Source organism: Agrobacterium cavarae (genome assembly GCF_004310285.1).
Classification (GTDB): Bacteria; Pseudomonadota; Alphaproteobacteria; order Rhizobiales; family Rhizobiaceae; genus Agrobacterium; species Agrobacterium cavarae.
In genome coordinates, this window is the sequence record NZ_SISF01000028.1 from 1 (window position 1) to 53,922 (window position 53,922).

Here is a 53,922-nt window from a genome sequence, read left to right on the forward strand (position 1 = left end):
AAACAGCATCATCCTAAAACAGAAAAACCCGCCAAAAAAATCGACGGGTTTGTCAACGGTCTGAGCCGACCCTGAGGTCGGCTTTGTGTTTTCGCCAATGGTGATTGCGAAAATGATCAGCGGCCAGACTTGCGGCGCTGGCCAAGACCCATTTCCTTTGCCAAGCGCGAACGCGCTTCGGCGTAGGCCGGGGCAACCATCGGATAATCCACTGCAAGATCCCACTTTTCGCGGTACTCTTCCGGGGTGATGTTGTGATGCGTCGTCAGATGACGCTTGAGCGACTTGAAAGAACCGCCACATTCCAGGCAGATGATCTGATCATCCTGCACCGACTTGCGAACAGAAACCGCAGGCTTCTGCTTTTCGACGCTGACCGATGCCACTGCCGGGGCAGACGTGCCGTTCAGCGCGTTGTGGACGTCGCAAATCAGGCTTGGAAGTTCCGCAACCGGAACGACGTGGTGGCTAACATATGCGGCAACAATGTCCGCAGTCAGCTCAACGAGCAGATTCTGCGCTCCGCCATATGTAGTTTCCGTCATTTAATGTCTCCTGTTCATGTCACGCGTAGCGACGGGCAAAGCCACATGCGCCAGTAAAGCAAAGTAGGCCAGCGAAACTGCACTTGTGTCTATGACACGAAGCCAGCCCCGAGCCTCATGCAGAAAAGATGGAATATACTGACGCGATTTACGTCATCCGTGACTGTATTTCCGGCAAATCGCCCAGCAAGACTTTCCAGTCCAATGTAGGCAGCGGCGGAACGCCAATAACGAAAAGCAAATCAACATCAGCAACTTTGCGTATCGTGGATAGCACCAAACCAAAAAAAGTCCAGATATTATTTTGGAACAACTCAGGCAAGTTTCACAGAAACTCATATATAAAAAATAACGGGTAACAAAATTTTTCAGTAGAAGAAAAGCATACAAGTTTAGGGCGAAGATGTTTTTCTAGTTGGACTTTCGATCTGCTTCCAGGTCGTCTTTGACAGAGTGAAAAGACAATTTATATCCAGCGAGATGCGCGGATTTAGCAAGCAAATGTGCCGATATTGGAGCAGTCAAAACAACAAAGAGGAAGCCGACGAAAGCGCATCCAAATACCGCAAGCTCTTGGGAATAAAGGCCAACTGCGAGAAGAAGCAGGCCGGAACCGACGGTGCCTGCTTTTGAGGCAGCGTGCATCCGAGTATAGAAATCCGGAAGGCGGTTAAGGCCGATCGCGGCAGTGAGCGAAAACAGGGCACCCCCAATACACAGCACAGTCACAACCAGAGCGATTGTCCAATTCATTTTGTCTTGCCCTTCGCTTTTTTTCTTCGACCTTTGGCTGACCTATTTGCGACTTCACCCGTTACATTTCGTAGTGCCGGAGGCGCTGCAAGAACGTCCGTGCCGTCAAGAATTTGCCTTTTCCTCAGCCCATTTTCAGGTTGGCGCGACAAAATGAAGCGTGCAAAAGCCACTGTCGCCAGAAAACCGACCAGGCAAAGTGCGACCGCGATGTCGACATAAAGGTTGAAGCCGGTGCGAATCGCGATGACTGCAATGAAGCCGATGGCGATTCCCACCAGCATATCGAGAGCGACAACGCGATCCGGCAGTGTCGGGCCGACAGTCACCCTGTAGACGGTGAGCAAGAAGGCGACGCACAGTATCAGGAGAGCCGCAAAAGAAGCGTAGGAAACGAGGAGTTCCGGCGTCATCTCGTGAAGGCCTCCATGATCTTGCGCTCGAACCCGTCGGCAATCGACCGTCTGGTCGCCTCAACATTGCTGCAGTCCAGCGCGTGGACATAGAGCACCTTGCGATCCCCGCTCACATCGACCGACAGCGTGCCGGGCGTTAAGGTAATGAGATTGGCCAGAAGAGCGATTTCGAAATCACTCTGAACGGCGAGCGGATAGGCAAAGATGCCGGGCTTCAATTCCATCCTTGGCTGAACGACCAGCTTCGCGACGGTCCATGCCGACAGTGCCAGTTCCTTGATGAACAGCACGATCAGCCCCAGAAGCGGAATGAGATGGACCCGTCTGCTATCGCTCCTGATCATCTGATGGCGGACAAGGCCGAGCGACAGGCCCGCAATGACAGTGCCAAGAAGCAGATTGGGAAGCGTGTAGCTGCCCGAAATCGCAAGCCAGATGATGACAAAAAGCGCGCCTGTGAGAAAGAGATTCATCGAAGCGCCCCTTCCGGAAAGACCGAGCGGATATAGGCGGATGGATCGCCAAGAGTGCCAGCGGCATCTTCGCTGAGTTTCATTAGGGATTCCGGGAAAAGCCCGACGGCGATGATCAGCGCCGTCAGAACTGCGACGGGCATCATCGACGGCCCTTTCATATCCGCGACGGCGCGTGGCGCGTTAGCCGTTGATGGTCTCCAGAAACAGAGAAGAAACGCCCTTGCTAAGGCGATGGTGGAGATGAAGCCCGCGACGAGAATGGCGGCAGCAAGCCACCATGCACCGATATCGATGGCGGATTTCGTCAGCATGGCTTTTGGCCAAAAACCGGAAAAGGGCGGCAAGCCCGCACCGGCGAAGAAGAGTGCCAGCACCATGGCCGAGAACCAGGGGGCCTTGGCGTAAAGCCCGCCGAGGCCGGACAATGTCCAGGCACCGCCAAGCCGCGCGGTGTGGCCGACAGCGAGGTAGAGCGCGGTCATCAGCACGATCGAGTTCAGCGCATAGAACACCACGCCGCTGAGTGCCGCCTGGGTGCCGATCGCAATACCCGCCATCATGTAGCCGATGCCGGAAATGACGATATAGCCGAGCATGCGGCGCAGATCGTTCTGGGCAAGAGCGCCCATGGCACCGAGGATCATCGTCAAGGCAGCCGAGATGGCAATGACGAAACTCAGCTCCTCCCGCTGGACCGGAAACAGCATGACCATGACGCGCAACAGGGCGTAGATGCCGACCTTCGTCAGCAGGCCGCCAAAGAGTGCGGAGACTACAATTTTCGGCGTGTGGTAGGACGCGGGTAGCCAAAAATTGACCGGAAAGGCAGCCGCCTTCATGGCGAATGCCAGAGTGAACAACGAAGCCAGAGTGATCAGCGGCGCGGTCTCGCCGACTGCCGTGGACTTCATGGCGATGTCGGCCATGTTGAGCGTGCCGAAGATGGCATAGAGATAGCCAACGGCGATCAGGAACAGCGTCGTGCCGATGAGATTGAGGATGGCATATTTGAGCGCACCATCGATCTGTTCGCGCGTGGAGCCAAGCACGATGAGGCCGAAGGAGGAGACGAGCAGCACTTCAAACCAGACATAGAGGTTGAAGATGTCGCCGGTGAGAAAGGCGCCGGTAACGCCCGCCATCAACAGCATCAGAAATGGGTAGAAGCCGTACCGCCTCCCCGATGCATCGACATCGCGCGCCGCGTGAATGGCGCAAACCAGCGCCACGATACCTCCGGTCAACGCGAACAATGCTCCCGTCAGATCCGCGGTAAAGGCGATGCCGAAGGGCGGAAGCCAGCGCCCCATGACCATGGTGAAGGGGCCATTCAAGGCGACACGCCAGGCCAGTGCGGCATCCAGCCCGACGAGGATGCCAAGTCCTGCAATTGCGATCGGTGCGTGGAGGCGGGTTTGGTGGCGGATCATCATCAGCACCGCACCAAGACCGATGCAAAGCGCCACAGGCAGCACGATCAGCCAATCGGCAAAGGTGGTGGGCTGCATGACGAGTGCAGCCGAGAGATCCACACTTGCTGTTGGGCCGGATGCGGTGAGAAGCAATTGCGCGGGCATTCAGTACCCCACCGGCGGAAGCGGTTCGGTTTGCGGTTCGGCTGCGCGCATCTCATCCGTGTCGTCGGTCTTCAACTCCTGGAAGGCCCGCCAGACCAGCACCAGCAGAAAACAGAAGAAGCAGAAGGAGATGACGATCGCCGTTAGGATGAGCGCCTGGGGCAATGGATTGGCCGTATCCGGTGGCAATACGTCAAGGCCAGCGGGAATGATGGGTGGCACCTCGCGATGCAGGCGCCCGGCAGTGAAGAGCAGAAGATTGACGGCGTTGCCGAGGATCGCAATGCCAAGCAGAAGGCGCACACTGTGACGCGACAGCATGAGATAGATCGCAGTCGAGAAGAAGATGCCGACGAGGATAGAGAATATCGCTTCCATCAGTCGCGATCCTTTTCTTCCAGCGCAAGTGCGATGGAGGTGAAGCCGCCGACCACGACGAGATAGACGCCGATATCGAAGGAGATGACGGTCGCGAGCGGCACTTCGACACCGAAGAGGCTTGGATAGATCCAAAGGCCAGTCATGAAGGGAACGTCGACGACGAGGGACATCATACCGGAAAGCGTCGCGATCAGCAGGCCAAAACCGGCAATCGAGAGCGGATGAAAGATGATGGCGCGCCGCACGGTTTCGACGCCGAAGGCAATACCGTAGATCGCCAGCGCCGAGACGGCGATCAATCCGCCGATGAAGCCACCGCCTGGCGCGTTATGGCCGCGCAGCAGAACGAAGATGGAAAACAGCGTCATCAGGCTGGTGATGACGGGCGCTGCGGTTCTGAAGATCAGCGTGTTCATGCCCTGCCCTTCCCGGCGTGTTCATATTCATCATCCGGATTGTTGTCCCGAGGGCGCAATGGCGCTCCCGGACGAATACGGATCAGTGCCAGAACGGCGAGTGCCGTGATCATCACCACTGCGATTTCGCCGAGCGTATCTGTTCCGCGAAAGTCGACGATGATGACGTTCACGACATTGTTTCCATGCGCGATGATCTTGGAATAGGCGTTGAAGAACGCCGTCAGGCTGTTGTCGAAGCTCTGCTCGGTGGATTTCAACAGCATCAGAGCAAAACCCGCGCCGCATGCAATCGCGATCGTTCCATCGAGAAGCTTCTGGCCGAGCCCACGATGATCCGAAGGCGATAGACGCAACCGCGTCATGACGAGCGTCAGGATCACCACCGACAGTGTCTCCACCATGAACTGGGTGAAGGAGAGGTCCGGCGCGCCAAACAACAGAAAGAGAACGGCAACTGCGAAGCCCTGGATGCCGAGCGCGATGATCGCCGTTAATCGGCTCGCCGCCATCAGCACCGCAATGAGGCCAATCACGGCGATGGCGATGAAGGTCAGTTCATGGATTTGCGCATCCTGTGGCCATTTGGGCACCGCGGGCAGTTCGCCATAGACGAAAAGTGGTACCAGCAATGCCACCGCGATCATGGCGCAGGTGGCAGTGATGTAAAATTCCAGTCGGCCGGGTTGAAGCACGCGGGTCAAGACGAAAGAGATGCGGACGAGCGCGGAGATGAAAGCGTCGAACCCCTTGTCCGGTCCAGGGCCGATGGCCCGCAGGGTGCGATCCATCAGAGAGCGTGCCGTACCCAGCATCGTGAAGATCATGATCCCAAGACCGATGGTGAAGAGCGACAGCGCCAGCGGGACACCGACATGCGGCACCAGCGATATGTCCACCATGCGTGGCTGGTCGGCGATCGCCGTTGCCATCGGCGTGGAGACGGCAGAGTGAAACGAACTGGAAAACACCGCCGCGAGAAGTCCTGAAAGGGCCAACACAGCCGGTCCGAGCCACAGAAGCAGCGGCGCCTCGTGTGCCATCTTCGGTGTCCGCGGCGCGATGCCGATAAAGGGTTTGAGGCCAACGGCGAGAGCGATCGCCAACATCAGGGCATTGCCGATGATCGCTACGCCGGTGAAGAGGATGGCCCGCGGATTGGCATGCGCCAAGGCGGAATAGATTTCCTCCTTCGCCAGGAAGCCCAAGAAGGGTGGCAGTCCGGCCATGGAGAGTGCTGCGGCTAGAGCCGCAACGAAGGTGATCGGCATCACTTTTCGCAAGCCGCCGAGTTGGCGCACATCCCGGGTTCCGGTCTCGTGATCGATGATGCCAGCGACCATGAAGAGAGCGCCCTTGAACAATGAATGCGCCACGAGGTAAAGCACCGCCGCTTCGAGCGCATGCTCCGATCCGAAACCGATCAGCATGACCAGAAGGCCAAGCGAGGATACCGTCGTATAGGCGAGCATCAGTTTAAGGTCGGTCTGGCGGATGGCGATCAGCGCACCGATCAGCATTGTCAGCCCACCGAAGAAGGGCAGCAGAATTTGCCAGGCCGCCGTGTCGCCGAGAACAGGATTGAGCCGCATCAGGAGATAGACACCCGCCTTCACCATGGTGGCGGAATGTAGATAGGCCGACACTGGTGTCGGCGCTTCCATGGCGTTGGGGAGCCAGAAGTGAAAGGGAAACTGCGCGGATTTCGTGAAGGCGCCGCCGAGGACCAACAGCAGTGCCGCAAAGTGGAACGGGCTTTGGCGCAGCACATCGCCGCCATGAACCAGCAGCGAAAGCTGGGTCGTGCCGCTCATGTTCCAGATGAAGATGAGGCCTGCCAGAAGCGCCAGACCACCACCACCGGTGACAACGAGCGCCTGAAGTGCTGCCCGGCGTGACGCTTCTCTCTCATGATCGAAGCCGATCAGCAGGAAAGAGGTGATAGACGTCAGTTCCCAATAGACGAACAGCATCATCAGGCTGTCGGAGACGACGACGCCAAGCATCGCTCCCATGAAGAGAAAAAGGAAAGCGAGAAAGCGACCCTGCTGCGGATGCCCAGCCATATAGCCGCCGGCATAGAGCACGATCAGAGTGCCGATGCCGGTGATCAGCAGCGCAAAGGTCAGGGAAAGACCGTCAATGAACCAGGAGAAACTGAGATTGAAGCTCGGCACCCAGACGTAACCACCGGTCACCACCTCGCCTGCCGCGATCTCGGGAAGGAAGCCTAAGAAATGGACAAAGGCAAATGCAGGAATGAGCGCCAGCAGCCAGGCAGCCTTGACGCCAAGTTTTCCAACCAGCGGGGGCGCGAGCAGCGCCGCCAGGAATGGCGAAAAAAGTGCGATGAATGTCAGCGACGTGACACCGAATGCCATCTTGCCTCCCCTTAAGAGCCAAAAGCTGACTCTCTATCAGAACAGACTGAATTATGGGAAAGGTCGAGACCTCTCAACCCTTTGAGCCACGAAAAGGACAGACTACACGCCGATTTGTCCCTCTTTTAATAGCAAAGCAGCATCCCTATATCTTCGGCAACAGAAAGGGGCCTCTGATGAGCGATCTCAAATCTCCGAAAATTACCAAGACCGATGCCGAATGGCGCGAACAACTCACGCCGGAACAGTATCGAATCCTGCGCGAACACGGCACCGAACGCGCCTTCACCGGCCCCTATTGGAATAGCACTGAAAAAGGCCTGTACCGTTGCGCTGCCTGTGACGAAGCGCTGTTCATCTCAGACACCAAATTCGATGCCGGTTGCGGCTGGCCGAGCTATTTCGAACCCGTCAAGCCGGATGCGGTCACCGAGCATCGCGATATCAGCCATGGCATGGTGCGCACGGAAATCCGCTGCGCCAATTGCGGCGGTCACCTGGGCCACGTCTTCCCTGACGGCCCACCACCGACCGGCCTGCGCTATTGCATCAACGGCCATTCCATGGTGTTCGAACCACAAGCGTAAGAATGATTGTGAGGGCCGGCGTGCGATCGCCCGCCTTTTACTTTGAAGCTGGAATGTCCAGCCTTCAGGCACACAGGAGTCCCCTCAATAGGGCATACTCCTGTCGCCGATGCTCCTCCGGGGCGCACCGTCTCTTTAACCAAAACAATTTGGACGACGTCTCCCAACGAAAGTTGCAGAGCTCTCACGCTCAATCCGCGAGACGTATTCGCCTCGGCATCCTGTTCTTCCCGTATTCAAGCACTCCCAGCTCCATTTGCCACGCTCCTGGATCGGACCTCCTGTCTCCATTCAAGTGCACGCGGCTCTTTGGTCAAACAAATTTTATAGATAATTTTGCATTTTCAGCCATTTTTTAGCGTCTTGACTCTTTCGAGACTCTCACTAAGCTAAATTCTATCAATGAATTATCTATAATTTGAGAGTGCCATGATCAGAACTGACATTTCTGCCTTCCTTCCCGTAACACGCAGCTTGTCTCGCCAGGCTCTTATGATCGTCGCTGGCGTGGCGTTGATGACGCTCGCAGCGAAGACGCAGGTTCCCTTCTGGCCGGTGCCGATGACGCTTCATACGTTGGCGGTGATGGGCTTTGCCGTCGCACTTGGGCCGCGTATGGCCTGCGCGATCTTCATCGCCTATCTGGCAACCGGTGCTGCAGGACTGCCGGTTTTCTCAGGGTCCCCCGAACGCGGTATCGGTCTCGCCTACATGATCGGGCCGACCGGCGGATATCTTGCCGGCTTCCTCGTGGCATCCTGGCTGACGGGATGGCTTGCCCAGAACGGGACATTATTGCGGCGTGTGTTTGCCATGCTGGCGGGACTTGTCGTGGTCTATGCTTGCGGCCTGGCATGGCTGGTGGCCTTCGTTCCTGCCGCAAAGGTGCTGTCCGTCGGCGTTGCGCCCTTTATCCTGGGCGACCTCGTCAAGATCGGCGTTGTCGCGGCTGCTTCGACGCTTCTCCCCAAGGTCAAGGAATTGGAGAAAGCTGCGAATGACTGAGGATGCGAAACAGGACGGCGTCATCCGGCATGACTGGAGCGTCGACGAGATTGCCTCGCTCTATCGGCTTCCGCTTCTGGAACTTGTGGGCCGCGCCAATGCGGTTCACCGGCAGTATCACGACCCGAACCGGGTGCAGAAGGCGAGCCTCCTGTCGATCAAGACGGGTGGCTGTCCGGAAAATTGCGCCTACTGCCCGCAATCGGCCCATCATCGCGAGGTGGATCTGACCCGCGATCTGCTGATGGAGCCTCAAAAGGTGCTGGCGATGGCAGCAACGGCCAAAGCTGCGGGTGCGGAGCGTTTCTGTATGGGGGCTGCCTGGCGGCAGGTGCGTGACGGCAAGGAGTTCGATGCGGTCATCGAAATGGTGGAAGGCGTGCGCCGCCTCGACATGGAAGCCTGCGTCACGCTCGGCATGCTGAAACCGCACCAAGCCGAGCGCCTGGCCAACGCGGGCTTGACCGCCTATAACCACAATCTCGATACCAGCCCGGAATTTTATAGCCGCATCATCACCACCCGAACCTATCAGGATCGCCTGGAGACGCTTTCCACCGTTCGCGCCACAGGCGTCGAACTATGCAGCGGCGGGATTATCGGCATGGGCGAAAGCATTCGCGATCGCGCCGCCATGCTGCAGGTTCTGGCGGGCTTCGCACCTCACCCGGAAAGTGTGCCTATCAACGCGCTGGTCCCCGTCGAAGGCACGCCACTTGCCAAGCGAGAACGCATCGATCCGCTGGAACTGGTGCGCATGGTGGCAACCGCACGCCTTGTCATGCCGCAATCCACCGTGCGCCTGTCGGCCGGTCGCTCCAGCCTGACCCGAGAGGCACAAATCCTCTGCCTCATGGCGGGCGCCAACTCGATCTTCTATGGCGATACGCTGCTGACGACGCCGAATGCCGGCATTGGTGAGGATGCCGAATTGCTCGCCGCTATCGGGCCGGTCAATGATGATGCGGAACAAGCATCCGCCGCTTAGCCAAAGCATTTGAGACGGGCAGCCCTTCTTGCTGCCCGTCTTCTTCAGGCGGTCATGAAGGCAAAACCTTCATCTGCCCAGCCGGTCATGCCACCGATCATGATCTTCACCTTGCGCCCAAGCCGGGCGAGGTTCAGGGCCGCCCGATCCGCGCCATTGCAATGCGGGCCGGCACAGTAGACGACGAAGAACGTGTCCTCCGGCCATGCCCGCATGCGTTCTGCCGTCATATCCACATGGCGAAGATGGATGGCGCCCGGCAGGTGCCGCTTTGCAAATACCGCCGGCGAACCGACGACATGCAGAAGCACGAAATCCTGTTCACCCTTCTCCATGGACGCAAAAACATCCCAGCAATCGGTCTCGACCGAAAGCCGCTGCGAGAAATGGTCGATAACGATCTCAGCGGGAGCCGCCGGTATTTCAGTGACATAGCTCAAGGTTCGTCTCCTTCTTATCAAGTGTCCGCAGTTTAGATCGTGCTTTTCCTCCTTGGCAGATGGCAGGATTGCCATATATCGTAAAGATCATGACAAACCATCCAACCCCCAGAAGCACTCCGAACCGGCTCGTCGTGGCGCTTGCCTATGACGGGCTTTGCACCTTCGAATTCGGCGTTGCCGTCGAAGTCTTCGGTCTTGCTCGCCCAGAAATGGGAGACGACTGGTATCGCTTTGCGGTTGCCGCGGTGGATGACGGAGAGATGCGCGCAACAGGTGGGGTACGCTTTACGGCCGATGGCGGCTTGGAGCTTGTCGAACAGGCGGGCACCATCATTGTGCCTGGCTGGCGCGGGATGGATGCGCCCGTTCCGGACGCACTTTGCGCGGCGTTGCAGAGGGCTCATGCGAATGGCGCACGGCTGCTTTCCATCTGTTCCGGCGTCTTCGTTCTGGCAGCAAGCGGGTTGCTCGACGGCAAGCGTGCGACCACCCATTGGCGTTACACCGAGGCCCTGAAGGAGCGTTATCCGGACATCACGGTTCTGCCGGATGTGCTCTATGTCGATGAAGGCACAGTGCTAACCTCCGCCGGAAGTGCGGCAGGCATCGATCTCTGCCTGCATCTGATCCGTCGCGACTTTGGCACGAAGGCTGCCAATATGGTGGCACGTCGCCTGGTGGTGCCGCCTCATCGTGATGGCGGACAGGCGCAGTTCATCGATAAGGCCGTGCCTGAGCTTCATGAAAAGGCAAGGCTTGGGCCACTGCTCGATACGATGAAGGCCGATCTCAGCAAGAGTTTTACGGTTGCCCAACTCGCCGACATGGCAGGCATGAGTGCGCGGACTCTGCTGCGCCGCTTCGAGGCGGCAACAGGCACCACGCCAGCAAAGTGGCTTTTGCTGCAGAGGCTTTCAAAGGCCAAGGATCTGCTGGAAACATCGGCACTAACGATCGAGGCAATTGCCGAGATCTGCGGGCTTGGCTCTACCGCCAATCTGCGCCACCACTTCCGCCAACAGTTTTCCACCACGCCTGCCGCCTATCGCGGCAGGTTCAGCTCTACAGCAACGGCCCGAAAATCGGACTCGATTTTCGGAAAGCACGATACGTAGATTCAAAAAGGGAAGCGTCGTTGGTGCGTCCGTCAGGACGCACGGCGCTGTAGCCGCTTATGAGGGGACCCTGAGTTCCATCGTGGTGAGGTCCAGCCATCTGCCGAATTTCTTGCCGACTTCTGAATATTGACCTGCAATGCGGAAGCCGAGCTTTTCGTGAAGACGAATGGAAGCGACGTTTTCGGACTCGATGGCCCCGATCAGCACATGCACGCCGGCGGCCTTCGCGTGTTCGATCAGCGACAGCATCAGCAGCCTGCCAATACCGTGGCCGCGCGCGTCCTTATGCACATAGACCGAATGTTCGCGCGTGTGGCGGTAACCGTCAAATGCGCGCCAGTCGCCAAACGAGGCGTAGCCTAAGACAGCGCCGTCCTTGAGCGCCACGATTACTGGAAAACCGCGCTCCTTGCGCAGCTTGAACCATTCCTTGCGGTTATCGAGATCCACCAGGATTTCATTCCAGATGGCGGTCGTGTTCTCCACGGCATCATTGTAAATTTCCATGATGCCGGCTAGGTCTTCGACGGTGGCGTCGCGCAGTTGAATGCTCATTCTCGATATCCGCTTCGTATCAATGTCTACCCCGACCATAGGGATCAAGGCAGAGCGTGTGAAGCGATTTTCGGAAGGCTTTAAGCGAATGGCAGGATCAGGAGCCGATCACCGGCGTGAGGCTGAAGCTCGTCATCACCGCGGAGTAATGGACTGCAGCGGCCACCACCACGAAGCCATGCCAGATGGCGTTCTGGAACCGCAGGCGTTCCCAAACGTGGAAGATCACGCCCATGGAGTAGATCATGCCGCCGATGACGATCAGCCACATGGTGATCGGTGCCAGATGGTTCGACAGAGGCTCCGCCACCATCACCCCGCTCCATCCCATCCCGAGATAAAGCAGGATTGCCAGCCGGTCATATCGTCCGGGATAGAAGCATTTGAGGAAAATACCGCCGAGAGCCGCCATCCAGATCCCGGCGAGCGTCAGCGCAATCATAGGATCTTCGATGCCGCGCTGGAGAAAAGGCGTGTAAGTGGCGGCAATCAAGATGAAAATTGCCGAATGATCGAGCCTGCGAAGCAGCCACTTCGCCCGCGAATGCGGCCAGATGTTGTAGGTGAAGGAAATCGAGAGACAGAGAATAAGCCCAAGCGCGTAGATCCATGCCGCTGCAATTGCGCTGAGGCTGCCCCAAAGGGTCACGTAGAAAATGAGCGCGGTTGCCCCCACAAGGGCAAATGCAATGCCGACGCCATGCACGATGCCATCGGCTACAATTTCATGAAGGTCATACCGGCGGCCAAAAGGCCAAAGCTCGCTCATTTCGTTTTCCCGTCTGTCGTCGCCACATCATGACGCCATTATGAGACGGGAACAAGACGACGGGCGGCGTCAGACTTCACTTTCCGTTCCTGCCTGTTGCAAAACCGGAGACGGGTTTAACGGTCCACCAGTACCGAGCATTTGGCGTGACGTACCACGCGATCTGCCGTGGAGCCGATGAAATAGTTGGTGAAATCCGGCGTGTGCGAGGAGATGATGATGAGATCCACACCGATCTCTTCCGCGAACGCCAGAATTTCACGGGCTGGAGCACCGCTTCGAATTTCCGTCAAAGAAATATGCGGCGACTTCGCCTTCAAAACAGCGAGCTGGCTCTTGGCGTCCTTCACCGCATTTTCGATGATGTCCATCGGCACATCGATTGCCAGATAGCCCGGCAGATCTTCCACCACATTCATCAGCACGATCTGGCCGCCTTGATCGAGAAGCGCCTCGGCCTTTTTCACCGCGCGCTCTGCCTTGTTGGCGTTGCTGAGATCGACAGGTACCAGGATTTTTCCGTACATGGCATGCTCCCTTGGTTTGGAAGCAATTCTGATGCTTCCTGCCTGTAATCATAATCTCTCCAGGAAAATTTCGCCATAACGGACGTCAAGTCCGAACGCGTTGCTGTCAACGATTATTAGACAGTTTATCGCCGAATGGTGAGCTTCTCGGAACGATCGACTGTCTCCATATTGAGGTCAACAACTTCGCGGCCCAGCGAACGAAATGGAGATGTTCCAATGGACACTGAAAAGCAGTTTGCCTTCACCCGCCCCGGCTATGTGGGACAGGCGCATCTGGTGGTGAAAGATCTCGGTCAGGTCTCCCGCTTCTATCAGGACATCATCGGCCTTTCGGTTATCGACAATAGTGCCAGCGGTGAGGTTCTTGGCGTCAATGGTTTGCCGCTCTTGACGCTGACAACGTCCAGCGATGCCGCGAAAGCGCCGGCTACCGCAGCCGGCCTTTTCCATACCGCCTTCCTCCTGCCAAGCCGTAATGCCTTGGCGGACTGGCTCGCGCATGTGGCGCATAACAATATTCGGCTTGAGGGTGCGTCGGATCACCTCGTCAGCGAGGCGATCTATCTGTCCGATCCGGAAGGAAACGGCATCGAGGTCTATCGCGACCGGCAACCGGATGAGTGGAACTACCAGCCCGACGGAACGGTGGAGATGGCAACGAAGAGGCTTGATCTCCAGGCACTCTATGGGAGCGCCGGCAAAACCCCATTCCGGCAGGCCGCCGACGGCACGGCAATCGGCCATATTCATCTTCAGGTCGGCGCACTGCCGCAAGCGGATGCGTTCTATCAGGATGTTCTCGGGTTGAAGATCATGGCACATTATCCCGGTGCCAGTTTCTTCGGCTACGGTGCCTATCACCACCATGTGGCAGCCAATATCTGGAACAGCAGGGGCGCCGAAACGCGCAAAGAGAATATGACAGGACTGTCGGGCTACTCTTTGAAATTCAACGAGAAAGAAACCCTCGACACGGCACTTGCCGCACTGGACCGACTGGAAATTCCGACCGAGCGTCAGAGCGACGGGATTGCCGTAAAAGATCCTTGGGGCATCGGTTTGAAGCTGTCTGCCTAACGCGTGGCCACCGGAAGCGAAGTGGAAAGATCGCGACACGCTTTGACGGCTTGAAAAGGGCGCAAATCACGTTCCCTTTCCTTATTTTAGCGGTTCTGGAACTGCGACCCGCACGGAGAGTTATAGCTCTCCATGAGGGGTCGGGAAAAAGATGAACAACCACGTTTTCAGCCGGAAGAAAAAGAAGAAAGCCGAAGCGCTTCCCATCGAGCAAAATCGCGACCCGGTTCTCAAAAGCGCGCTCGCCACGGCGCAGGACGATGCCCGCAGCCAGCAACCGCTCGGGCGTGAAGCGCTCGATGTGGCCGTCGCATGGTCGGTCGTCGGCCTCTTCGTCATCGTTCTGATGAGCGTGATCCACGCGCTTTCTCTCGTCCTCATCCCCATCGTCATGGCGATCGTCGTCGGGATGATCCTCGGTGTTGCAGCGGAAAAGCTCGGCTCCTACGGCATCCCAGGTTTCGCCGTCGCCCTCATTCTGTCATCGGCGGTGGCGCTCGTTCTGTTTCTCGTCATCAACTCGTTAGTAGAGCCTCTATCGGCGCTCGCGAATGAAGGTCCGGCGCTGCTTGAACGGACGCTTGATCGCTTCCTGCCCTATCTGCAGGGCTGGCGATGGGTGAACATTTCCTCAGCTACATTCAACCTCGGCAACATTTCGATGGAATCGCTGATCTCGCGCAGCGGTGAAATCATATCGGTGGTGGGTGCCAACCTGACGCCCGCTATCGTGCAGGGCCTGATGTTCTTCGCGGCGTTGCTGCTTTTTCTCTACAGCCGTCTGCGACTGCGTAAAGCGGTCATCATGGCCTTTCCGCAGCGCCATCAGCGGCTTAGAACCATCCGCACCATTGCCTCCATCGAAAACGTTCTGGGCTCCTACTTCGCCACCGCATCGCTGCTCTATGCAGCTCTTGGCGTTTCCATGGTGGTGATCGCGTTCCTCGGTGGTCTGGCCATGCCGTTTCTCTGGGGGCTCTTCGCGTTTCTCTCCAGCTTCGTCCCGTTTATCGGCATCACGGCGATGACGCTGGCGCTGGCGATTGCGGGCATCATCACGCATGACAACCTGTTTCTCGCGCTGCTTCCCTCCATCGTCTTCTTCACCATCCACTTGCTGATGGAAAACCTGGTCTTCCCGGCGGTCGTCGGCAAGAACATGGAGATCAACCCATTCCTCGTCTTCGTTGCCATCATCTTCTGGACATGGATGTGGGGCGCAGCGGGCGCGATGCTCGCACTGCCGCTGTCGCTCATCGGCATGACGATTGCGCGCGAACTCTTCCCCTCGCGTCGGGTCGTACCAAACCTGCCAGACTGATCAGTCGGGCCTACTTGGTCAGTTGGAAGGTGGATTGAAGGCGGGATCGTCCAGCCGCACGAAGGTCACGCCGCGCGCCTTCAATGCCAGTAGACCTTTCACCACACCCTCGCCTGCCTCATGGGTCGGCTGGTTGATGTGCGAGATCACCACATCGCCATCCTTCGCCGAGGCAATATGCTTTGCCGTCATCGCGCTTCCCAGAAGCGACCCGCCGTCGCCATTGATGGAGTAGCCGGCCACGCGCTCGCCGAGTTGGTTGATCGTGGTCATGGAGGTGTTGGTATACTTTGCCGTGGCGCCGCGAAACCATTGCGGCTGCCGGCCGGTCGCAGCAAGAATGGCCTGCCTGCCACCCTCGACCTCCTGAACGACGGCCTGCTCGGAACCGGCCGCTGCAATGCCATAGATCGACACCGGCTTGTCCACCGCCGGGATATGATTTTCGCCGTGGTTTTCCAGTTCGAAAAGATCCGGGTGGGCCATCAGGATCGCGAGAGCATCGCTATTGTGTTTCAGCCAGCGGGCCGTAACGAAGATGGTCGCCGGAATCTTTTCCTGCACGAGCGTGTTGAGAATACGAAAATCGGTCTTGCCCATGCATGCATCCAGCGTGATGGCGACGCGCACCAGCGCACCCTTTGCCTGCGCCTTCGAAACAGGCATTCTGAGGCTCGGCTCCAGAAGCCCCGTTCCGGCAAAGGCTGGCATGGCGAGGGTCGCAAACAGAGCGGCAAGGGCAATAGGCTTCAACATATCAGACGGGCTTTCGATCAAATTTCACTTGGCAATGCGGCTCTCAAAACGCCGGAATTATGGCGTTGCTGCCGGCAGCGCGTCCAGTTCGGCGAGCTTCGCCAGCGCTTCCTCGACACGCTGCGTGTCGCTGACACCGAGCGGCATGATGGGCAGCGGCGGCTGGCGGTGGGTGAGCGAGAGGAGATTTGCAGCCGTGTAGATCACGCGGTAGCTGCCAAAGGTCTTGAAGAGCGCCCAGAGTGGTTCAAAGAACGTCTGCAAGCGCTGCACCTCCGCCTTGTTCCCCGCCTTGGCAGCGGTGAAGAGACGCTGCGCCGGAACGGGCAGAAGCCCGGCAATCACGCTGTACCAGCTATCCGCCCCCTGTAGCAACGCGTCGGCGCAGCCCCAGTCTCCGCTATAGCCAATGGCAAAACCCTCTCCGAGGCGTGGACGTATTCGTTCCAGTTCCGCCTTGAACTGCATGTCCGAAGGCAGCGGCATTTTCACCGAAAGGATATGGGGAATATAGGCAAGCCGCACCAGCAGCTCTTCACCAAAGGTGAAATGTGTAGTGGACGGATTGTTGTATATGCAGAGCGGCAGCGCCGTGGAGCCAGCGACCGCGGCGAAGTGATGATACGCCTCTTCCTGAGTTAAAGGCGTGTAGGAGACAGGTGCCAGCAAAAGCGCATCGGCACCTGCCTTTTCGGCATCCTGCGCCAGTGCAAAAGCCTCATCCGTGCGCAGCGCCCCTGCCCCGACGATGAGTGTGCGTTTGCCTTTCAGGCATTCGACGGCTGCCTGAACGGCGCGTAGGCGCTCTTCGCGGCTGAGATAAGCATAGCTGCCGGTACTGCCGAGAAGTCCGACGGAATCGACGCCTGCCGCATCCAGCCTTTCGATCAGGCGAGACAGCGCTTCCACATCGACGCGACCATCCTCATCTGCTGGCGTCAGCGGAAATGCCGAAAGGCCATGAAACCTGCTGCTCATACGACGTCACCCCGAAATCCCTCTTCGAGAAGGATTACGGGGCAAATGACGGAACGACAATAACGATATGAAATCATTGAGATATGGTTGCAGATAAGCAACTACTATCCCATTCGCTTTCTCAGGTTCCGCAAAAGGTTCTGAAGACCCTCTCATGGTTCATCGGCGCTTGCATGTAGACAGAGAATTCCGGCAGTTCTTCGAAAGGACGGGCGGTCGCCTTTATCATCTCGTGGAACGGCGCAAAATCATTATCCTCAACAGCCGCGGCAATCACTTCCTCGATCCTGTGGTTGCGCGGAATGATGGCCGGGTTGACGGCGCGCATGGCGTCTGCACGCTCCTCGCCTGAACGGCTCTCCTGGGCGGCGCGCTTCTTCCAGCGCTCCAACCATTCGTCCGCAGCGGTGAGGTCGATGAACATGCCGCGGAACGGCTCGGCGTTGCCGCTTGCCGCATCACAGAGCCTGCGGAAGGTCAGGGTGTAGTCCACCTCTGAGCGCTTCATCAGCGCCAGGAGATCCTGGACCAACTGCTCGTCACCCTCTGCCTCAGTCTGAAGCCCGAGTTTGGTGCGCATGCCGGAAAGCCAGCGTTTCGGAAACGCCTTGGCGAAATCCGCCAGGACGCCATTGGCCATATCGACGGCCTTGTCCTGATCCTCATCCAGAAGCGGGATCAGGCATTCGGCAAGCCTTGCAATGTTCCATTGGGCGATGCCGGGCTGGTTGTTGTAGGCGTAACGGCCCTGGGCATCGATTGAGGAAAACACTTTGTTTGGATGGTACTCATCCATGAAGGCGCAGGGGCCAAAGTCGATGGTTTCACCGGATACGGCCATATTGTCGGTGTTCATCACCCCATGGATGAAGCCCACCATCAGCCAGCGGCAGATCAGGTCGCATTGCCTCTCGGCAATGGCCTGCAGCATGGCGAGATAGGGCGTTTCCGATTGTCGGGCCTCTGGATAGTGCCGATCGATGACGTGGTCGGATAGCGCCTTCAACGCTTCGGTATCTTCGCGCGCGGCAAAAAACTGGAAGGTGCCGACGCGGATGTGGCTTGCTGCAACGCGGGTGAAGACGCCGCCTGGCAGACCAATTTCGCGCTGAACGCGTTCGCCTGTCGTCACTGCTGCCAGAGCACGGGTCGCGGGAATGCCGAGCGCGAACATTGCCTCGGAAACGATATATTCGCGAAGAACCGGTCCTAGCGCCGCACGGCCATCTCCCCTGCGGGAGAAGCGCGTCGGGCCAGAACCTTTCAATTGAATGTCCCGCCGCCTGCCTTTGGTGTCGATCACCTCGCCTAACAAAATGGCGCGGCCGTCCCCGAGCTGGGGCACGAAATTACCGAACTGATGTCCGGCATAAGCCATTGCCAAAGGTTCGGCCCCCTGGGGTACGGCGTTGCCAGAGAAGATCGCCGCCAGCCGCTCGTCGTCCATGCCCTCTACGTCAAGACCAAGCTCTTCCGCCAAGGGCCGATTGAAGGCGATGAGCTGCGGCGCCTTGACCGGAGTAGGAAGAACGGCAGCGGTAAAGCGCTCCGGCAGGCGGGCATAGGAATTATCGAAACGGATCACGGGCTTGCTCCCTTTTGCCCCTATATTGGGTCTGAAGCCCGGCTTTGCCAGTGTTCAAGATAATACCAATATCCGAACAGGTCAGCCAGCGGCACCTATGGATTGGTCTTCACCACGCGGGAATACTGCCCGGCCGTTTTTGAGGATGAACTTTAACCTGCCATTTTCATTCCTATTCTGAGCTTGGTTTGCAAAGAAAGGATAGTGGAATGAATGACATCGCTGCGCCAACCGAGAGCGAAAGCGCGATCCGTACCATTCACACCGATCTTCCCGTCAATGCCACATTCCATGTCTGGCTCAAGGCGAAGAAGCCGGATGTTGCAGGTGCTGTCTCGTTTTCAAACGCCAATGGCAAGTTCGGCGAAGTCTCCACCTCCAATCTGGAAGAGTACAGTTTTCGCATCTATCAGGTGTTTGGCGGCGGGCGCGTCGATATCGCCTATGACACGATGACGACCGCCGTCTCGGTGATCTACTGGTTCACCGCCTCCGATGTGCTGGAGACCGGCATTACCGTCGTCCACACCAAGCCGGACAATGCCCCACCGGATCTGCCGGACAGCTATCACTTCCGCCCACCCTTCGGCTGGATGAATGACCCAAACGGGTTTGGACGGTTCGAGGGACACCCGCATCTTTTCTACCAGCATTACTCGCATGGGCTTCGCTGGAACACGATGCATTGGGGCCATGCGATCTCGTCGGATTATCTGCGCTGGCGACACCTGCCCATCTTCCTCTTCCCGTCCGAAGATCTGACGACGCGGCCGGACAAGCGCGGCGGTGCCTATTCCGGATCTACCATCCCGCTTGTGGAAGGAACCGGTATTCGCGTCTTCTTCACCGAACAGGTGCAGGACCGTGTGCCCGAGCAACAGATCCAGCTCACCGCCACCTCCCCCGATCTGATCATGGCGGGCCAGGCGGAGGTCATTCTCGGCCACCGGCCCGATGGGCAAGGGCTGACGCCGGACTTTCGCGACCCTTATGTGGTGCGCGGCCCCGATGGCCTCTGGAAGATGCTGCTCGGCAGCCAGAGCGACAGCGGCGGCGTCATCCTGCTTTATGAAACGCAGGACCCAACAGCCGCTTCCGGCTGGACCTATGTGGGCAAGCTCTGGGTGGAGACCCGCTACAAGACCACAGCGATTGAGTGCCCCTGCCTGCTTCCGCTCGATGGACCGGCCAATGCCCGCTCCACACGCTGGGTCCTGACCTATGGCCTGATGCATTCGGAAGATCCCGCCACGGGACGGAAGAACCTGACCATGGCCGATGTCGGCTGGTTTGATGGCAAGAAGTTTGTCAAGGAATTTGGCCAGGAGCTCGATTTCGGCACCGACAATTATGCCTTCCAGGCGTTTCTCGATGGCGATAGCATCGTCGGCATTGGCTGGTTGGCGAATTGGGCGGATGCAACACCCGAGATAGACTTCCCGACCTCCATGACCCTCCCGCGGCGGCTGCATTTTTCCAACGGCGCACTTCTCACACCGCCGATCGGGGCGGCGGAAAGCCTGCGGCATCGCATTCTGGACCGCACGAGACTGGCGGCTGGCGACCGGGTCGATCTCTCCACGGGTGCGGTGGAGTTGCTGTTCGAACTCAACAAGCCTGGCCTGCCCTTCGATCTGGAATTCGACCATCCAGATGTGAGGCTCGGTGTCGTCTGTGACGAAACCGGTCTCTGGATTCGCCACGAGGACGGTCGCGACGGTGCATCGCCGCGTTATGTCTCCGAAGGGGCACGCCCCTATCGCCTGCGCATCTTTGTCGATTACGGATCGATCGAGGTGTTTGCCGACCGGGGACGCTACGTCGGCACCAAGCGCATCGCCAGCTTCAAGCCGGTGCGCGCAGCCCACCTGAAAACTCTTGAGGGGGCCGTTGCGCATGCGACAATCTGGAGTCTCAAACAGTAAATATAGGAACCTTTGCTGCTTTGGCGCCTTTCCTGAATGACGAGATTTTCAAGAAGGGCGATCAGATGACACAGATTAGAGAAACAGATCCGGTCCATTTTCCCACGCAGGCGAATGAGAACAAAGGCGAAAAACGCAAGGCGGGCAAAGGCATTGTGCTGGTGATCGCAGGCATCGGCATCCTGGCATTCGTCATCTACATGGCGGCGATCCTGATCGCCTCAACCCAGTCCTAAATCGAACCGGCGTATTGAGAGGAAAACCCATGGACCCGCGCGAACCACTTCTGGAAAGTGAAGACGCACTCGATCAAGCAGTTTCAGACCTGGATGTAGAAGAACTCCCGGCGAAGGGCGAAATCCCGCAGGAGCTGGAGCACGAAATCGAGGAAGACGAACTCGAAACGGAAGACGACCCTTACCAGGAGAGTGACGAGGCCCTTCCGGACGATGAGGAGGAGCGCGTTATCGACCGCAACCCATCCCGCGAAGGCGGCGCTTTCGACGAGGTCTGACGGATAGCCGTTGTAGCTAACATCGTGCCTGAGCGAGCTGATTTACGCGGCTCGCTCAGGCGTGTAACCCACCTCCTGCATGGCCGCCATCGCAGTGTCCGCGTCGCCGTCTACCACGACCTTGTGCGATGACAGATCGATACTCACCTCAGCACCCGGCAGTGCCTCGTTCAGCGCATTTCGGATGGTTTTCTCGCAGTGGCCGCAGGTCATGTCCGGCACGGTGAATGTAGTCTCAGTCATGGTCTTTCCCTTCTTTCATCAGTTTTGATGGTTCGGCTTCCGGCCAGGTCATCCAGGATCGGGCAATCCGGTCTGTGGTCGCCTCCGCAGCAATGGGCGAGGTGCGATAGCGTTTTCACCATGCTTCTCATGTCCTCTATCTTGCGCTCCAGGTCGGCAATATGGGTGAGAGCAATTGCTTTCACCGCCGAGCTTTCTCGCGCCTTGTCCTGCCAGAGTTTCAGCAGAGCTTCGGTTTCCTCCAGCGAAAAACCAAGGGTTCGGGCGCGCTTGATGAAGCGGAGGTTATGGACTTCCTGATCGCCATAGAGCCGGTAATTGTTATCAGCACGGGTCGCGGGAGAGATCAGGCCGATCTGCTCGTAATAGCGGATCATCTTCGCAGAGACGCCGGAGGCCTCTGAGGCTTCGCCGATATTCATGACGTCACCTTTCCACCCGTGACGCTTATGGTCTTGAGACGCAGCGCATTGCCCACTACGAAAACAGAAGACAGCGCCATGGCACCTGCTCCGATCATTGGTGACAGCGTGATGCCGAAAGCCGGGTAAAGCGCGCCGGCGGCGAGTGGGATCAGCGCGACGTTGTAGCCGAACGCCCAGAACAGGTTCTGGCGAATGTTGCTCATCGTTGCGCGGCTCATTTCGATGGCATGGACGGCACCGATAAGATCACCACCGACCAGCACCACATCGGCACTTTCAATCGCGACATCCGTACCCGTCCCGATGGCGATGCCGATATCGGCTTCGGCAAGCGCCGGCGCGTCATTGATGCCATCGCCGATGAAGGCAAGGATCTTCCCGCCCTGGCGCAGGTCGTGGATGGCCTCTACCTTGCCTTCCGGCAGGACGCCGGCGATGACCCTGTCGATGCCGACCTCATCAGCAATCGCACGCGCCGTTGCCTCATTGTCGCCGGTCACCATCATCACTTCGATGCCCATGCTGCGAAGCGTTCTAATCGCCTCGGCGCTCGACGGTTTCAAAGGATCGGCAACTGCGATGACGGCGGCAAGCACACCATCGATGGCGGCATAAATCGGAGTCTTGCCTCCACGACCCAAGCGCTTCGCGGCGTCGGCGAAAGGTCCGACCGAGAGGCCGAGCTTTTCCATATATCGATCCGCACCGACATCGACCTGACGGCCATCAACGACTGCCCGGATGCCATAACCGGTGATGCTTTCGAAGTTCCGGGCATTCATCGGTTCGAGTCCTGCAGGAGCTGCCATTTTCTCCCGTGCCGCGCGGGTGATCGCCTCTGCAATCGGATGCTCCGAGTGTGCTTCGACTGCAGCGACCAGACGCAGAACGTCGTCCTGCTCAAAGCCATCCGCGACGATCAGGTCAGTCAGTTCCGGCCGGCCTTTGGTCACCGTGCCGGTCTTGTCGACCACGACGATCTCGGCACTGCGCAACTGCTGCAGCGCTTCGCCCTTGCGGAAAAGTACGCCGAGTTCCGCGGCGCGGCCGGTACCGACCATGATAGAAGTCGGTGTTGCGAGCCCCATGGCGCAGGGGCAGGCAATGATGAGCACGGCAACGGCGTTGATCAGTGCAAATGTGTAGGCTGGATCGGGACCGAAGGCGGCCCAGACGATGAAGGTCAAGAGTGCGATGCCGATGACGACCGGGACGAACAGCGCGGTCACTCTATCGACGACCAGCTGAATGGGAAGCTTCGACCCTTGCGCCTGCTCCACCAGCCTGATGATCTGCGACAGCATCATATCCCCGCCGACCTTCGTCGCCCGATATTTGAACGCGCCGGTCTTGTTGATCGTGCCGCCTAAAACCCCGGTGCCCACGGTCTTTTCCACCGGAACAGGCTCTCCCGAGATCATTGACTCGTCCACATAGGAATGACCGTCGACCACCTCTCCATCGACCGGCAACCGCTCGCCGGGGCGAATAACGACAACGTCGCCTGCCCTCACCTCGTCCATGGCCAAATCGACAATCTCACCATTACGCTCGATGCGAGCGGTCTTGGCCTGAAGGCTTGCGAGCTTTCGGATCGCATCGCCCGTTTTGCCGCTGGCGCGGGCCTCAAGCAGCCGGCCGATAAGAATGAGCGTGACGATGACGGTGGCCGCTTCGTAATAGACGTGGCGGGCATTTTCCGGCAGGACGCCCGGCGCAAAGGTCGTGACCAGGGAATAGAGATAGGCTGCGCTGACACCGAGTGCCACGAGTGAATTCATCTCCGGCGCCCCATGGAAAAGGGCAGGAAAGCCGCTCTTCAGGAAGCGCCGTCCCGGTCCAAAAATCACCGCCGTCGCCAACAGGAAATAGACGTAGTAAAGGTTCTGGGTATCGATCACGCCCATCAACCAGTGGTGCATCGGCGCATAGATATGCCCACCCATCTCCAACACGAAGAGCGGCGCGGTCAGCACGGCTGCGATGATTACATCGCGCTTTAATGACGCTTCGTCACCCATATGGTGGGCGTGATCATGTGCGCCGTGATGTTGATGTGCAGAGTGGTCATGCTGCGTGGCCTTTGCCGCGGCAGGTGGGAAGCCAGCGGCTTTCGCCGTTTCGATCACCATCTCGCGCTGCCGCAAGCCGCCCATACCCTCGACAACGACCTTGCCATCAGCCTCGACCTTTGCATTGACGACCGTTGCGACGTCCTCAAGCACGCCCTTCAATCGTGAAGCGTCCGCCTCACCTTTCACGCCATCGACGGAAAATTCGGTTCGTGTAGGCTCGATCTCATAGCCGATCTTCTTGACCGCCGCCGCCAAGGTCTTGGCAGAAAAGCCTTCTGCAGGCTCCACCGTCAGCTTTTTCGTCGCGAAGTTGACGGAGCTGGAGGCGACACCCGGAACCTTCGCCGCCGCCATTTCCACACGACGAACGCAGGACGCACAGGTCATGCCTTCGACGGGAACCGACAAAGGCTCCTGCAATTGCTTGGGTCTGACCATCTCGTTCATCGCTCTCCCCTTGCGAGGTCTGTCACTGTCATGATTATGACGGGCGGAACTTCAAAATAGTTCCGACGTGAAACAAACCCAATGTAGGGCTTCCCATCATGGGAAGGTCAAGGGAGGAAATTGCGTTTTATGGCATGTTCGCCAAAACAGGCAGCCGCGATCCAGACCCACGCTCTTGACGAAAAGCTAACCGCCGCTACGTCTCGCCAAATAGACCGTCGCCCCACCACAGCTTTGGTCGTCGATCGCATGTGCGATGATCTGAAAGCCACCGCCAGCAAGGATCACCCGATACTCCTCAAATGCCAGGCTGGCGTGATAAAGCGGTTGGCCACAGAAACGTCCAAGCGTTTCCAGACGGTCTGGCCCCGCCGTAAACATCAAGACGGCCTCTTCCGCTGCCAGGCGCATGCATGTTTGAAGGACAATTTGCTGGTCGCCCGGCATCAGGTGAAAGAGGCTGTGCCAGGCGATCAAGCCATCAAAGCGGCTGTCCAATCTCATATCACGCATATCTCGGACCAGCCATCGATGGCCGGGGAAGCGCGCACGACAAAGCGAGATCAGCGCCGGCGAAGCATCGATGCCAGTCACCTCGTGACCGTTTTCGATGCAGTAGCGCGCGATGGGCTCCCCGGCCCCGCAGCCAATGTTGAGCACGGACGCCTTCGGCGGCAGATATACGAGAAACCTGTCCAGCCAGGGCTTCTCCACCAGCTCGCGGCTACGCGACCGATCAAAATCCGCAGCATATGTCTGGTACAGCGCGATGATATTGCTTGCCGCATCAGCAGACATGACCGCGTCTACCGATGGGTGGCGTAGCGCTGAATATCGCGCAGGAACTCGCCGCGCACCACCTCGCCCATTGGCTGCTCCGAGGGCTTGTCGCCCACGCGCAGGCGAACGAAGACGATGTGCTGACCTTCGCGTTCGGCCCAGCCGACGAACCAACCGAAGGGCCGGTTGGGATCTGGCTTGCCATCCGGCCCTTTCATGGTGCCGGTCCCGGTCATGCCATGAGCACTCCAGGCTTCCGCACCATCAAACACCGGAACGATGGCCTTGGTCTTGTTCTGCGCATCACGAGAAAAAGGCAGGTTGTTGGCCAGCAGTCGGCGCATGAACCCCACCTGCTCGACCGGAGAAATTTCCAGGGAGGTGTTCACCCAGGCGTCGGTCAACCCATTGTCCTTGCCCGGCTCTCCGGCCACGTCACCATTGCCGAAACCGAGGCGCCGGACATAGGAGACAAATTTCTCCTTTCCGAGACGTCTGGTGATTTCGCGCGAATACCAGCGGATCGACTCTTTCTGCCAGGTCGTCGGATCGACTGTCTTGCGCTCCTGCGGCGCGGCATCCATGCCCTTTTGCCAGTCCCAGGCCGGATTGAACTCGTCCTGCAGAATTCCGGCGTCATAACCGATCAGCGCAAGCGGCACCTTGAAGGTGGAGGCTGGCGAGACGCGCCTGTCGCAGGCGCCCTGCTGGTTGATGACGGCACCGGTTTCCACCGATGTGACCAGCGTGCATTCGAAAGGCTGCACGGCCTGAGCGCGCGCGGGCCCGACACCGGATAAAAGAACGCAGATCGGCGCAAGAAGCGTTAAAGCACGCAACACTCTTTCAGATGCGCTCTTCACGCTTGAGCTCCTGGTTTTCTCGCATGACGTCATCGCAAAACCGGGTCACGTTTTTGCGATGGTCATGCTTTTGACTTTGGCGCATGCAGGGTCCTTGATTGTCCGGCCCATTATCATAGCCGGGAACGGGTCTAAGAAAAGCAAGGTAGCGGGATAAAGGGGGCATGCGGCAGGAATAGGACGGGATTTTACACGGGCTGACGAGAGCGCACAGGTTTGTACTCAACGCGGTTTTTGCGCCTCCGGTCGCTCTCCCACCGTCAACGGCCAGTCCACCACATAGTCCTCGAAGTCGTCCACATCGACGTCATTCTCATTGACGGTGCGACCACGCGCGGAAATGCCCGCCACGTGAACGGTTTCGGGATCGCCCGACACCAGATGGTGCCACCAGTAGAGATCCTGCCCGTCCCGCACCAGCGCATAGGCGCATGTCGGCGGCAACCAGCCGATCTCATCGACCAGCTTCAGATCGAGCCGGATACAGTCGGGCACGGTGGCGCGGCGGTTTTCATAATCGGAACAGCGACAGCTCGTGCCGTCCAGCAGCTGGCAGGCGACGGAGGTGAAAACCACCTCGCCCGTATCCCAGTCTTCCAGCTTGTTGAGACAGCAAAGACCACAGCCATCGCATAGGCTCTCCCATTCGCTGTTACTCATTTGCGCCAGCGATTTGGTTTTCCAGAACGGCGCGTCACTCATCGTTAAGATTTCCGTTTCATTTTGCATCTTCGGGCATCAAATAGGAAAGCCCGTTTTGTCGTATCGCCATAGGCTGGATTATAAGATAATTCTTAAATCCGGCGGAGTGGTGGTGAGGAATGACCCGCGCAAGCTTATCGCGTCAAGCGTTCACTCACCACATCGAACAGGAATACGTTTCAGGTGCAGGAAGACAACAACAAGAAACCGGCGCGCCGTAAACGCCATATTCTGCTTCGCATCGATTCCTGGATCGATTCGAGCCTGTGGACAGCCGCATCCCGTGTGTTCGATTTCTGGGAAGAGGTGACGATCGCCTCTCGCAAGCTGCATGTGCGTGGCTGGAAGAAATTTCTCGTCAACATGACCTGCAGCGCGCTGACCGTCGGTACGGCCGGCTCCGTCGTCATGCTGGCGCTGGCGCTGCCCGCCTTCGAGGAAACCAAGAAGGACTGGCGCTATCGCGGTGACTTTGCCGTGACTTTCCTCGATCGCTACGGCAACACGATCGGCCATCGCGGCATCATTCACGAAGATTCCGTTCCAATCGACCAGATGCCTGATCACTTCATCAAGGCGGTTCTGGCAACGGAAGACCGACGCTTCTTCGACCATTTCGGCATCGATTTCATCGGCCTTGCCCGCGCCATGAGCGAGAATGCGCGTGCAGGTGGCGTCGTCCAGGGCGGGTCGACGCTGACGCAGCAGCTTGCCAAGAACCTGTTTCTGACCAATGAGCGCTCGCTGGAGCGCAAGATCAAGGAAGCCTTCCTGGCATTGTGGCTGGAAGCCAATATGTCAAAGAAGGAAATCCTCGCGCTCTATCTCGACCGCGCCTATATGGGCGGCGGCACCTTCGGTGCGGCGGCGGCGGCGCAATTCTATTTCGGCAAGAATCTGACGGACGTCACCCTGGCGGAATCCGCCATCCTTGCCGGCCTGTTCAAGGCTCCGGCGAAATACGCGCCGCATGTAAACCTGCCGGCCGCGCGTGCGCGCGCCAACACGGTTCTTTCCAACCTCGTCCAGGGCGGATTGATGACCGAAGGCCAGGTGGTCGGTGCACGTCGCAACCCGGCGACGGTCATCGACCGCGAAGAGGTCCAGGCACCCGATTACTTCCTCGACTGGGCGTTCGACGAAGTGCAGCGCCTGGCCAGGGACGGCAAGATCAAGGATCACACCGTGGTGGTGCGCACCACCATCGACACCGGCCTGCAACAGGCGGCAGAGCAGGCCATGGAAGGCAGCCTTCGTGAATTCGGCGAAGGCTACAAGGTTAAGCAGGGCGCGATGGTAATGATCGAGAATGGCGGCGGTATCCGCGCCATGGTTGGCGGTCGCGACTATGGTGAGAGCCAGTTCAACCGCGCAACGGCGGCCCTTCGTCAGCCGGGTTCTTCCTTCAAGGTCTACACCTATTCTGCCGCGATGGAAAAAGGCTACAAGCCGGAAACGCTGATTTCCGACGCGCCTGTCACATGGCGGGGCTGGTCGCCGCAGAATTACGGCCGCTCCTATGCTGGCAAGGTAACGCTGCAGACGGCGCTGGCGAAATCTTACAACACCGTTCCGGTGCGGCTTGCCAAGGATGTTCTCGGCACGCAGATCATCGTCGACACCGCAAAAGCCATGGGCGTTGCCACGCCGCTTCGCAGCGACAAGACCATTCCGCTCGGCACCTCTGAATTGACAGTGCTCGATCAGGCAACCGGCTATGCCGTCTTCCCCGCAAACGGCATGCAATCGCGCCGCCACGGCATCGAGCAGGTTCTCGATTACGAAGGCAAGGTTCTCTACGACTTCGATCGCGACGAACCGCCGGCGCATCGTGTGCTTTCGGAAGAAGCGACGTCCAAGATGAACCGCATGCTGGTCACCATTCCGGTGGAAGGGACCGCACGGCGTGGAGCGCTCGACAATGGCATTGTTTCCGGCGGAAAGACGGGAACGTCACAGGCCTATCGCGACGCCTGGTATGTGGGCTTCACCGGTAATTACACGACGGCGGTGTGGTTCGGGAATGACGACTTCACCTCGATGAACAACATGACCGGCGGCGCCCTTCCTGCCATGACCTTCAAGCGACTGATGGACTATGCCCATCAAGGCATGGAACTGCGTCCTATTCCAGGCATCCAGAACCCGCTGCCAACCGGCTCGCGCCCACAACCTGCCGCCAATGGCGCTCAGGTGGCCTCAGCTGACGCCAATGCACTGCCGGCTCTCACCCGCCCCCGCTCTCTTTCGGCAGAAGCTACCCGTATTCTTCGCGCAGTTGGCCAGCAGTTGAAGGAGGCGTCTGCGCCGACCCTGTCGCCGCAGAAGGTGGCGGATGTTGGCGGTGATGGGGTGAAGCGTTGAGAGGCTGACACCTTCAAGCGACCGAAACCCGCTGATGGTTTTTGAAGTGGCCGAGCGCCAGCATCAGGCATAGCGCGGCTCCGCTGCAGAAAATCATCAGCGAAAGCATGGCGGACGGGCCCGCAGCCGCCATGAGGAATGACAGAAGCGGCGGCGCGGTGGCATTCACGAGATTCATAGGCAGGCCGATCATCGACATCGCTGCGGCGTAGTCTGATTTCTCGTAGAACTCCAACGGCATGGTCGCCCGCGCGACGGCAAAAGCACCGCTGCCAATGCCGAAGATCACGATATAGGCAAGGATAGCTCCACTGCTGGCACCGAAAATCACAGGTATCAGCATAGCCACGGGGATCATGGCTCCTGAAAAGATTCCGGCCCGAACCGCGTTCCATCGTTTGCCTCCTATCAATTCTATCAGCCGCCCGCCCACTTTCAGAATGCCCATGAGGGAGGCCAGGCCAACCGCCAAAGTCAGGTCTGCACCCAGCGCCTTGAAAAGCTCTATGCCGACCGCTTCCATTCCCAAGGTGACAAAGCTGTTCAGCGAGATGGCGGCGACGAGGAACCAGAGAATGTGGCCTTTCCGACTTGTGGTTCTGCTGGAGACTGAAGCGGCGGGATGGCTTCTGACATCCGGCAGGCTCACAGCGATCAAGGGGAGCACAAGAAGAAGAATGCCGCCCGCATAGATTTGCGTTGCGCCGCGCCAACCGACGAGGTGATCAAGCCACGCCGTCAGCGGCCAGAAGACGCTGCCCGCAAGGCCGGTAACCAGCATCAATGACCCGATCATGCCTCGCGCTCTGTTGCCTGCGAACTCTGCGAGATAGGCATAAGCAGAGGTGGTGAGAAACATGGCACCACCAAAACCGATGGCGCACCAGCTTGCCAGGTAGGCCAAGAGTGAGTTGATGCTCCCCATCGCAGCAAGGCCGATACAGATCACGCTTGCACCGCATAGCATGACGTGTTTCACCCCCAACCTCGCGAAAGCTTTCCCCACAACAGGTGCGGACAGGCCCATCACCACATACATCGCTGTCACACGGAGGAACGCCGTCGCTGGGTCGATTTGAAGATCTTTAGCAATGGAGGATGCCAGCACCGGCAGGATGCCGACTATACCCCATCCGGCGATTTGGGTGATGGCCAGAGTTATAAAAACAAGGACACGCGATTTCATCGCTGCACGCTAATGCGGTCGCGTGTCAATCATGTAACATCCTCGCCTGGACAATCGTCACGCTTTTGGAATTCAGCGGGCGTTTGTCGCAGAGAAGGCGGCGCATCCACTGCCAAGTCATTCATCTGACCTCACCGGCAACTCGCACGTCAAAAGAGCTGCAACCAAATCGCACCTCCAACCGTTTGCAAGAGCACAAAAGCGCCCATCGGGACTTGGGCGCTCCCCTCAATACCGGTTGGAGCCAAGACATGAGTGATGCATCCCACGGGGAAGCTTCCGCCTATCCTTTTCAGTTGCTGTTCGTGCCTTTTCCCTTTGTCTGCTTTTCGCTGACGCTTGCGACGGACATTGCCTATTGGCGCACCGCCAACCTGATGTGGTCGAATTTTTCGGCTTGGCTTCTTTTCGCGGGGCTGGTCGCCGGCGGTCTGGCAATTCTTGCCGGTCTCGTCGATCTGCTGCGCCGGCGCACCCGACCGATGCGCCCGTCGTTCGTCTCCATCATCCTTTTCATCGTGATGCTGATCCTCGCCTTCATCAACAGTCTCGTTCACGCCGGTGACGGTTGGACGGCTGTGGTGCCTTACGGGCTCTTGCTTTCGGCCATCACCTTCGTGGTGTCGTTGATGGCTGTTTCCGCCTCCTCCCGCAAATATGCCCGTCTGGCCTGGAGAGTATGATCATGGTTTCTCGCATTTTAGCCCCCGCCGTGCTGCTTGCAGGCGTTGCACTCATTCTGCCGGCCTGCAGCGACCAGAGCGATAATTTCGATATCTCCCAGCAGATCGGCCCCGACCCTGTTCTTCCCGAGCCCTCCATGAGCCTGATCCCCGACTTGAAGGTCGCAGAGGTGGTGGGCTGGAAGGACGGCGAAATGCCGACGGTGCCGGAAGGCCTGAAGATTTCCGTCTACCAGAAGGACCTCGTCAATCCGCGCACCGTGCATACGCTGCCGAATGGCGACGTTCTGGTCGTGCAATCGAGGGCACCGGAAGGAGGGCAATCGTCGTCGCGTCCCAAGGACATCATCCGCGGCTTCATCATGTCGATTGCCCATGGCGAAACCGGTGGACCGCCGAAGGAAAGCAACATCATCACCCTGCTTCGGGACACGAACCGAGATGGCATTGTGGACGAGCGCCACGATCTTCTGAAGAAGCTTGACTCGCCGTTTGGCGTCGCCTTTGCCGACAACACGCTTTATGTCGCAACGTCCAATGAAATCCTTGCCTACCCCTATCAACTGGGTCAGACCGAAATCATCGCCGAACCGCGCGTGCTGACCCAGCTTCCGGGTGGCCCGATCAACCACCACTGGACAAAGGATCTGGCGCTGAGCCCCGATGGCAAGTTCCTCTATGCCTCCGTCGGATCGAATTCGAACATCACCGAAAACGGGCTGGAGGCCGAAAAGAACCGAGCCGCTATCCTGCAGGTTGACCGCCAGACGGGTGCGTGGAAGCTGTTTGCGTCCGGTTTGCGCAATCCCAACGGTCTTGCCTTCAACCCCGAAAGCAAGGAGTTGTGGGCCGTTATTAACGAGCGCGACGAGCTCGGCCCGAACCTTGTGCCCGACTACATGACGTCGGTGAAGGAAGGCGGCTTCTACGGCTGGCCTTGGAGCTATTTCGGCAACCATGTGGATGACCGCGTGCATCCTCTCCGGCCGGATATGGTGGAGAAGGCGATCAAGCCGGATTACGCGCTGTCCAGCCATGTTGCTGCGCTTGGCCTCACCTTCTCGCTGAACTCGGCGCTGCCTGCCCCCTACCAGAACGGTGCCTTCATCGGCGAACATGGAAGCTGGAACAGGACGGCCTTCAATGGCTACCGCGTGACCTTCGTGCCGTTCGAAAACGGCAAGCCCGTCGGCAAAACTCAGGACGTGGTGACGGGATTCATTCAGGGCGACAAGGCGAGAGGCCGTCCCGTCGGCGTCGGCATCGACGGCACCGGCGCGTTGCTGGTAGCAGATGATGCGGGCAATACGGTGTGGCGTGTTGCAGCCGCAGATGGCGCTGTCTCACCGGCGCCGATTGCGACCGACGATGTCTCCGGCGCATCGTCGGGCCCTGCCCAAACGGGACAACCGGCAGCACCCGCAGTTCCTGCCCAGCCTGCGGCACCTGCACAGCCAGCAGCTCCCGCATTGCCGGCACCGCCCGCCCCTGCGAATTGAGAAATATCGATGATGAGGAATGGCCGGCCACCTGATCAGGTGGCCGGCCCTTTTTATGACGTCCGCGCGGCCTTACGCCCGCGCACCTTGGCGTCGTTGAATGCAATCGCGGACCGGATCAGCGCCGAGAGCGCATCGTCATCGATGTCATCACCTTCGTGAAGGTCGATCGCACGGCGTGTCCCCCCGTCAAGCGAAGCGTTGAACATACCGAACGGATCCGCCAGCGACGCGCCGTGAGGGAAGGTCATTTTTACGGTGGAGCGATAGGTCTCCCCAGTACAGATGATGCCGTTGCAGGCCCAGACGGGCACGCCACGCCATTTCCAGTCCTCCTCCACACGTGGATCCGCACTGCGAATAATAGATCTGATCCGCGACAGCACCTGCCCACGCCAGTCCGTCAACTCGGCAATCCGTCCGTCGATCAGCCGGGAAGCCGGAGAGCCTTCCTCATCCTCTGTCGGAGCGATGCCCACAGAGTCGGCGGCGTCCATATGCATGTGCTCTCCTCTACCATCAGCGCTAGGTAGCACATCCTAGCACATGCAACCTTGATTTTAACTTTAGAAAACTGAAAAACACGACAAGCGCACAGAAAGGCTCCAAAATATTGCGGGTCCTTCAAAGCCAAAAAAAGTCTTTACCTTCCAACGCGAAAGACAACAGCGGCAGGGGTGCGCAGCTTGAATATCCCCATCGAAGGTGCGCAATTGCTCGCGAGGGACATCTCATCTAGGGGGAACTATTATGAAGAAACTCAATCCTTTGCTTGCCGCTCTGGCAGTGTTCGTCTGTACATCCGCAATGGCACAGGCCGACGACCTGACCTTTACGCTGAAGAACGGTACCAAGTCCGTCCTGACGCGCTTTTACACATCGCCGGTTGGCGTCAATGAATGGGAAGACGACGTCTTCGGCGAGCAGGTTCTCGAACCAGGCGAAAGCATCGACATCACCATTGCCGACGGCCGCACGGTCTGTCGCTACGACATGCGTTTCGAGTTCGAAGAAGGCTCCGGCCTCGACACGACGGAAGACAGACAGGATCTCTGCAAGCTCGGTTCTTACACGATTCACGAGTAAGAGACAGCTCGTAAGGGCGCTGGCGTCATCGATCAGTGCCCTACGGCACCTGCCCAAAAATCGAAAACAATTTTTGAGAGCGCGACGTGTCGATCCAAAGAGCGAGACACGTCCGTTTCGCGTCCAAAGGGACGTACGCGCCCTGGGAACGAAGACCGATTTAGGGTGTCGCTTGCAAAAGTCTGCGCGACACTCTCTTCGGAGTCGGCGCAGATGCACGCCTGGATTGTCTAAGCCGCCAAGAGGGCGATACTTCGACCCGCCACCAGAGTTTCCCGACGCAGCGCATATCTAAGAACCAGAATATTCCAGTACAGGTTTGACCATCCCTCATCCAGGGCATTTCCCCGAGTCGGAATCAATGCTAACCGTGACGCTGCTCCAAATCGGGAAAGCAGTGTGTTTCGAGTTCCGTTTCTTGTCGCCATCTCGCTCGTCATTGCCTTCGGCGGTGGCATCGTTTCCACGCTAGTGGCGCTGGAAGCCACATCCGGTTTCGGGTCGATCAAGATCGGCGCGTGGAACGCGTTTCCCGAATCGCAGACGATCGAAGCGGACCCTTACGCCAAGGCGCACCGGGCGGATGCAGGCAAGCTTCTCTATGGAACGGCCGAAGGTTTGGCCTTTACCGCGGCGAATGACAGCAGCGGCCAGCGCTTGACCGGCCAGTGCCGCTATACGCTTACCGGCAACCTGCCGCCTGCTCGCTTCTGGACCATCTATGTTGCCGATCAACAGGGTAATCTTTTGGATGACGGATCTGGACGGCCGATCGCCCTGAATTCACGCAACCTTCTGCACGGCCCTGAAGGTGGTGTCTCCATTACGCTTGCGTCAACGGCAACGCCGTTCAACTGGCTTGCCGTGCCGACAAACGGCGATTTCAAGCTGGTCCTGACGCTGCTCGATACCCCGATTGCTGGAAGTGCGGGTCTGATCGACATCACCATGCCGACGATCAACAAAACGGATTGCGGCAATGCTTAGGCTCACTTTGGCGATCTTCACGGGCCTAGTGGGTGCAGCTGTCCTCCACCTCGTTATCCTCTTTTCGATCCCGCACTTTTCCAACCGCGATGCCTATACGCGCGCGGAATTTCAGGCTGTGCCCAATCGTTTTCATCTGGTCGACAAGGATGGTCACCGCAAGGGTGGTCTGAGCAGCGAAGACCCTTTCATGCGGGTTGCCGTGTGTACCTATAATGTCGAAGAGAAGCCGGTCAGGCTCTCGGCCTTCGGTGCCGTGCCGTTCTGGTCGATCGCAATTTTCGACAGTGCATCCAATGAAATCTTCAGCATGAACGACCGCACATCGGCGGGGGGTGAACTGGATATTCTGATTTCCACCCCGGAGCAAAGCGGGGCCATTCGCAAGGCGGAAGTCCAAGCGCTATCGAAATCGATTTTGGTGGAAGCAAATCGCAACGAGGGCTATGCCGTTTTGCGAACGATGGTACCGCAGGCAAGCTTCCTGGAAGAAGCAGAGCGGTTTCTCGGAGAGGCTACATGCGAGCCCGCACCGCTGAAGTAGGCGCACTTCAGAGCATCGTAAAAAGATCGGTCAGGCGTTGAGAGCCGTTTCGGAAGAAGCCGCCGCATTGCCCTTCCGCTTGCGCGTCTTGGTCTTCTCGGCGAAGTCATAACGCTCGTAGCGCACACCGGTAAAAAACAGCAGCTGCGCTGGGCCGGCTGCGATTGCGTTCGCGTCAGCCGTCTTGTGAGGACGCCGCGTCGCCGTCGAAATCGAAATAATGTCTGCCATTGCCATCTCCTTTCACAGGCACGACGGATGTTGTTGACCGGATCGCGATGCATGACTTTCCATCCGACGATCCAGTATGAGGAAGCGCCATATCGAGCTTTTCAGCAAAAATTTCTTTTTGATCTGCGTGCCGGAGTCTTCAGGACGGCGGCATCAAGCCGATATGGAATGCCAGTACCACTACATCGGGCATCACCAGTCCACGGACTGGGCATTAACTGAGGCTTGGACATTTCGTCCGTCCCTCATAAGCGAGCTCATGTCAGAACTTTAGCACCGAATCTCGGACTTGCCCACGACATTAGAATCATCGGGAGGTTAAACAAAGGTTAATGATAAAACGCCGCCCTCTGTCTCTCTTCCAATGTTGAGGTTCATTGCGCCCTAATCAAGGCCCATGCGGGATGAACGCCAAAGTTGGCTCGCGGTTCCAGCGGCTCGGAAAATCCTTTCGTTAACAAAACAGCTGTGAATAAGCCGAAAAATCCTCTTGCCGACGCCCGTGGTTAACAGGGCGTCAACGCATTCGTTATAGTTTGAGCGCTCCTGTAGTTTTGCGTCTGGTTGGGTATTGCGTTGACAGACCGTTTTCGAGAACTGGAACGGCCAAGGGCCGAGAGGAAGAAGGACGTGGTATTGATGGCAACCGTCTCGAGTTTCGAAGGCTTGCCTTACCCGTCGAAATCAGAATTGCGACAGTTCGCAGAACTGTTCATGCCGCTGTTTTCCGCGTCCACCGCCGAAGCGAAGAGAGAGGCGATTGCGGCGCTGTCGCAGAACCCGCACGTGCCCTCGGCCGTCGCGTTCTTCATCGCCAGCCAGCCGATTTCGCTATCCGCACCGTTTCTCGTCTCCTCCAAGGCGCTGGATGACGAGACGCTGATTGCGATTGCACGAACGCAAGGGGCGGCGCACGCTCGTACGATCGTCCGGCGCGAAGACCTCTCCCCCACTGTCGTCGATGCCTTGGTGGGCTTACGTCACTCCCGCCACGTCACCGGCTCAACGCACGACAATCTTCAAACCTCTACGTCTCCAGCGGCGCTGAGCGAAAGCGAGGCGCGAGCTGAGCGGGAAGAGAAGCTGCGCAGGCAACTGCGCACCATGGCGCGACAGATGCACCGCCCTGCGGGCGACACGCTTGGCGTTCGCCGCCTGACCGAAGTACAGGAAGCGCTGCTCGTGCGGTTTGCGCGTGAACGCGACGCAAGCCGTTTCGCCGCCACGCTCTCGGACTCGCTGTCTGCAAGCCACTGGCTGTCGGAGCGCATCCTCCTCGATATTTCCGGTCGGCAACTGGCAACAACGCTTGTCGGCATCGGCATGGATACCGACGACGCCATCTTTATCCTGGAATGCTTCTACCCGCATATGCGCCAGCTTGTCGGTGACATTAGCCGTGCGGAATCCATGCTGGAGTCGTTGGAGACGGCCGAGTGCGAGGAGCGGATCGAAAGCTGGCGACGGGCAGATCGCTACACCACGAGTTCCGGCAGCGCCGCCGACGAGCGTCGTGAAGAGCCCACTCCAGCCCACAAGCTTGTGGTGCGCCGGTAAGGTTGCTCGCCGGTTGCGGCAGAAGGTACGGGCCTGTCACCCAACGATGGTGAACAGGTCGCCGACGTTGTCGGTTTCAAGTTCGACCACCCAGAGATCGGCGTCGAAACGACGCTCCTTTTCCAGAAGCGCCTCTACCTCCTGGGCTCGCGCTTCAGTGAGACGCCGCTCGAAGCGGCGCTCGGCCCTCACCTCCTCGTCTTCGGCGAAGCTCTGGGGTGCAGGACCATAGAGATTTTCGCGCCCATCACGCAGGCGTTGGCGGATAAAGATCGCGCCGGCCTCGTCGGCCCCCTTGCGTTCGATAGCGGCGAAATCACCTGCAGCGAAGACGCGGCGCGTGAGGGCGGAAACGAAGATTTCGGATTTGAGGCGCATGGGAGAACTATAGGACCTCAGGGACAATGGGGCCATGCTTTTCTAAGCAGCGAGACTGGTCCTGGTCGCCAGGTACCAAACCGTGGAGGGAAGGGTGAAAGTCCCAAGGAATTGAGTATTTTGGCGTCAAGCGCTCGTCCTTTGAATCGCAAAAGGACGGCAAATCACCAAGAGGCTCAGTCAGAGATTCAACTGAGGCTCACAAGGCCCCGATAGATTTCAGCTTTTTCAGCACCGCTTCGCTCGGCTCGCCTGTTTCCGGCAGGCGATAATGCTTTTCGAAATTGCGAATGGCCTGACGGGTCTGTTCGCCGGCAACGCCATCCACTTTCACATCGGCATAGGCGATATTGACGAGGCCTTGCTGGATCTTGGAAACCAGATCCTTGCCGACCGGCTTTGCACCACTGTCGGACGTAAGAGACACATTCTGCGCTTTTGGAGGATGAACCTCCGCATTGCGAATGGCGGCTGCGACGGGATCGATCGCCACCCCGCCCCCATTGGCTGCTGCGGGTCGATCCTTCGGCAGGGCTTTGGGAATGGCGGCAACGGTTGTCGCGCTGTCGATCTTCAAAGCTGAGAGAATGCGGCTGGTCGGCTCACCTGTCTGTTCCATGCCGACCGTCTCTTCGAAGAAGAGGATGGCAGCGGTCGTGCGTGGTCCCGTGAGGCCATCGGCCGGACCATCATAGAGGCCGCGGCGCGCGAGTTCCCGCTGGATTTCTGCGACGAGTTCGGACGGCGGATGGCTGCCGGCCGGCTGTGCCTGTCCGGGGGGTACCACTGCCCCGCCCTGCCCTGCCTGAGGCTGAGCCGCAGTCTGCTGCGTGGGTTCTGGAACATCCGTCTGGCGCTCTATGCGGAACGTCGTGACATTGCCGTGCTGGCCAAGCGTCGACGTCATGCGATAGCCGGCAATGCCGTTCGGATCTTCCTCATCGCGCGTGCGCAGGAACGGGGATGGATGGTGGCCGGGTTGATACCAGAGAGCATTGGCAGCGACAAAGCCGAAAACGACAAGGAACGCGGTCGAGCCGCCGACCAGTTTGGGATGGCTCAGAATCTGCTGGCCGAGGGCGCGTACGGCCACGGACAGCAAACCCGGCTCCTTCCGGACCGTCTTTTTCCTAGGCGATTTTCGCTTTGGCGCGGCCATCCGCAGTGTCCTTCCTCTTCATCATGTCGGCGCCACCCGCCGTGTCTTTCAGGCGCGGCGGAAATTCCACCGGCGCATCGGCGTCTTCACAGCTGCTCAGCGGCTGGCCGGAGCCATCAGCCGGCATCAATATGGTGACGACCGTTCCCTCGCCCGGCTTGCTGGTGATGACAAGGCTTCCGCCATGCAATTCCACAAGTCCTTTGACGAGCGACAGTCCAAGCCCCGTGCCCTCATAGCGACGGGTATAATCATTCTGAACCTGCATGAACGGGCGGCCCAGAAGTTCGATCTTGTCGGCGGCAATGCCGATGCCGGTGTCGCTGACCGTCAGCTTGAGCATCTCGCCCTGCAGCGCCGCATCGATCACCACCACACCACCGGATTCGGTAAACTTGATGGCGTTGCTTGCAAGATTGATCAGAACCTGCTGGATGGCGCGCTGATCGGCAACGACTTCCGTCAGATCGCGCTGGATGCGGCTTGTCAGCGTCAAGCCCTTCTGCTTTGCCTGAAGACCCAGCATGCCTTCACAGGACGCGATGACATCGCCGATGCGGAAAGGCTCCATCATCAATTCGTAGCGACCGGTCTCAAGCTTGCTCATATCCAGCATAGTGTTGACGACCGACAGCAGGTGACCACCCGACTGGCGAATGAGTTTGACATATTCGCGCTGGCGATCGTTTTCCAGTTTGCCGAAATATTCGCCGGCAAGAATATCGGAGAAGCCCAGAATGGCATTGAGAGGTGTGCGCAATTCGTGGCTGACAGCGGCGAGAAAACGCGACTTCGCCTCCGTCGCCGTCTCTGCCTCGATCGTCCTGCGGGCCGCTTCCCGGCGCAAGGCTTCCATCTCGCTGACATCGATAAGCTGACCGACGACGCGCACCAGCCGGCCAAACTGGTCCCGCTCTGCGGTCATATCCATGCGGGCATAGACGAACTGAATCTGCCGATTGACGGAGCCGGTCTCGAAACGCAGATCGACGCTGGCGTGATCCTCACCCTGGCGCAGCGTATCGAAAGCCTGCATCAGGGCGATGCGATCGGAAACATGGACCATCTCGGCGAGGATATGGCCGGCGCAGTTCTGCAGCTGAAGCGGAAACTGTCGCAGGTCGCGACCTGATACCGCATGAACGATGCCCTGCTCGTTGAAGAACAGCAGGAGACCTGGCACCTGCGATGCAAGCTGCTCGCGGTCGATGACAGCGTCCTGAGCCTCGCGTGCGGGCTTATAGACTGTCAGGAGCACAGCGCAGGATGCCAGAAACAGCGCAACGACAAGGGCTGCACCGAGCGGCAACGCGACAGATGCCGGCAGGACAAAGCAGATGATGGCGGGAACGATGAAGAGCGCCACAAGAGAGAAAGCAACGAGGCGGCGCAGAACGGCGATGATCGCCAAGCTTTCGCTGGCATCGTCTTCCATGCGCGACAGCCACATGCCCGCGACATGATCGACCAACGCAATCGCTTTTTCCGCTATGTTACGCAATACCAGTACACCGCATTCTAAAAGCAGCAGGCTCGAACCTGCCTTGAAACATGCCCGACAATAGGGCTCCGCGGCTTAAGGAATGGATAAAAGCAGGCGCGCCAAAGCCGCCTCAAGCACCATCAAGTCCCATTTCGGGGCAAATCACAAGCACTTTGTCTGTTATGGTTAATGACGGGTAAGCAGAGGATTTCCTTGTATTTTTTCGGTACCGTTAAGATTTGTGGCGGGCGTTATCGTCGCGAAGGCCTGCGATTGCGCGCGCCCGCCGCAATTATGCTTAACATCGGTCGCTAAAATCCGATCCAAATCGCAATCGTCACCAGCGGCGGGAACAAGTCGCTAAAATTTGAATTAAATCACGCGGTTTTTTGCAAAGGGGTGTTGGTCTCTTGGCTTTAGGGTGTTTGCAAGCCCGGACAACAGGGCAACAGCGGATGATCCGAAAAGGGCGCCGGTCAAACAGGGTAGTCTTGCAATGTGGTTTCTGATCAAAGGAACAATCTGGTTTTCGCTGGTGCTGGTCGCACTCTCCTATTTCGGCGGCAACAATACCGATAGCCAGAACTCGCAAATGAATGTCGCCGGCGCGGTTTCCGCTGCCAGCGAAGCCTACCGTTATGTCAGTGCCATCTGCGTCGAAAAGCCGGACGTCTGCGTCAAGGGTGCGGAGACTTTCCATGCTCTTGGTGAGCGGGCGCGCGAAGGCGCCAAGGTTGCCTATGAGTTGATCGACTCCTATCTGAACGCTGCCGACGAACCCAAGGTCGCCCCTGCTGGCGAGGCTGTCGCCAAGGCCGAGACCGTCGCAGTCAGCGACGATATCAAGACCGGAACCATCAAGGTCGAGAACACCATTCCCCTGCCGCAGAAGCGCCCTGCGCTCTGACGATAGAGGGAAGCGATCAAGCCTAACGAATTCGAGAGATGCCTCTCAAAACCCCTTGTGGCTCATCCCGCTATAGATGAGCCGCCTGACTGCCCGACTCCTGATGCCCTGCCCGAAGCCCATGCTTCGCCGCAGGGCTTTTTTCTTGGGGTAGCGGTTCAATTCCATTCGCCATTGCCCTATATCGGGGCAGCAACATGGATGGCAGGCAAATGGCTTCTCTCGACAAGATCATGGACGACTTCTCCTTCCTGGACGATTGGGAGGATCGCTACCGCTACGTGATCGAACTGGGGAAGGAACTGCCGGATCTGGCGGACGAGAAAAAGACCGCAAAGAACAAGGTCCAGGGCTGCGCCAGCCAGGTCTGGGTCGTAAGCCACAGCGATGGCGGACCTGACCCGATATTGACCTTCGAGGGCGATTCGGACGCGCACATCGTGCGCGGGCTGGTGGCTATCGTGCTCGCCACCTATTCAGGCAAAAAGGCCTCGGAAATTGCCGCCCTCGACGCCATCGAAGTGTTTGGCAAGATCGGTCTGGTCGAACATCTCTCCTCGCAGCGCGCCAATGGCCTTCGTTCGATGGTCAATCGCATCCGCGAGGAAGCGCGGCTGCTGGCCGCCTGATCGCGGCGGGCAAAGCCGCCGCTCTCCTCATTGTTCTCAATCGTAGAGATAGTGCTTCGCCCACTGCGATTCCGGCACCTTGTCGCCCACCTTGTAGTCGAAGTTGCGGATGCCGAGTGTGGTCGGCGCCACCTGGCATTTGTATCTGAGGCGGTACCATTCGCCACCACTGCGGAAGACCGCGCCGGAAGCCTTGATCGAATCCTTGGCGACATCGGGATCGCCAAAGGCATAGGCAATCACCTTGTCGGGCTTCATGCCTTTCTGCTCCTTGGCAATGCGCTCCATCGCTTCGATATCGCACCGTTGTTCCAGGCGCTCCTCAGGCGCAAGCTGGTTCAACTGTCTTATGACGTTTGCATCGATGGCGTAGGACGGAAGCGAGAACGAGAGGACGGAAGAGGCGGTCAAAAGGGCGATCAATAGAGGCTTTTGCATCGGATTTAATGAGGCTTTCTCAAGTCTTCTTGGCATTCTTCGGGCGGGTAAACGCCTGCCGCATCTCCTCGAAGCAGCAGGCGATGGCGTCGTCTACCGTCAGAATGTGATCGAAACCCGACGAAAATGTGCCCTGCTGATATTCCGTCGGGGACAATGAAACTTGATAGCGCCGCAGGGGCACTTTACATCATGAAAACGCAGAGTGATTTTCCTATGAAAGCGAGTTTGTCTTGACCATTTTCAAGAACCTGCCCACCCCGCCCCATGCAGAGAAGAAGCCGGTGAGCGATACGCATCACGGCATCACGCGCATGGATGATTACGCCTGGTTGCGGGCGGATAACTGGCAGGCGATGTTCAAGGACCCTTCCCTGCTCGACCCCGCGATCCGCACCCATCTGGAAGCGGAAAACGCCTATATGGAAGCCGCGATGGCGGATACGAAGCCGCTTCAGGAAAAGCTCTTCGAAGAAATGAAGGGCCGCATCAAGCAGGACGATTCCTCGGTTCCGGTCAATGACGGGCCCTATGCCTACGGCACGCTGTTCGTGACCGGCGGCGAGCAGCCGCATTATTTCCGCACCCCGCGCGATGGCGGCGAGAAGCATGTCCTGCTCGACGGCGACAAGGAAGCGGAAGGCAAGGACTATTTCCGTCTCGGCGGACTCGACCAATCTTCCGATCACAGCCGCGGTATCTGGAGCTATGACGACAAGGGCTCCGAATTTTACACGCTGCGCATCCGCGACCTTGCGAGCGGCGTCGATCTCGATGATGTCGTTGAAAACACCGGCGGCGGTGGTGCCTGGGCGCCTGACGGCAAGAGCTTCTTCTACACACTTCAGGACGAAAACCACCGCCCGTCCAAGGTCTTCCACCACATTGTCGGACAGCCGCAATCGTCCGACCGGCTGGTTTACGAGGAAAAGGATCCGGGCTTCTTCATGGGCGTCGGCGCCTCGGTTCTCGATGACTTCATCTTCATCGATATCCACGATCACGAGACCAGCGAATACCGCATCCTCTCCACCAAGGATCTGATGGCGGAGCCGCAGATCGTGGCCGAGCGTGAGGAAGGCATCGAATATTCAATGGCGGAAGGCGGCGATGTCTTCTTCGTTCTTACCAATGATGGAGACGCCAAGGATTTTCGGATTGTCGAAGCCCCGGTAGAGGCGCCGGGCAAGGAAAACTGGAAAGAGGTCGTGCCGCATGAGCCGGGCCGGCTCATTCTCTCCGTCGATGCCTATGCCCGCCATCTGCTCTGGCTGGAGCGCCGGGAAGGCCTGCCGCGTATCGTCATTCGCGATCGCTCCACCGGTGAAGAACATGCGATCGCCTTCGCAGAGGAAGCCTATTCGCTCGGGCTGCATGGCGCTGCCGAATACGACACCGACGTCATCCGCTTCAGCTATTCATCCATGACGACGCCAAGCCAGTTGTTCGACTACAATATGGTGACGCGCGAGCGCACGCTTCTGAAAACCCAGGAGGTTCCATCCGGCCATAACCCGGACGACTATGTGACACGGCGCGTCATGGCGCCTTCGCATGACGGTGCACTGGTGCCGGTGTCGCTGCTTTACCGCAAGGACACGCCACTCGACGGTTCCGCGCCTTGCCTGCTCTATGGTTACGGCGCCTATGGCATCACCATTCCGGCCTCCTTCAGCACCAACAACCTGTCGCTTGCCGATCGGGGCTTCATCTATGCGGTCGCGCATATACGCGGGGGCAAGGACAAGGGGTTCGAGTGGTATGAAACCGGCAAGATGGAGCACAAGCAGAACACCTTCAAGGACTTCATCGCCGCCGCCGACCATCTGGTGACGGAGGGCTTCACGTCCTATAGCGGCATCATCGCCGAAGGCGGATCTGCCGGCGGCATGCTGATGGGGGCTGTCGCCAATATGGCGCCGGAGAAATTCGCCGGCATCATCGCCGCCGTTCCCTTCGTCGACGTGCTGACCACGATGCTCGACGACACGTTGCCGCTGACGCCGCCGGAATGGCCGGAATGGGGCAATCCGCTGGAGTCCGAAGAGGAGTATCAGTGGATTGCTGCTTACTCGCCCTATGACAATGTCGGTGCCAAGCCATACCCGCCTCTCCTTGCGATCTCCGGCCTGACGGACCCGCGCGTGACCTATTGGGAGCCGACAAAGTGGGTGGCAAAGCTGCGTGAGAAGACCACCGGCGACGCGCCAATCCTGCTCAAAACCAACATGGCCGCGGGTCATGGCGGCAAGTCCGGCCGCTTCCAACGGCTTGAGGAGATCGCCTTCGAATATGCCTTCGCCCTCAAGGTTGCGGGAAAGGATCAGGTCTAAGGCCATTCAGCCAATTTTGGAGAGATAGGCGGTGCGCTTGGGCGCATCGCTGATTCTGCCCATTGTCAGAGTGATTCCCCGCGTAATGCAGGTTCGAACGGCGTCTGATCGTCGAAGAATCGGCATTTGCGGGGTTTTTGTTATTTTGCAAGCCCCTAAAGTGCAAAAACGAAGCAGGGGTTTGCCCCCTGTCAAGCACCGTCAAGGCATCCGAACAACGCGCGGCAAGCTTCGCGCAAGCTTCAGCGGTTAAAAAACCGTTAACAGCTTGGTGAGGCTAACGATGAACATCGACAACAACATTGGCGGAGCGCCCTATCAAAGTCGCTCACAACCTATTGAGAAAGTGCAAACAGACGCCGCTGTCTCAGAGGTTTCTTCGCCTGCCTTTTCCGGCAGCACGATTTCCTTCGTCAACGCCCTGCAAGCGGGCGCGCTGGCAAGCGTGCTCTGGACCGTCAACCGCGACGCGGTGAAAGAGGCTGCTGCGGCGCCATCGACCGTGTCACAGGGACCTTCAGAAGCCGCTGATGCGGCATGGGTCTATCAGGCCTATACGGAACACTGATACCGCCGAATGCTTCCGGCGGCGCTCACTCTACGGGCTGTCGCGACTCCAGGCGAAGCCTTGAGCCATTGCAAGAGCGCGTTTCGCGCGTCGATCACGCAGCCGCGTTGATCTCGACGGTCACATGCGACAATTCTTCAATCTCTAAAAGCTTTTCCCGATAGGCTGCAGCTGGTGTCTCGCCTCTCGTGGACAGGGATACGATGGCCGCGTGATGGCCGGGGCCGACTTGCCAGACATGTAAGTCGGTAATGCTTTCTTCGCCCGTCTCGACCACGCCGCGGATTTTTGCCACGATTGAGCGTTGCTGTGGCATCGCATCCACCAGCACCGCACCCGTGCTGCGAAGCAGTCCCCAGGACCAGCGGGCAATGACGATACCACCCACAATGCCCATCGCCGGATCGAGGAAGGTCCAGCCGTTCCATTTGCCGAGAACAAGGGCCACTATGGCCAGCACCGAGGTCAAGGCATCTGCCACCACGTGCAGATAGGCGGCGCGCAGGTTGTTGTCGCGGCTCCCATGGTGCGTGTGCGATCCATGGGAATCCGAGTGATGAGCGTGGGTGCCATGATGGTGGGCGTGGCTTTCATGCGGATGGTCATGATCCTCGGGATCATCGTGATAATGCCCATGGTGATGGTGATCGTCCTTCAGGAGAAGAGCGCTGACGATGTTGACGACCAGACCGATGACCGCAACGATGATGGCCTGGTTGAAGTCGATCTCCACCGGCGAGACGAAGCGCAGAGCGCTTTCCCAGGCAATCAACAGCGCGACGACGCCCAGCACCACCGCACTGGCGAAACCGGCGAGATCGCCAAACTTTCCCGTGCCGAAGGTGAAGCGCGGATCATGCGCGTGCTTGCGGGCATAGAGATAGGCAAGTGCCGAAATCAGCATCGCGCCCGCATGGGTCGACATATGCCAGCCATCGGCTGTCAGGGCCATGGAGCCGAACCAGTGACCTGCCGCGATCTCCACCACCATCATGACGGTGGTCAGAGCGATGACCATCCAGACGCGTCGCTCGTTGCGCTCGTGATCGGTCCCTAAGAAAACGTGGCTATGCGTGCCATCCGCGTGGCTATGTTCCATCGTTGCCATCATCGTCACCTTATCGAATGTAGGTTTTGAGAACCTGCGCCAGCTCTTCCGCAGCCTTAGCGCGTTCCTCGTCATTTTCCGCGTGCAGCACGTGCTCGTGCAGATGCTCCTGCATCACTTCGCCCGTCAGGCCGGAGAGCGCGCCGCGAACCGAGGCGAGGAGTTGCAGAACATCGCCACAGGGCTTGCCGCCCTCTAGCGCCCGTTCCACCGCTTCCATCTGCCCCTTCATGCGCCGGATACGCGCCAGAAGCTTATCCTTGTCTCGGATCGTATGGGACATCTGCCTATCCTCACTATAGTATAGGGGGGTATACTATTTTCTCTTGAGGCAGACGGCAAGCCCCCTATGCTGCTTGAGAAGACGCAGATGGCGGCAGAGCGTTCGATCAGCCCTTCAGGGCATCGAAGAGCGGCATGCTGATGAGGGCTGCGGTTGCGATCATCCCATAGCAGATGCGGCGAAAGGTCTTCTCTTCGGCAAGGCCGAACATTCTACTGCCGAGCCATACACCAAGGCCGTAAACCGGGGCGACGAGAACCGCTAACCCCAAGAGCTTCACCGTGATGAGACCATTCCACAGATAGGCCGAGGCATTGAGCACCGTGGAAATCGCAAAATAGAGAATGATATTGGCCCGAACGATGACCGCCGGCACAGCCCCGCCCAACCAATAGGCCACGACCGGCGGCCCGCCGATCTGCGCCACGCCGGAAAACACACCGGCGATCAGTCCGACGACCGCCGTCAGAATTGCCTTCGGCCGGTCCCTATAGCGCCAACCGGACATCAGAAGCGACAAGAGTACAACAACGATGGCGACGATGGCCCAACGGATGGTGACGGGATCGAGTGTCATCAGGAGGTGGACGCCAAGTGGCACGCCAATGATGGCGCCGACCGCCATGGTGAGGACGTCGCGTCGATCCGCCCGACGGACTGCCCCCGGTATCATCCCGAGCGTCATCACCCCATCGACCACAAGGAGAAGCGGAACGGCAATCTGCGGGCCCATAACCGAACTGGCGAGCGGCACGAAGATCAGCGCCGCGCCGAAGCCGGAAAAACCGCGCGCGAGGCCTGCGCTCAAAGCGACGAGCACCAGAAATGCCAGGGCGGAAATGGAAAGATCGGTCGATAAGATACTGGGCATGACGGTGATCATTAAAGGGAGGCGTTGTCGCTTGCGTCATACTCCATCAGCGCCCGTCAATAGCCAACTGCTTTTCTCGAATGCCTGACGGCGGAGACGGCAAAACAATTGCGTTCCCACTGTCTGAAACCTATATCTCTACAAGCTATAGCTATGAGGATGAGGCCATGTATTCCATCGGCGATTTATCGAAACGGACAGGCGTGAAAGTCCCGACCATTCGCTACTACGAGCAAATGGGGCTGCTTAACGAAGCCGATCGCTCCGAGGGCAATCAGCGCCGGTATGAAAAGACCGATCTGGAACGTCTCGCTTTCGTGCGGCACGCCCGCGATCTCGGTCTCAACATCGACGCGATCCGTGAATTGATCGCGCTCAGCCAGCACCGCGAAATGCCGTGCGCGGGTGCGGACCGCATTGCCGCCGATCATCTCGCGACAGTGCGGGAAAAGATCGCCAAGCTGAAGAAGCTGGAGCACGAGCTGGAGCGGATCGTCTCCCACTGCGACGGACACTCGATCGAAGATTGCAATGTCATCCGGGCGCTGTCGGATCATGGTCTGTGCGATCACGATCATTGAGACGTCATGCCGGGAGAGGATAGTCACCAGCGCCAGCGACTATCCTCTGCTGCGCCCTTAGCGGTTATAGACCGCTGTGATCTTTGCCGTGGCAAGGGTGTTGGCGCCAATCATGAACCCCGCAAGCGCGTTGCTGGCATTGTCCGGAAGGTCCAGATGCTCCGTGCCAAGCGCATGGACGGTGAAGATGTAGCGGTGGACTTCACCGGGCGGCGGGCATGCCCCGCCAAAACCGGCTACACCATAATCATTGCGGATTTCCAAGGCTCCTGCGGGCAGCTTCTTGTCGCCGCTTGCACCAAGTTCGAGCGACGTTTGCGCTGCGTGGATATTCACCACGGTCCAGTGCCACCAGCCCGAGCCTGTCGGCGCATCCGGATCGTAGGCCGTGATGGCAAAGCTCTTCGTGCCAGCCGGCGCGCCAGACCAGGATAGCTGCGGCGACTGATTTCCGCCCTCGCAGCCGAAGCCCTTGAACACGAAGTTAGACGTAAGTTGCTGCCCCTCGGCAATCGAAGTGCTCGACAGTTTGAAGTCCGCGGCGCTTGCTGTCGTGGCGGTCAGAAGCGCCATAATGACGCCGGTCGCAACGTTCTTTTTCAGCATGATGAGGTGTCCTTTCCAGACGTTGATCATGCTCAAAGACATAGACCTGCCAGGAATTTCGAGCTTCCGGCTCGCGATCAAAGACTATCGAAAAACGATCAGAATTCGGCTGTGCGGATAGAGCGTGGCTTAAGACCGAATCTCTTGCGGAAGGCCTCGGAGAAATGCGAGGGCGTCTTGAAGCCGCACTCCAACGCGATACTGGAGATCGGCGTATCCGTTGATTGCAGCATCCCTAGCCCCTTCTCCAGCCTCGTGTTCAACAGGATCTGCGAAAATCCCGGACCGGATTTCGCCAGCCACCGCCGAAAACTGGCTTCACTCATGGCAAAATGACGCGCGACGTCTTCCACCCGCCAAGGCTGGCTGATGTCGGTCTCTATCAGCCGCCGCACCTTGTTCAAGGGTTGATCTTCCCCTCGCCGCGGCAGATGGATACCGTGATGGCGGAGCCAGACCAACGGCTCCAGAACCCGATGGCGCTTGACCGACAAGGGTAGAGTGTCATCATGCAAAGCCTGCCGCGTGACCTCCACCACATCATAGTCCGCGCTTGCTGCCTCGCGAACGATTTGGACACCAGGCGAGCCTGACGCCCGCGGTGGACCGGCGAAGACCGCATCAATCAGTTCATGATCGAAATAGATGCCTGTCGCCCGATAATTCGCAGCGCTGACAGGACGGTTTTCCAAGGTGACGATAGAACCAGAGGGGAAAATCAGGAGGTCACCCGCCTCGCCCACGAACTCGCCATTCACAGGACAGACGACCCTTTTGCTCCCGGCGCAGATGAAGCACAGGAAGGTCACGCCGATGAACAGATCCGTAAATGTCGCGGCCGTGGCTTGGGTAATGGGAAAAATCGAGACGCCCGTGCCCTGAAAACCCACTTGCTCTGCGGATTGCGCCGTCATCGATGCTTTTGTCCCTGCCATTGACTTATCGAGCGCAAGAGCACGCCGCGCAGACACATAGCGGACTGAGGACGACCGATGTCAATGCGCCGCTTGCCCTCATGGCAGATATCGAAACGGACCCATCCAAAATGCCGAAGCCTCCCCTTGACAGCTTTCCAATTCAAGCGCATTGAATCGAGCATGATCAATGAACGCGCACCCATCTCCTGCACGTATTTTTGGGCCTACCTGTAAAGGGCGGCTCGACAGATCACTTTGTCAACAAGCCGCCGTCAGGCGGCTTTGTTGTTTTCCAAGCGTCCTGACGGCAAAAAACCAGACAACCGAAGGACCAGACCCATGACCGAAGATAGCCTCCTGACACTGCCAAGACCGCCCGTCGTCACCATTCGTGGCGCGCGCCCGGTCGATCTGCCTGAACTCAACGAGATGATCACCCTGCTCGCCGCCCATCATGGCGATGCCGCCGCGATCACGCCGGAGAAGCTTGAGCGCGATCTGTTCGGCCAGGTCCCCTGGATCACCGCACTGGTGGCGGAAGCGGCAGGCGAACTTATCGGCTACGCCATTCTCGTGCCGCTCTACCGCGCCCAGGAAGGCCGCCGCGGCATGGAGTTGCACCATCTCTTCGTGCGGGACGGCCATCGCGGTCACGGCACCGGTCAGCACCTGGTGGCGCGCGCGCGTGATGTTGCAAAACGCTGCGGCTGCGACTTCCTGTCCGTCGGCGCTGCGACCGGCAACTTCGCCGCACACAAGTTCTACGAAAACATGGATTTCGTTCCGCGTCCCGTCACCGGCATGCGCTTCATGCAGGCAATTGCCTGAGCTTCTTCGCTTCTGGAGGATGACATGACTCGTATTGCAATTGCGTTGGCGCAAGACTTTGCCGACTGGGAGCCTGCGCTGCTTGCCGCTGCGGCCCGCAGCTATCTCGGTGTCGAGATCGTCACCGCTTCACCCGACGGCCAGCCTGTGACGTCCATGGGCGGATTCAAGGTGATCCCGGAAACGTCCTATGACGCCCTCGACCCGGAGACGATCGACGCGCTGGTTATCCCGGGCGGCTTGAGTTGGGAAAAAGGCACTGCGCCCGATTTTGGCGATCTGGTCCATCGCTTTCGGACAAAAGGCCGCGTGGTTGCAGGCATCTGTGCTGCGGCCAGCGCGCTCGCCGGTACCGGCATCTTGAACAGTGTGGCCCATACGGGCAACGCCCTGGCGTCGCATCAAAAATACGGCGGCTATGACGGAGCAACGCTCTACCGCGATCAGCCACAAGCCGTCAGCGATCAGGGTGTTGTCACAGCACCGGGCAATTCACCGGTCAGCTTCGCGAAAGAGGTGTTGAAAGCCCTCGGTCTATGGGGACCGGAAGCCGCAGCCGAACTGTCGGTATTTTCCGCGGAACACGTGCCGGCTTAACGATCCAGCACACGGCAGAGGCGCGCCGGTCCTTGCGCGTCTTCTGCTGTCATGGCTCGGCGAAGATCGCGGCTGTTGATATGGAGGCTGCGCTCGAAGGGGATACTCAGCCGCTCGATCTTGTTGGTGGCCGCCGCGAGAAATGCTTCGCGGTTTGCCATGAAGTAAGCGCGACAGGTCTCTTCTGTCAGCGCATCATGTATCAACACCTTGAAAGCAAGCCGATGCATGGCGCAAGGCGCGCCATGACCGGGAACGGAAAAACGCAGGCAATCGAGGTCATCGCTCCAATCGACCGCGTTCTCCTCTGTCATCATGTCACTTTGCAGCGTCGAAGCGCTTGAGGAACAGGCCGCTGAGCGAGCCCAAGATCAGCCAGAACACGAAGCTGGTGACGGTGGCAAGCACGACGAAGCGGCGTTCCAGCGGCAGCGGCGCCAGCGCATGTTCACCCGCAGGCGGCAATGGCGCACCGACGACATGCGGCGCAACGATCAACACGACGGCAAGGATCACCGCCCAAGGCTCCGAGCGGCGGAAGGCGAGGAGCGCGATGCCTCCGGCAGTCGCGGCAGCGGTCGCGATCCACCAGACCTGACGCGCACCAAGATCGGCAGCGGGGCTACCCGGCAGTTCCGGCGGCAGGCCGATCATCGGGGCCAGCATGACGGCGGCGAAACCGGCGAGCCCCCAGAACAGACCTTCGCGCCAGCCACCCTGAGAGCCGCGAAGCGAGATCAGACCTGTGAGTACCAATGCATAGCCTATGGCCGTCAGGACATTGGCGGCGATGGTGTAGGCGTTACGCTCGAAACCATCCGCAGGTGCCCAGGCTTCCGCGTCATGATGGTGATCGGCCGGTGTAGCCGAATCATGGGAGTGACCTGCCTCGCCACCCGCGCTCTCGAAGGTTTCCGCCTGCAGGATCAGTGGCGTGGTGCCGACCGCCTGCATGGCGCTGACGGCAAGACCTGCGATCAGGCCGACGAGGACTGCGGTGAAGACGATGTTTCTGAAAAACGGCATCTCATCTCCCCTCAATGGCAGGGAAAAGCATTGGCGTGGCGCGTATCATGCGCCGCATTGTGCATGGCCTCGACATGCGAGAAGCCAACGAAACCGACAATGAACAGGCCAAGTGCAACGGCACTCAGCGCTTGTAAGAGTTTCGATGTGGTCGAGGACACGGCGCTCGACGCCGTATTCTGTTGGATAGACATGGTGACCCTCTTCTTCAGCGGCGCGCTGCTTTCAGGCAGCCGGACGCACGCGTTCAACCTTCACCACGGGGAAAGACAAACAGGGCTTTTCGGGCGGATGGTGCCAACCCGAAAACCGTGCTCTTCCGGACACCCCGCCGGCATTGACGACACTTCGTGATGGCAGGTCTCCTGGCTCGCGGGTCGTAGCCTTGAAAACACCTTCCCGATGCCAGATTTAGCATCAGTGGCTGTTGTTTTCCGGCTCACCGCTCACAGTTGCGGGGGCAGCCACGAATGAGAGCGAGGCTCCTATCGTGTTCCCTTTTCACTTTCCGGCAGAACCGGAAAGACCATCACGCCTCTGTTATCGGTCAGGGGTTGTGGAGAGTCAATGCGAGAAGCTTGAGCCTCCCGTATTCACAGATGTCAACGCGCTGGAATGGCCTTGAGATAAGCAGCGATCGCGTTGCGATCTTCGGCCGAAAGCTTCGCCATATTCTGCTGCACCTTGACCATGGATCCGCCGACGCTATCGAAATCTGGGGTGAAGCCCGTTTCGAGATAGCTGGCGATATCGGCGACCGTCCAGGAACCTATGGCTTGCGAGCCTGGCGTGATGTCGGGGATCGTCCCCTCACCCTCTGGGTTGGGGCCGCCTGCCAGCCACTTGTCTTTGCTCAGACCGCCAAGTGCCGTGCGTGGCGTGTGGCACTCGCCGCAATGGCCTGGGCCTTCCACCAGATATTGACCGCGCGCCACATCGGCGCTGGCATTGGCAAGCTGCACCCGTGGCGCGCCCTTGTCGAAATAGAGGAATTTCCAGCCGCCGAGAGCCAATCGCATGTCGAGCGGGAATGGCAAATCGTGAGGAGGCGCGTCGTTGGTGCTGGCGGGCAGCGTCTTCAGGTAGCCGAAGAGATCATTGATATCCTGCGCCGTCATGCGGGCATAGGACGTGTAGGGGAAGGACGGATAGAGATGCTCGCCGTTCTTTCCGACCCCTCGGGTCATGGCATCGCCGAACTCGGCCACCGTCCAGCTTCCGAGACCATGCTGCGGATCAGGTGAAATATTGGGAACATGGAAAGTGCCAAAGGGGGTTGGCAAGGCCTGGCCGCCGGACAGCGTCTTCAAGGCATCGCCGCTGGCATTCGGAGCAGCATGACAGCTTGCGCATCCGCCTGCCCAAAACAGCGTTTCGCCATTGGCAAGATCGGGTTCACCGAGATTGGCCCAGTGGCTTGGCGGCTGGCGCTCAGGTGCGGTCACCCACATGAAAATGCCGAAGCCGGCGAGACCTGCGACCGCAATACCGCCTGCCAGCTTTCCCCAGATGGATGCCATCCGCCTCTCCGCTATCGATAAAATATCATTGAAGGAAATAGCCCGCCGCTGAACCGGCGGGCTCTTCTTGGGTCGCTTACTTCTTCACACGATAGGCCTGATGGCAGGAACTGCAATCGGCGCCGAGCGTCTTGAGGGCAGCACCTGTGCTCGCCTGATCGGTCGGCAGCTGTGCTAGAACGGCATCGGCATCCGCGCCGAGCTTTTCCGACTTCGCCTTGAAGTCCGCAAAGTTCTGCCAGATGGCAGGCGACGCCGCGCCGCCTTCAGAATTCGCGGGGAACTGATCCGGAAACGCCTTGGCGTTGGTGCTGATCGTGGTGACAGCTGTCTTCACGGCTTCGGCGTCATAGGGCTTTTCGCCCTTGGCGATCGCACCGAGTGCGCCCATGGCGCCACCGATCTGTTTCATCAAGCCTTCGCGCTTTTCAACCTCGCCGGCCGCGGAAACCGCTCCGGCGCAAAGACAGCCTATGAGAATGGATGCGGCAATCGTCTTGAATTTCATGCTCTCTCTCCTTGTTCCGGTGGCACCGGAGGTGGTTATTCGTCGTTCCGCATCGATTTCACAACACGCGGATATGTGCCGGGCGGCACACCGAGTCGAACAGAAATGAAGATGCAGGCTTCACATGGCAAAAAGAAGTCACATTCAGGTGATTTTCCAAAGGAAAATCAGATACCTAAACTTGGCTTTTTCAGTTTCCTTTGCGCCCGTGGCAAGCGGCCAAAAAGTCTGCCAATACTGGGCCGACAAATCTTAGACAATGACGGGAGCGACCACACCGTCCTGACGTCAAAACATCAGAACACGGTTTAGCTCCCGGCCAAAGCCACGCAGGGCGATGCGGTCCGGATAAACATCGGCCACGACAAAGGCGTTCTGGTCCGGCGTGTCCACCATGCCTTTGACGTTGACGAA

Annotated in this window: 62 protein-coding genes and 1 riboswitch (1 of these 63 only partly in view); of the genes, 23 read left to right on the forward strand and 39 right to left on the reverse strand. The window is 58.6% G+C overall.

The window, feature by feature from the left end; genetic code table 11:
• Nucleotides 1-116: 116 nt before the first annotated feature.
• The 8 genes from EYC79_RS08785 to EYC79_RS08820 form a co-directional block, all read right to left on the reverse strand.
• On the reverse strand, nt 117-545 hold the full coding sequence (locus EYC79_RS08785; protein ID WP_130977727.1) for a Ros/MucR family transcriptional regulator: 429 nt from the start codon (nt 543-545) through the stop codon (nt 117-119).
• A 411-nt stretch (nt 546-956) separates the two neighbouring features.
• Nucleotides 957-1,298 (reverse strand): monovalent cation/H(+) antiporter subunit G, encoded by a 342-nt coding sequence (mnhG, locus tag EYC79_RS08790; protein WP_130977728.1) that lies wholly within the window; start codon nt 1,296-1,298, stop codon nt 957-959.
• Nucleotides 1,295-1,711 carry a cation:proton antiporter gene (locus tag EYC79_RS08795; protein ID WP_111847716.1) on the reverse strand — a complete coding sequence of 139 codons (417 nt, stop codon included), beginning with the start codon at nt 1,709-1,711 and terminating at the stop codon, nt 1,295-1,297. Before EYC79_RS08795 ends, mnhG begins: the two co-directional genes overlap by 4 nt.
• Nucleotides 1,708-2,187: a Na+/H+ antiporter subunit E gene (locus EYC79_RS08800; protein WP_130977729.1), complete on the reverse strand. Its 480-nt coding sequence runs from the start codon at nt 2,185-2,187 to the stop codon at nt 1,708-1,710. Before EYC79_RS08800 ends, EYC79_RS08795 begins: the two co-directional genes overlap by 4 nt.
• Nucleotides 2,184-3,767, reverse strand: coding sequence for a Na+/H+ antiporter subunit D (locus EYC79_RS08805; protein WP_130977730.1), 1,584 nt, complete (start codon nt 3,765-3,767; stop codon nt 2,184-2,186). The genes EYC79_RS08800 and EYC79_RS08805 overlap by 4 nt, the downstream gene beginning before the upstream one ends.
• Nucleotides 3,768-4,145, reverse strand: a complete 378-nt coding sequence (locus tag EYC79_RS08810; protein WP_130977731.1) for a Na+/H+ antiporter subunit C — start codon at nt 4,143-4,145, stop codon at nt 3,768-3,770.
• A complete protein-coding gene (locus EYC79_RS08815) occupies nt 4,145-4,564 on the reverse strand; it encodes a Na(+)/H(+) antiporter subunit B (protein ID WP_062438122.1) in 420 nt (139 codons plus the stop codon). Before EYC79_RS08815 ends, EYC79_RS08810 begins: the two co-directional genes overlap by 1 nt.
• Nucleotides 4,561-6,945: a putative monovalent cation/H+ antiporter subunit A gene (locus EYC79_RS08820; RefSeq protein WP_130977732.1), complete on the reverse strand. Its 2,385-nt coding sequence runs from the start codon at nt 6,943-6,945 to the stop codon at nt 4,561-4,563. Before EYC79_RS08820 ends, EYC79_RS08815 begins: the two co-directional genes overlap by 4 nt.
• Nucleotides 6,946-7,121: 176 nt before the next feature.
• Between EYC79_RS08820 and msrB the strand changes: the two genes are divergently transcribed.
• The 3 genes from msrB to bioB all read left to right on the forward strand — a co-directional run bounded on the left by msrB (nt 7,122) and on the right by bioB (nt 9,525).
• Complete coding sequence (gene msrB, locus EYC79_RS08825; protein WP_062425754.1) at nt 7,122-7,532, forward strand: peptide-methionine (R)-S-oxide reductase MsrB; 411 nt, start codon at nt 7,122-7,124, stop codon at nt 7,530-7,532.
• A 429-nt stretch (nt 7,533-7,961) separates the two neighbouring features.
• Nucleotides 7,962-8,537 (forward strand): biotin transporter BioY, encoded by a 576-nt coding sequence (locus EYC79_RS08830; protein WP_130977733.1) that lies wholly within the window; start codon nt 7,962-7,964, stop codon nt 8,535-8,537.
• The gene (gene bioB / locus EYC79_RS08835) at nt 8,530-9,525 is read left to right on the forward strand and encodes a biotin synthase BioB (protein WP_130977734.1); all 996 of its coding nucleotides are present in this window, start codon (nt 8,530-8,532) and stop codon (nt 9,523-9,525) included. The genes EYC79_RS08830 and bioB overlap by 8 nt, the downstream gene beginning before the upstream one ends.
• A 44-nt stretch (nt 9,526-9,569) precedes the next feature.
• On the opposite strand, the gene EYC79_RS08840 is transcribed toward bioB, so the two are convergent.
• Nucleotides 9,570-9,965, reverse strand: a complete 396-nt coding sequence (locus tag EYC79_RS08840; protein WP_130977735.1) for a rhodanese-like domain-containing protein — start codon at nt 9,963-9,965, stop codon at nt 9,570-9,572.
• 89 nt (nt 9,966-10,054) lie between these two features.
• Between EYC79_RS08840 and ftrA the strand changes: the two genes are divergently transcribed.
• The gene (ftrA, locus tag EYC79_RS08845) at nt 10,055-11,083 is read left to right on the forward strand and encodes a transcriptional regulator FtrA (RefSeq protein WP_245495233.1); all 1,029 of its coding nucleotides are present in this window, start codon (nt 10,055-10,057) and stop codon (nt 11,081-11,083) included.
• Nucleotides 11,084-11,140: 57 nt separating this feature from the next.
• Here the strand turns inward: ftrA and EYC79_RS08850 are convergent, their stop codons facing one another.
• The 3 genes from EYC79_RS08850 to EYC79_RS08860 all read right to left on the reverse strand — a co-directional run bounded on the left by EYC79_RS08850 (nt 11,141) and on the right by EYC79_RS08860 (nt 12,937).
• A complete protein-coding gene (locus tag EYC79_RS08850; protein ID WP_130977737.1) occupies nt 11,141-11,641 on the reverse strand; it encodes a GNAT family N-acetyltransferase in 501 nt (166 codons plus the stop codon).
• A gap of 97 nt (nt 11,642-11,738) precedes the next feature.
• Nucleotides 11,739-12,410 carry a PAQR family membrane homeostasis protein TrhA gene (gene trhA / locus EYC79_RS08855; RefSeq protein WP_062425759.1) on the reverse strand — a complete coding sequence of 224 codons (672 nt, stop codon included), beginning with the start codon at nt 12,408-12,410 and terminating at the stop codon, nt 11,739-11,741.
• A 116-nt stretch (nt 12,411-12,526) separates the two neighbouring features.
• On the reverse strand, nt 12,527-12,937 hold the full coding sequence (locus tag EYC79_RS08860) for a universal stress protein (RefSeq protein ID WP_062425760.1): 411 nt from the start codon (nt 12,935-12,937) through the stop codon (nt 12,527-12,529).
• Between the two features lie 219 nt (nt 12,938-13,156).
• On the opposite strand from EYC79_RS08860, the gene EYC79_RS08865 reads away from it, so the two are divergent.
• Nucleotides 13,157-14,017: a VOC family protein gene (locus EYC79_RS08865; RefSeq protein WP_130977738.1), complete on the forward strand. Its 861-nt coding sequence runs from the start codon at nt 13,157-13,159 to the stop codon at nt 14,015-14,017.
• 151 nt (nt 14,018-14,168) lie between these two features.
• Nucleotides 14,169-15,338, forward strand: a complete 1,170-nt coding sequence (locus EYC79_RS08870) for an AI-2E family transporter (RefSeq protein WP_062425762.1) — start codon at nt 14,169-14,171, stop codon at nt 15,336-15,338.
• 18 nt (nt 15,339-15,356) lie between these two features.
• On the opposite strand, the gene EYC79_RS08875 is transcribed toward EYC79_RS08870, so the two are convergent.
• The 3 genes from EYC79_RS08875 to EYC79_RS08885 form a co-directional block, all read right to left on the reverse strand.
• The gene (locus EYC79_RS08875) at nt 15,357-16,094 is read right to left on the reverse strand and encodes a polysaccharide deacetylase family protein (protein WP_130977739.1); all 738 of its coding nucleotides are present in this window, start codon (nt 16,092-16,094) and stop codon (nt 15,357-15,359) included.
• A gap of 57 nt (nt 16,095-16,151) precedes the next feature.
• The gene (locus EYC79_RS08880) at nt 16,152-17,072 is read right to left on the reverse strand and encodes a dihydrodipicolinate synthase family protein (protein ID WP_130977740.1); all 921 of its coding nucleotides are present in this window, start codon (nt 17,070-17,072) and stop codon (nt 16,152-16,154) included.
• 121 nt (nt 17,073-17,193) lie between these two features.
• Nucleotides 17,194-18,654: a protein adenylyltransferase SelO gene (locus EYC79_RS08885; protein WP_130977873.1), complete on the reverse strand. Its 1,461-nt coding sequence runs from the start codon at nt 18,652-18,654 to the stop codon at nt 17,194-17,196.
• Nucleotides 18,655-18,866: 212 nt separating this feature from the next.
• Here EYC79_RS08885 and EYC79_RS08890 point away from each other — a divergent pair, with 212 nt between their 5' ends.
• The 3 genes from EYC79_RS08890 (at nt 18,867) to EYC79_RS08895 (ending at nt 21,096) form a co-directional block, all read left to right on the forward strand.
• Nucleotides 18,867-20,582 (forward strand): GH32 C-terminal domain-containing protein, encoded by a 1,716-nt coding sequence (locus EYC79_RS08890; RefSeq protein WP_130977741.1) that lies wholly within the window; start codon nt 18,867-18,869, stop codon nt 20,580-20,582.
• Nucleotides 20,583-20,647: 65 nt separating this feature from the next.
• Nucleotides 20,648-20,818, forward strand: a complete 171-nt coding sequence (locus tag EYC79_RS23425; RefSeq protein ID WP_165456988.1) for a hypothetical protein — start codon at nt 20,648-20,650, stop codon at nt 20,816-20,818.
• 29 nt (nt 20,819-20,847) lie between these two features.
• Nucleotides 20,848-21,096 carry a hypothetical protein gene (locus tag EYC79_RS08895; protein WP_062599547.1) on the forward strand — a complete coding sequence of 83 codons (249 nt, stop codon included), beginning with the start codon at nt 20,848-20,850 and terminating at the stop codon, nt 21,094-21,096.
• Nucleotides 21,097-21,138: 42 nt separating this feature from the next.
• Here EYC79_RS08895 and EYC79_RS08900 read toward each other — a convergent pair whose 3' ends face one another.
• The 6 genes from EYC79_RS08900 to EYC79_RS08930 form a co-directional block, all read right to left on the reverse strand.
• A complete protein-coding gene (locus EYC79_RS08900) occupies nt 21,139-21,339 on the reverse strand; it encodes a heavy-metal-associated domain-containing protein (RefSeq protein ID WP_112518883.1) in 201 nt (66 codons plus the stop codon).
• A complete protein-coding gene (gene cueR, locus EYC79_RS08905) occupies nt 21,336-21,761 on the reverse strand; it encodes a Cu(I)-responsive transcriptional regulator (protein WP_130977742.1) in 426 nt (141 codons plus the stop codon). The genes EYC79_RS08900 and cueR overlap by 4 nt, the downstream gene beginning before the upstream one ends.
• On the reverse strand, nt 21,758-24,286 hold the full coding sequence (locus EYC79_RS08910; protein ID WP_245495234.1) for a heavy metal translocating P-type ATPase: 2,529 nt from the start codon (nt 24,284-24,286) through the stop codon (nt 21,758-21,760). The genes cueR and EYC79_RS08910 overlap by 4 nt, the downstream gene beginning before the upstream one ends.
• A 186-nt stretch (nt 24,287-24,472) precedes the next feature.
• Nucleotides 24,473-25,084 (reverse strand): class I SAM-dependent methyltransferase, encoded by a 612-nt coding sequence (locus EYC79_RS08915; RefSeq protein WP_130977743.1) that lies wholly within the window; start codon nt 25,082-25,084, stop codon nt 24,473-24,475.
• 8 nt (nt 25,085-25,092) lie between these two features.
• A complete protein-coding gene (gene blaOXA / locus EYC79_RS08920; protein WP_418122392.1) occupies nt 25,093-25,908 on the reverse strand; it encodes a class D beta-lactamase in 816 nt (271 codons plus the stop codon).
• A 243-nt stretch (nt 25,909-26,151) separates the two neighbouring features.
• Nucleotides 26,152-26,631, reverse strand: coding sequence for a YcgN family cysteine cluster protein (locus EYC79_RS08930; protein ID WP_111847698.1), 480 nt, complete (start codon nt 26,629-26,631; stop codon nt 26,152-26,154).
• A 183-nt stretch (nt 26,632-26,814) separates the two neighbouring features.
• Here EYC79_RS08930 and EYC79_RS08935 point away from each other — a divergent pair, with 183 nt between their 5' ends.
• A complete protein-coding gene (locus EYC79_RS08935) occupies nt 26,815-28,995 on the forward strand; it encodes a transglycosylase domain-containing protein (protein WP_113179342.1) in 2,181 nt (726 codons plus the stop codon).
• A 13-nt stretch (nt 28,996-29,008) separates the two neighbouring features.
• Here the strand turns inward: EYC79_RS08935 and EYC79_RS08940 are convergent, their stop codons facing one another.
• Nucleotides 29,009-30,181 carry an MFS transporter gene (locus EYC79_RS08940; protein WP_130977746.1) on the reverse strand — a complete coding sequence of 391 codons (1,173 nt, stop codon included), beginning with the start codon at nt 30,179-30,181 and terminating at the stop codon, nt 29,009-29,011.
• Between the two features lie 251 nt (nt 30,182-30,432).
• Here EYC79_RS08940 and EYC79_RS08945 point away from each other — a divergent pair, with 251 nt between their 5' ends.
• Complete coding sequence (locus EYC79_RS08945; RefSeq protein WP_130977747.1) at nt 30,433-30,864, forward strand: DUF2231 domain-containing protein; 432 nt, start codon at nt 30,433-30,435, stop codon at nt 30,862-30,864.
• A gap of 2 nt (nt 30,865-30,866) precedes the next feature.
• A complete protein-coding gene (locus EYC79_RS08950) occupies nt 30,867-32,363 on the forward strand; it encodes a PQQ-dependent sugar dehydrogenase (RefSeq protein ID WP_418122295.1) in 1,497 nt (498 codons plus the stop codon).
• 53 nt (nt 32,364-32,416) lie between these two features.
• Here EYC79_RS08950 and EYC79_RS08955 read toward each other — a convergent pair whose 3' ends face one another.
• Nucleotides 32,417-32,860, reverse strand: coding sequence for a DUF1801 domain-containing protein (locus EYC79_RS08955; RefSeq protein ID WP_130977876.1), 444 nt, complete (start codon nt 32,858-32,860; stop codon nt 32,417-32,419).
• 250 nt (nt 32,861-33,110) lie between these two features.
• Here EYC79_RS08955 and EYC79_RS08960 point away from each other — a divergent pair, with 250 nt between their 5' ends.
• From EYC79_RS08960 to EYC79_RS08970, 3 genes are all read left to right on the forward strand, one after another.
• A complete protein-coding gene (locus EYC79_RS08960; protein WP_162236282.1) occupies nt 33,111-33,449 on the forward strand; it encodes a hypothetical protein in 339 nt (112 codons plus the stop codon).
• Between the two features lie 399 nt (nt 33,450-33,848).
• A complete protein-coding gene (locus EYC79_RS08965) occupies nt 33,849-34,436 on the forward strand; it encodes a DUF1214 domain-containing protein (RefSeq protein ID WP_062438163.1) in 588 nt (195 codons plus the stop codon).
• Entirely contained in the window at nt 34,429-34,980 is a 552-nt protein-coding gene (locus EYC79_RS08970) for a DUF1254 domain-containing protein (RefSeq protein ID WP_130977748.1), read from the forward strand. Before EYC79_RS08965 ends, EYC79_RS08970 begins: the two co-directional genes overlap by 8 nt.
• A 30-nt stretch (nt 34,981-35,010) precedes the next feature.
• Here the strand turns inward: EYC79_RS08970 and EYC79_RS08975 are convergent, their stop codons facing one another.
• Nucleotides 35,011-35,211, reverse strand: coding sequence for a hypothetical protein (locus tag EYC79_RS08975; RefSeq protein WP_130977749.1), 201 nt, complete (start codon nt 35,209-35,211; stop codon nt 35,011-35,013).
• A gap of 639 nt (nt 35,212-35,850) precedes the next feature.
• On the opposite strand from EYC79_RS08975, the gene EYC79_RS08980 reads away from it, so the two are divergent.
• Entirely contained in the window at nt 35,851-36,768 is a 918-nt protein-coding gene (locus tag EYC79_RS08980; RefSeq protein WP_130977877.1) for a DUF2336 domain-containing protein, read from the forward strand.
• Nucleotides 36,769-36,804: 36 nt separating this feature from the next.
• On the opposite strand, the gene EYC79_RS08985 is transcribed toward EYC79_RS08980, so the two are convergent.
• From EYC79_RS08985 to EYC79_RS08995, 3 genes are all read right to left on the reverse strand, one after another.
• Nucleotides 36,805-37,146 carry a DUF1491 family protein gene (locus EYC79_RS08985; RefSeq protein WP_130977750.1) on the reverse strand — a complete coding sequence of 114 codons (342 nt, stop codon included), beginning with the start codon at nt 37,144-37,146 and terminating at the stop codon, nt 36,805-36,807.
• A 199-nt stretch (nt 37,147-37,345) separates the two neighbouring features.
• Nucleotides 37,346-38,305, reverse strand: coding sequence for a peptidoglycan-binding domain-containing protein (locus EYC79_RS08990; RefSeq protein WP_130977751.1), 960 nt, complete (start codon nt 38,303-38,305; stop codon nt 37,346-37,348).
• A complete protein-coding gene (locus EYC79_RS08995; protein ID WP_130977878.1) occupies nt 38,277-39,797 on the reverse strand; it encodes a sensor histidine kinase in 1,521 nt (506 codons plus the stop codon). The genes EYC79_RS08990 and EYC79_RS08995 overlap by 29 nt, the downstream gene beginning before the upstream one ends.
• A gap of 487 nt (nt 39,798-40,284) precedes the next feature.
• Between EYC79_RS08995 and EYC79_RS09000 the strand changes: the two genes are divergently transcribed.
• Nucleotides 40,285-40,695, forward strand: a complete 411-nt coding sequence (locus tag EYC79_RS09000; RefSeq protein ID WP_130977752.1) for a DUF5330 domain-containing protein — start codon at nt 40,285-40,287, stop codon at nt 40,693-40,695.
• Between the two features lie 212 nt (nt 40,696-40,907).
• The gene (locus EYC79_RS09005) at nt 40,908-41,324 is read left to right on the forward strand and encodes a SufE family protein (protein WP_130977753.1); all 417 of its coding nucleotides are present in this window, start codon (nt 40,908-40,910) and stop codon (nt 41,322-41,324) included.
• A gap of 36 nt (nt 41,325-41,360) precedes the next feature.
• Here the strand turns inward: EYC79_RS09005 and EYC79_RS09010 are convergent, their stop codons facing one another.
• Entirely contained in the window at nt 41,361-41,762 is a 402-nt protein-coding gene (locus EYC79_RS09010; RefSeq protein WP_062425788.1) for a DUF930 domain-containing protein, read from the reverse strand.
• 233 nt (nt 41,763-41,995) lie between these two features.
• Here EYC79_RS09010 and EYC79_RS09015 point away from each other — a divergent pair, with 233 nt between their 5' ends.
• Both EYC79_RS09015 and EYC79_RS09020 read left to right on the forward strand, forming a co-directional pair.
• Complete coding sequence (locus tag EYC79_RS09015; protein ID WP_130977754.1) at nt 41,996-44,095, forward strand: S9 family peptidase; 2,100 nt, start codon at nt 41,996-41,998, stop codon at nt 44,093-44,095.
• A 283-nt stretch (nt 44,096-44,378) separates the two neighbouring features.
• Nucleotides 44,379-44,663 (forward strand): hypothetical protein, encoded by a 285-nt coding sequence (locus tag EYC79_RS09020; RefSeq protein ID WP_111847686.1) that lies wholly within the window; start codon nt 44,379-44,381, stop codon nt 44,661-44,663.
• A 94-nt stretch (nt 44,664-44,757) separates the two neighbouring features.
• On the opposite strand, the gene dmeF is transcribed toward EYC79_RS09020, so the two are convergent.
• The 3 genes from dmeF to EYC79_RS09035 form a co-directional block, all read right to left on the reverse strand.
• A complete protein-coding gene (gene dmeF / locus EYC79_RS09025) occupies nt 44,758-45,774 on the reverse strand; it encodes a CDF family Co(II)/Ni(II) efflux transporter DmeF (protein WP_130977755.1) in 1,017 nt (338 codons plus the stop codon).
• 7 nt (nt 45,775-45,781) lie between these two features.
• A complete protein-coding gene (gene dmeR / locus EYC79_RS09030; RefSeq protein WP_113272125.1) occupies nt 45,782-46,054 on the reverse strand; it encodes a Ni(II)/Co(II)-sensing transcriptional repressor DmeR in 273 nt (90 codons plus the stop codon).
• Between the two features lie 106 nt (nt 46,055-46,160).
• On the reverse strand, nt 46,161-46,925 hold the full coding sequence (locus EYC79_RS09035) for a sulfite exporter TauE/SafE family protein (RefSeq protein WP_130977756.1): 765 nt from the start codon (nt 46,923-46,925) through the stop codon (nt 46,161-46,163).
• A 167-nt stretch (nt 46,926-47,092) separates the two neighbouring features.
• On the opposite strand from EYC79_RS09035, the gene EYC79_RS09040 reads away from it, so the two are divergent.
• A complete protein-coding gene (locus EYC79_RS09040) occupies nt 47,093-47,506 on the forward strand; it encodes a MerR family transcriptional regulator (protein ID WP_130977757.1) in 414 nt (137 codons plus the stop codon).
• Between the two features lie 57 nt (nt 47,507-47,563).
• On the opposite strand, the gene EYC79_RS09045 is transcribed toward EYC79_RS09040, so the two are convergent.
• Entirely contained in the window at nt 47,564-48,112 is a 549-nt protein-coding gene (locus tag EYC79_RS09045) for a YbhB/YbcL family Raf kinase inhibitor-like protein (RefSeq protein ID WP_113272277.1), read from the reverse strand.
• A gap of 98 nt (nt 48,113-48,210) precedes the next feature.
• Nucleotides 48,211-49,026, reverse strand: coding sequence for a helix-turn-helix transcriptional regulator (locus tag EYC79_RS09050; protein ID WP_130977758.1), 816 nt, complete (start codon nt 49,024-49,026; stop codon nt 48,211-48,213).
• Nucleotides 49,027-49,368: 342 nt separating this feature from the next.
• On the opposite strand from EYC79_RS09050, the gene EYC79_RS09055 reads away from it, so the two are divergent.
• Both EYC79_RS09055 and EYC79_RS09060 read left to right on the forward strand, forming a co-directional pair.
• Complete coding sequence (locus EYC79_RS09055; RefSeq protein ID WP_130977759.1) at nt 49,369-49,857, forward strand: GNAT family N-acetyltransferase; 489 nt, start codon at nt 49,369-49,371, stop codon at nt 49,855-49,857.
• 24 nt (nt 49,858-49,881) lie between these two features.
• Complete coding sequence (locus tag EYC79_RS09060) at nt 49,882-50,454, forward strand: type 1 glutamine amidotransferase family protein (protein WP_130977760.1); 573 nt, start codon at nt 49,882-49,884, stop codon at nt 50,452-50,454.
• Here EYC79_RS09060 and EYC79_RS09065 read toward each other — a convergent pair.
• The 6 genes from EYC79_RS09065 to EYC79_RS09090 form a co-directional block, all read right to left on the reverse strand.
• Nucleotides 50,451-50,768 (reverse strand): hypothetical protein, encoded by a 318-nt coding sequence (locus EYC79_RS09065; protein WP_113260175.1) that lies wholly within the window; start codon nt 50,766-50,768, stop codon nt 50,451-50,453. The two genes, EYC79_RS09060 and EYC79_RS09065, sit on opposite strands and share 4 nt — an antisense overlap.
• A 4-nt stretch (nt 50,769-50,772) precedes the next feature.
• Complete coding sequence (locus tag EYC79_RS09070) at nt 50,773-51,480, reverse strand: CbtA family protein (protein WP_130977761.1); 708 nt, start codon at nt 51,478-51,480, stop codon at nt 50,773-50,775.
• A gap of 11 nt (nt 51,481-51,491) precedes the next feature.
• Nucleotides 51,492-51,674 (reverse strand): CbtB domain-containing protein, encoded by a 183-nt coding sequence (locus tag EYC79_RS09075; RefSeq protein WP_082447245.1) that lies wholly within the window; start codon nt 51,672-51,674, stop codon nt 51,492-51,494.
• A gap of 144 nt (nt 51,675-51,818) precedes the next feature.
• Nucleotides 51,819-52,026, reverse strand: a riboswitch (cobalamin riboswitch).
• 56 nt (nt 52,027-52,082) lie between these two features.
• On the reverse strand, nt 52,083-53,000 hold the full coding sequence (locus tag EYC79_RS09080; protein ID WP_111847682.1) for a cytochrome c: 918 nt from the start codon (nt 52,998-53,000) through the stop codon (nt 52,083-52,085).
• A 76-nt stretch (nt 53,001-53,076) separates the two neighbouring features.
• Nucleotides 53,077-53,508 (reverse strand): c-type cytochrome, encoded by a 432-nt coding sequence (locus EYC79_RS09085; protein WP_165456991.1) that lies wholly within the window; start codon nt 53,506-53,508, stop codon nt 53,077-53,079.
• Between the two features lie 288 nt (nt 53,509-53,796).
• Nucleotides 53,797-53,922 carry the final stretch of a metallophosphoesterase gene (locus EYC79_RS09090; protein WP_130977762.1) on the reverse strand. Its footprint extends 723 nt past the window's final position, so only the last 126 of its 849 coding nucleotides appear in the window; its start codon lies beyond the right edge, outside the window; the stop codon is at nt 53,797-53,799.

What these genes read in the sequence shown, in the direction of transcription:
- EYC79_RS09000 (WP_130977752.1), top strand. Translation starts at nt 40,285, where the DNA reads ATGTGGTTTCTGATCAAAGGAACAATCTGGTTTTCGCTGGTGCTGGTC.
- EYC79_RS08805 (WP_130977730.1), bottom strand. Translation starts at nt 3,767, where the DNA reads ATGCCCGCGCAATTGCTTCTCACCGCATCCGGCCCAACAGCAAGTGTG.
- bioB (WP_130977734.1), top strand. Translation starts at nt 8,530, where the DNA reads ATGACTGAGGATGCGAAACAGGACGGCGTCATCCGGCATGACTGGAGC.
- msrB (WP_062425754.1), top strand. Translation starts at nt 7,122, where the DNA reads ATGAGCGATCTCAAATCTCCGAAAATTACCAAGACCGATGCCGAATGG.
- EYC79_RS08955 (WP_130977876.1), bottom strand. Translation starts at nt 32,860, where the DNA reads ATGGACGCCGCCGACTCTGTGGGCATCGCTCCGACAGAGGATGAGGAA.
- EYC79_RS08875 (WP_130977739.1), bottom strand. Translation starts at nt 16,094, where the DNA reads ATGTTGAAGCCTATTGCCCTTGCCGCTCTGTTTGCGACCCTCGCCATG.
- EYC79_RS08900 (WP_112518883.1), bottom strand. Translation starts at nt 21,339, where the DNA reads ATGACTGAGACTACATTCACCGTGCCGGACATGACCTGCGGCCACTGC.
- EYC79_RS08940 (WP_130977746.1), bottom strand. Translation starts at nt 30,181, where the DNA reads ATGAAATCGCGTGTCCTTGTTTTTATAACTCTGGCCATCACCCAAATC.
- EYC79_RS08890 (WP_130977741.1), top strand. Translation starts at nt 18,867, where the DNA reads ATGAATGACATCGCTGCGCCAACCGAGAGCGAAAGCGCGATCCGTACC.
- EYC79_RS09070 (WP_130977761.1), bottom strand. Translation starts at nt 51,480, where the DNA reads ATGCCGTTTTTCAGAAACATCGTCTTCACCGCAGTCCTCGTCGGCCTG.
- EYC79_RS09060 (WP_130977760.1), top strand. Translation starts at nt 49,882, where the DNA reads ATGACTCGTATTGCAATTGCGTTGGCGCAAGACTTTGCCGACTGGGAG.
- EYC79_RS08850 (WP_130977737.1), bottom strand. Translation starts at nt 11,641, where the DNA reads ATGAGCATTCAACTGCGCGACGCCACCGTCGAAGACCTAGCCGGCATC.
- EYC79_RS08990 (WP_130977751.1), bottom strand. Translation starts at nt 38,305, where the DNA reads ATGGCCGCGCCAAAGCGAAAATCGCCTAGGAAAAAGACGGTCCGGAAG.
- EYC79_RS08975 (WP_130977749.1), bottom strand. Translation starts at nt 35,211, where the DNA reads ATGGCAGACATTATTTCGATTTCGACGGCGACGCGGCGTCCTCACAAG.
- EYC79_RS08895 (WP_062599547.1), top strand. Translation starts at nt 20,848, where the DNA reads ATGGACCCGCGCGAACCACTTCTGGAAAGTGAAGACGCACTCGATCAA.
- EYC79_RS09080 (WP_111847682.1), bottom strand. Translation starts at nt 53,000, where the DNA reads ATGGCATCCATCTGGGGAAAGCTGGCAGGCGGTATTGCGGTCGCAGGT.
- EYC79_RS09005 (WP_130977753.1), top strand. Translation starts at nt 40,908, where the DNA reads ATGGCTTCTCTCGACAAGATCATGGACGACTTCTCCTTCCTGGACGAT.
- EYC79_RS09020 (WP_111847686.1), top strand. Translation starts at nt 44,379, where the DNA reads ATGAACATCGACAACAACATTGGCGGAGCGCCCTATCAAAGTCGCTCA.
- EYC79_RS08945 (WP_130977747.1), top strand. Translation starts at nt 30,433, where the DNA reads ATGAGTGATGCATCCCACGGGGAAGCTTCCGCCTATCCTTTTCAGTTG.
- EYC79_RS08800 (WP_130977729.1), bottom strand. Translation starts at nt 2,187, where the DNA reads ATGAATCTCTTTCTCACAGGCGCGCTTTTTGTCATCATCTGGCTTGCG.
- ftrA (WP_245495233.1), top strand. Translation starts at nt 10,055, where the DNA reads ATGACAAACCATCCAACCCCCAGAAGCACTCCGAACCGGCTCGTCGTG.
- EYC79_RS08910 (WP_245495234.1), bottom strand. Translation starts at nt 24,286, where the DNA reads ATGAACGAGATGGTCAGACCCAAGCAATTGCAGGAGCCTTTGTCGGTT.
- EYC79_RS08795 (WP_111847716.1), bottom strand. Translation starts at nt 1,711, where the DNA reads ATGACGCCGGAACTCCTCGTTTCCTACGCTTCTTTTGCGGCTCTCCTG.
- EYC79_RS23425 (WP_165456988.1), top strand. Translation starts at nt 20,648, where the DNA reads ATGACACAGATTAGAGAAACAGATCCGGTCCATTTTCCCACGCAGGCG.
- EYC79_RS08930 (WP_111847698.1), bottom strand. Translation starts at nt 26,631, where the DNA reads ATGAGTGACGCGCCGTTCTGGAAAACCAAATCGCTGGCGCAAATGAGT.
- EYC79_RS09050 (WP_130977758.1), bottom strand. Translation starts at nt 49,026, where the DNA reads ATGACGGCGCAATCCGCAGAGCAAGTGGGTTTTCAGGGCACGGGCGTC.
- EYC79_RS08785 (WP_130977727.1), bottom strand. Translation starts at nt 545, where the DNA reads ATGACGGAAACTACATATGGCGGAGCGCAGAATCTGCTCGTTGAGCTG.
- EYC79_RS08860 (WP_062425760.1), bottom strand. Translation starts at nt 12,937, where the DNA reads ATGTACGGAAAAATCCTGGTACCTGTCGATCTCAGCAACGCCAACAAG.
- EYC79_RS08985 (WP_130977750.1), bottom strand. Translation starts at nt 37,146, where the DNA reads ATGCGCCTCAAATCCGAAATCTTCGTTTCCGCCCTCACGCGCCGCGTC.
- EYC79_RS09045 (WP_113272277.1), bottom strand. Translation starts at nt 48,112, where the DNA reads ATGCTGAAAAAGAACGTTGCGACCGGCGTCATTATGGCGCTTCTGACC.
- dmeF (WP_130977755.1), bottom strand. Translation starts at nt 45,774, where the DNA reads ATGATGGCAACGATGGAACATAGCCACGCGGATGGCACGCATAGCCAC.
- EYC79_RS09010 (WP_062425788.1), bottom strand. Translation starts at nt 41,762, where the DNA reads ATGCAAAAGCCTCTATTGATCGCCCTTTTGACCGCCTCTTCCGTCCTC.
- EYC79_RS09055 (WP_130977759.1), top strand. Translation starts at nt 49,369, where the DNA reads ATGACCGAAGATAGCCTCCTGACACTGCCAAGACCGCCCGTCGTCACC.
- cueR (WP_130977742.1), bottom strand. Translation starts at nt 21,761, where the DNA reads ATGAATATCGGCGAAGCCTCAGAGGCCTCCGGCGTCTCTGCGAAGATG.
- EYC79_RS09075 (WP_082447245.1), bottom strand. Translation starts at nt 51,674, where the DNA reads ATGTCTATCCAACAGAATACGGCGTCGAGCGCCGTGTCCTCGACCACA.
- trhA (WP_062425759.1), bottom strand. Translation starts at nt 12,410, where the DNA reads ATGAGCGAGCTTTGGCCTTTTGGCCGCCGGTATGACCTTCATGAAATT.
- EYC79_RS08980 (WP_130977877.1), top strand. Translation starts at nt 35,851, where the DNA reads ATGGCAACCGTCTCGAGTTTCGAAGGCTTGCCTTACCCGTCGAAATCA.
- EYC79_RS09035 (WP_130977756.1), bottom strand. Translation starts at nt 46,925, where the DNA reads ATGCCCAGTATCTTATCGACCGATCTTTCCATTTCCGCCCTGGCATTT.
- EYC79_RS08830 (WP_130977733.1), top strand. Translation starts at nt 7,962, where the DNA reads ATGATCAGAACTGACATTTCTGCCTTCCTTCCCGTAACACGCAGCTTG.
- EYC79_RS08810 (WP_130977731.1), bottom strand. Translation starts at nt 4,145, where the DNA reads ATGGAAGCGATATTCTCTATCCTCGTCGGCATCTTCTTCTCGACTGCG.
- EYC79_RS08870 (WP_062425762.1), top strand. Translation starts at nt 14,169, where the DNA reads ATGAACAACCACGTTTTCAGCCGGAAGAAAAAGAAGAAAGCCGAAGCG.
- EYC79_RS09085 (WP_165456991.1), bottom strand. Translation starts at nt 53,508, where the DNA reads ATGAAATTCAAGACGATTGCCGCATCCATTCTCATAGGCTGTCTTTGC.
- mnhG (WP_130977728.1), bottom strand. Translation starts at nt 1,298, where the DNA reads ATGAATTGGACAATCGCTCTGGTTGTGACTGTGCTGTGTATTGGGGGT.
- EYC79_RS08950 (WP_418122295.1), top strand. Translation starts at nt 30,867, where the DNA reads ATGGTTTCTCGCATTTTAGCCCCCGCCGTGCTGCTTGCAGGCGTTGCA.
- EYC79_RS08865 (WP_130977738.1), top strand. Translation starts at nt 13,157, where the DNA reads ATGGACACTGAAAAGCAGTTTGCCTTCACCCGCCCCGGCTATGTGGGA.
- EYC79_RS08815 (WP_062438122.1), bottom strand. Translation starts at nt 4,564, where the DNA reads ATGAACACGCTGATCTTCAGAACCGCAGCGCCCGTCATCACCAGCCTG.
- EYC79_RS09065 (WP_113260175.1), bottom strand. Translation starts at nt 50,768, where the DNA reads ATGACAGAGGAGAACGCGGTCGATTGGAGCGATGACCTCGATTGCCTG.
- EYC79_RS09040 (WP_130977757.1), top strand. Translation starts at nt 47,093, where the DNA reads ATGTATTCCATCGGCGATTTATCGAAACGGACAGGCGTGAAAGTCCCG.
- dmeR (WP_113272125.1), bottom strand. Translation starts at nt 46,054, where the DNA reads ATGTCCCATACGATCCGAGACAAGGATAAGCTTCTGGCGCGTATCCGG.
- EYC79_RS08820 (WP_130977732.1), bottom strand. Translation starts at nt 6,945, where the DNA reads ATGGCATTCGGTGTCACGTCGCTGACATTCATCGCACTTTTTTCGCCA.
- EYC79_RS08915 (WP_130977743.1), bottom strand. Translation starts at nt 25,084, where the DNA reads ATGTCTGCTGATGCGGCAAGCAATATCATCGCGCTGTACCAGACATAT.
- EYC79_RS08970 (WP_130977748.1), top strand. Translation starts at nt 34,429, where the DNA reads ATGCTTAGGCTCACTTTGGCGATCTTCACGGGCCTAGTGGGTGCAGCT.
- EYC79_RS08880 (WP_130977740.1), bottom strand. Translation starts at nt 17,072, where the DNA reads ATGAGCAGCAGGTTTCATGGCCTTTCGGCATTTCCGCTGACGCCAGCA.